The 57,254-nt window shown below is 72.0% G+C and carries 53 protein-coding genes (1 of these 53 running past the window's edge); 35 read left to right on the top strand and 18 right to left on the bottom strand.

Annotated features, from left to right (window positions below; all coding sequences use genetic code 11):
* From QJS33_RS08965 to ccsB, 10 genes are all read left to right on the top strand, one after another.
* A protein-coding gene (locus QJS33_RS08965; RefSeq protein ID WP_306367414.1) for a sugar phosphate isomerase/epimerase crosses the window boundary here: on the top strand, window positions 1–893 show its 3' portion. Its footprint begins 43 nt before the window's first position; only the last 893 of its 936 coding nucleotides appear in the window; the start codon falls outside the window, past its left edge; its stop codon occupies window positions 891–893.
* A gap of 109 nt (window positions 894–1,002) precedes the next feature.
* Window positions 1,003–1,797: a pyrroline-5-carboxylate reductase gene (proC, locus tag QJS33_RS08960; RefSeq protein ID WP_306367413.1), complete on the top strand. Its 795-nt coding sequence runs from the start codon at window positions 1,003–1,005 to the stop codon at window positions 1,795–1,797.
* A gap of 517 nt (window positions 1,798–2,314) precedes the next feature.
* Complete coding sequence (locus tag QJS33_RS08955) at window positions 2,315–3,889, top strand: DUF1109 domain-containing protein (protein WP_306367448.1); 1,575 nt, start codon at window positions 2,315–2,317, stop codon at window positions 3,887–3,889.
* 167 nt (window positions 3,890–4,056) lie between these two features.
* A complete protein-coding gene (locus QJS33_RS08950) occupies window positions 4,057–5,217 on the top strand; it encodes an acetoin utilization protein AcuC (protein ID WP_306367447.1) in 1,161 nt (386 codons plus the stop codon).
* Between the two features lie 260 nt (window positions 5,218–5,477).
* Window positions 5,478–6,275, top strand: coding sequence for a phosphatase (locus QJS33_RS08945; protein WP_306367412.1), 798 nt, complete (start codon window positions 5,478–5,480; stop codon window positions 6,273–6,275).
* A gap of 253 nt (window positions 6,276–6,528) precedes the next feature.
* A complete protein-coding gene (locus QJS33_RS08940; protein WP_013155995.1) occupies window positions 6,529–6,732 on the top strand; it encodes a helix-turn-helix domain-containing protein in 204 nt (67 codons plus the stop codon).
* Between the two features lie 263 nt (window positions 6,733–6,995).
* Window positions 6,996–7,676, top strand: coding sequence for a TlpA disulfide reductase family protein (locus QJS33_RS08935; RefSeq protein ID WP_306367411.1), 681 nt, complete (start codon window positions 6,996–6,998; stop codon window positions 7,674–7,676).
* Window positions 7,676–8,476, top strand: coding sequence for a cytochrome c biogenesis CcdA family protein (locus QJS33_RS08930; RefSeq protein WP_306367410.1), 801 nt, complete (start codon window positions 7,676–7,678; stop codon window positions 8,474–8,476). The genes QJS33_RS08935 and QJS33_RS08930 overlap by 1 nt, the downstream gene beginning before the upstream one ends.
* The gene (locus tag QJS33_RS08925; protein WP_306367409.1) at window positions 8,476–10,086 is read left to right on the top strand and encodes a cytochrome c biogenesis protein ResB; all 1,611 of its coding nucleotides are present in this window, start codon (window positions 8,476–8,478) and stop codon (window positions 10,084–10,086) included. Before QJS33_RS08930 ends, QJS33_RS08925 begins: the two co-directional genes overlap by 1 nt.
* Window positions 10,083–11,075, top strand: a complete 993-nt coding sequence (ccsB, locus tag QJS33_RS08920; RefSeq protein WP_306367408.1) for a c-type cytochrome biogenesis protein CcsB — start codon at window positions 10,083–10,085, stop codon at window positions 11,073–11,075. Before QJS33_RS08925 ends, ccsB begins: the two co-directional genes overlap by 4 nt.
* On the opposite strand, the gene QJS33_RS08915 is transcribed toward ccsB, so the two are convergent.
* Complete coding sequence (locus tag QJS33_RS08915; protein ID WP_306367407.1) at window positions 11,066–12,040, bottom strand: LacI family DNA-binding transcriptional regulator; 975 nt, start codon at window positions 12,038–12,040, stop codon at window positions 11,066–11,068. The two genes, ccsB and QJS33_RS08915, sit on opposite strands and share 10 nt — an antisense overlap.
* Before the next feature lie 163 nt (window positions 12,041–12,203).
* Here QJS33_RS08915 and QJS33_RS08910 point away from each other — a divergent pair, with 163 nt between their 5' ends.
* Window positions 12,204–13,493: a polysaccharide lyase family 1 protein gene (locus QJS33_RS08910; RefSeq protein WP_306367406.1), complete on the top strand. Its 1,290-nt coding sequence runs from the start codon at window positions 12,204–12,206 to the stop codon at window positions 13,491–13,493.
* 85 nt (window positions 13,494–13,578) lie between these two features.
* Here QJS33_RS08910 and QJS33_RS08905 read toward each other — a convergent pair whose 3' ends face one another.
* Complete coding sequence (locus tag QJS33_RS08905) at window positions 13,579–13,935, bottom strand: PLD nuclease N-terminal domain-containing protein (RefSeq protein ID WP_306367405.1); 357 nt, start codon at window positions 13,933–13,935, stop codon at window positions 13,579–13,581.
* Between the two features lie 190 nt (window positions 13,936–14,125).
* Window positions 14,126–14,326: a BldC family transcriptional regulator gene (locus QJS33_RS08900; protein WP_220563472.1), complete on the bottom strand. Its 201-nt coding sequence runs from the start codon at window positions 14,324–14,326 to the stop codon at window positions 14,126–14,128.
* 418 nt (window positions 14,327–14,744) lie between these two features.
* Here QJS33_RS08900 and QJS33_RS08895 point away from each other — a divergent pair, with 418 nt between their 5' ends.
* On the top strand, window positions 14,745–15,080 hold the full coding sequence (locus tag QJS33_RS08895; protein ID WP_306367404.1) for a DUF4229 domain-containing protein: 336 nt from the start codon (window positions 14,745–14,747) through the stop codon (window positions 15,078–15,080).
* Here QJS33_RS08895 and QJS33_RS08890 read toward each other — a convergent pair.
* Complete coding sequence (locus QJS33_RS08890; RefSeq protein ID WP_306367403.1) at window positions 15,077–15,214, bottom strand: hypothetical protein; 138 nt, start codon at window positions 15,212–15,214, stop codon at window positions 15,077–15,079. The genes QJS33_RS08895 and QJS33_RS08890 overlap by 4 nt on opposite strands.
* Before the next feature lie 312 nt (window positions 15,215–15,526).
* The gene (locus tag QJS33_RS08885; protein WP_306367402.1) at window positions 15,527–16,789 is read right to left on the bottom strand and encodes a delta-60 repeat domain-containing protein; all 1,263 of its coding nucleotides are present in this window, start codon (window positions 16,787–16,789) and stop codon (window positions 15,527–15,529) included.
* A 149-nt stretch (window positions 16,790–16,938) separates the two neighbouring features.
* Between QJS33_RS08885 and QJS33_RS08880 the strand changes: the two genes are divergently transcribed.
* From QJS33_RS08880 to QJS33_RS08800, 17 genes are all read left to right on the top strand, one after another.
* On the top strand, window positions 16,939–17,649 hold the full coding sequence (locus QJS33_RS08880; protein ID WP_306367401.1) for a demethylmenaquinone methyltransferase: 711 nt from the start codon (window positions 16,939–16,941) through the stop codon (window positions 17,647–17,649).
* Between the two features lie 506 nt (window positions 17,650–18,155).
* Window positions 18,156–19,472, top strand: a complete 1,317-nt coding sequence (locus tag QJS33_RS08875) for a geranylgeranyl reductase family protein (RefSeq protein WP_306367400.1) — start codon at window positions 18,156–18,158, stop codon at window positions 19,470–19,472.
* Window positions 19,473–19,610: 138 nt separating this feature from the next.
* Window positions 19,611–19,970 carry an NADH-quinone oxidoreductase subunit A gene (locus tag QJS33_RS08870; protein WP_306367399.1) on the top strand — a complete coding sequence of 120 codons (360 nt, stop codon included), beginning with the start codon at window positions 19,611–19,613 and terminating at the stop codon, window positions 19,968–19,970.
* Between the two features lie 64 nt (window positions 19,971–20,034).
* A complete protein-coding gene (locus tag QJS33_RS08865) occupies window positions 20,035–20,580 on the top strand; it encodes an NADH-quinone oxidoreductase subunit B family protein (protein ID WP_306367398.1) in 546 nt (181 codons plus the stop codon).
* A 1-nt stretch (window position 20,581) separates the two neighbouring features.
* A complete protein-coding gene (locus QJS33_RS08860) occupies window positions 20,582–21,322 on the top strand; it encodes an NADH-quinone oxidoreductase subunit C (protein WP_306367397.1) in 741 nt (246 codons plus the stop codon).
* 175 nt (window positions 21,323–21,497) lie between these two features.
* A complete protein-coding gene (locus QJS33_RS08855) occupies window positions 21,498–22,793 on the top strand; it encodes an NADH-quinone oxidoreductase subunit D (RefSeq protein WP_306367396.1) in 1,296 nt (431 codons plus the stop codon).
* 50 nt (window positions 22,794–22,843) lie between these two features.
* A complete protein-coding gene (nuoE, locus tag QJS33_RS08850) occupies window positions 22,844–23,551 on the top strand; it encodes an NADH-quinone oxidoreductase subunit NuoE (RefSeq protein WP_306367446.1) in 708 nt (235 codons plus the stop codon).
* Window positions 23,548–24,867 carry an NADH-quinone oxidoreductase subunit NuoF gene (nuoF, locus tag QJS33_RS08845; protein WP_306367395.1) on the top strand — a complete coding sequence of 440 codons (1,320 nt, stop codon included), beginning with the start codon at window positions 23,548–23,550 and terminating at the stop codon, window positions 24,865–24,867. Before nuoE ends, nuoF begins: the two co-directional genes overlap by 4 nt.
* Window positions 24,864–27,323 (top strand): NADH-quinone oxidoreductase subunit G, encoded by a 2,460-nt coding sequence (locus tag QJS33_RS08840; protein ID WP_306367394.1) that lies wholly within the window; start codon window positions 24,864–24,866, stop codon window positions 27,321–27,323. Before nuoF ends, QJS33_RS08840 begins: the two co-directional genes overlap by 4 nt.
* Window positions 27,320–28,687 carry an NADH-quinone oxidoreductase subunit NuoH gene (nuoH, locus tag QJS33_RS08835; protein WP_306367393.1) on the top strand — a complete coding sequence of 456 codons (1,368 nt, stop codon included), beginning with the start codon at window positions 27,320–27,322 and terminating at the stop codon, window positions 28,685–28,687. The genes QJS33_RS08840 and nuoH overlap by 4 nt, the downstream gene beginning before the upstream one ends.
* Window positions 28,680–29,231 (top strand): NADH-quinone oxidoreductase subunit NuoI, encoded by a 552-nt coding sequence (gene nuoI / locus QJS33_RS08830; RefSeq protein WP_306367392.1) that lies wholly within the window; start codon window positions 28,680–28,682, stop codon window positions 29,229–29,231. Before nuoH ends, nuoI begins: the two co-directional genes overlap by 8 nt.
* Window positions 29,228–30,181, top strand: a complete 954-nt coding sequence (locus tag QJS33_RS08825; protein WP_306367391.1) for an NADH-quinone oxidoreductase subunit J — start codon at window positions 29,228–29,230, stop codon at window positions 30,179–30,181. The genes nuoI and QJS33_RS08825 overlap by 4 nt, the downstream gene beginning before the upstream one ends.
* Window positions 30,169–30,468, top strand: coding sequence for an NADH-quinone oxidoreductase subunit NuoK (gene nuoK, locus QJS33_RS08820; RefSeq protein ID WP_013156051.1), 300 nt, complete (start codon window positions 30,169–30,171; stop codon window positions 30,466–30,468). Before QJS33_RS08825 ends, nuoK begins: the two co-directional genes overlap by 13 nt.
* A gap of 14 nt (window positions 30,469–30,482) precedes the next feature.
* The gene (gene nuoL / locus QJS33_RS08815) at window positions 30,483–32,426 is read left to right on the top strand and encodes an NADH-quinone oxidoreductase subunit L (protein WP_306367390.1); all 1,944 of its coding nucleotides are present in this window, start codon (window positions 30,483–30,485) and stop codon (window positions 32,424–32,426) included.
* Window positions 32,427–32,429: 3 nt separating this feature from the next.
* On the top strand, window positions 32,430–34,052 hold the full coding sequence (locus QJS33_RS08810) for an NADH-quinone oxidoreductase subunit M (protein WP_306367389.1): 1,623 nt from the start codon (window positions 32,430–32,432) through the stop codon (window positions 34,050–34,052).
* The gene (gene nuoN / locus QJS33_RS08805) at window positions 34,049–35,695 is read left to right on the top strand and encodes an NADH-quinone oxidoreductase subunit NuoN (protein ID WP_306367388.1); all 1,647 of its coding nucleotides are present in this window, start codon (window positions 34,049–34,051) and stop codon (window positions 35,693–35,695) included. Before QJS33_RS08810 ends, nuoN begins: the two co-directional genes overlap by 4 nt.
* Window positions 35,696–36,034: 339 nt before the next feature.
* The gene (locus QJS33_RS08800) at window positions 36,035–37,039 is read left to right on the top strand and encodes a polyprenyl synthetase family protein (protein ID WP_306367387.1); all 1,005 of its coding nucleotides are present in this window, start codon (window positions 36,035–36,037) and stop codon (window positions 37,037–37,039) included.
* 359 nt (window positions 37,040–37,398) lie between these two features.
* On the opposite strand, the gene QJS33_RS08795 is transcribed toward QJS33_RS08800, so the two are convergent.
* From QJS33_RS08795 to rarD, 3 genes are all read right to left on the bottom strand, one after another.
* On the bottom strand, window positions 37,399–38,832 hold the full coding sequence (locus QJS33_RS08795) for a hypothetical protein (protein ID WP_306367386.1): 1,434 nt from the start codon (window positions 38,830–38,832) through the stop codon (window positions 37,399–37,401).
* 206 nt (window positions 38,833–39,038) lie between these two features.
* The gene (locus QJS33_RS08790; protein ID WP_306367385.1) at window positions 39,039–39,926 is read right to left on the bottom strand and encodes a hypothetical protein; all 888 of its coding nucleotides are present in this window, start codon (window positions 39,924–39,926) and stop codon (window positions 39,039–39,041) included.
* A gap of 119 nt (window positions 39,927–40,045) precedes the next feature.
* On the bottom strand, window positions 40,046–40,975 hold the full coding sequence (gene rarD / locus QJS33_RS08785; protein WP_306367384.1) for an EamA family transporter RarD: 930 nt from the start codon (window positions 40,973–40,975) through the stop codon (window positions 40,046–40,048).
* 77 nt (window positions 40,976–41,052) lie between these two features.
* Here rarD and QJS33_RS08780 point away from each other — a divergent pair, with 77 nt between their 5' ends.
* Complete coding sequence (locus QJS33_RS08780; RefSeq protein ID WP_306367383.1) at window positions 41,053–41,928, top strand: phosphorothioated DNA-binding restriction endonuclease; 876 nt, start codon at window positions 41,053–41,055, stop codon at window positions 41,926–41,928.
* A gap of 3 nt (window positions 41,929–41,931) precedes the next feature.
* On the opposite strand, the gene QJS33_RS08775 is transcribed toward QJS33_RS08780, so the two are convergent.
* Window positions 41,932–42,534, bottom strand: a complete 603-nt coding sequence (locus QJS33_RS08775) for a Uma2 family endonuclease (protein WP_306367382.1) — start codon at window positions 42,532–42,534, stop codon at window positions 41,932–41,934.
* 264 nt (window positions 42,535–42,798) lie between these two features.
* Between QJS33_RS08775 and QJS33_RS08770 the strand changes: the two genes are divergently transcribed.
* Both QJS33_RS08770 and QJS33_RS08765 read left to right on the top strand, forming a co-directional pair.
* On the top strand, window positions 42,799–44,469 hold the full coding sequence (locus QJS33_RS08770; protein WP_306367381.1) for a cyclic nucleotide-binding domain-containing thioredoxin-disulfide reductase: 1,671 nt from the start codon (window positions 42,799–42,801) through the stop codon (window positions 44,467–44,469).
* Between the two features lie 602 nt (window positions 44,470–45,071).
* Window positions 45,072–45,410, top strand: coding sequence for a DUF4333 domain-containing protein (locus tag QJS33_RS08765; RefSeq protein ID WP_306367380.1), 339 nt, complete (start codon window positions 45,072–45,074; stop codon window positions 45,408–45,410).
* 548 nt (window positions 45,411–45,958) lie between these two features.
* On the opposite strand, the gene QJS33_RS08760 is transcribed toward QJS33_RS08765, so the two are convergent.
* From QJS33_RS08760 to QJS33_RS08750, 3 genes are read right to left on the bottom strand one after another with little or no spacing between them, the layout of a single operon-like run.
* A complete protein-coding gene (locus tag QJS33_RS08760; RefSeq protein ID WP_306367379.1) occupies window positions 45,959–47,521 on the bottom strand; it encodes a tripartite tricarboxylate transporter permease in 1,563 nt (520 codons plus the stop codon).
* Entirely contained in the window at window positions 47,521–48,141 is a 621-nt protein-coding gene (locus QJS33_RS08755) for a tripartite tricarboxylate transporter TctB family protein (protein WP_306367378.1), read from the bottom strand. Before QJS33_RS08755 ends, QJS33_RS08760 begins: the two co-directional genes overlap by 1 nt.
* Window positions 48,138–49,130 carry a tripartite tricarboxylate transporter substrate binding protein gene (locus tag QJS33_RS08750; RefSeq protein ID WP_306367377.1) on the bottom strand — a complete coding sequence of 331 codons (993 nt, stop codon included), beginning with the start codon at window positions 49,128–49,130 and terminating at the stop codon, window positions 48,138–48,140. Before QJS33_RS08750 ends, QJS33_RS08755 begins: the two co-directional genes overlap by 4 nt.
* 220 nt (window positions 49,131–49,350) lie before the next feature.
* Here QJS33_RS08750 and QJS33_RS08745 point away from each other — a divergent pair, with 220 nt between their 5' ends.
* Together QJS33_RS08745 and QJS33_RS08740 are read left to right on the top strand one after the other, a co-directional pair.
* Entirely contained in the window at window positions 49,351–51,081 is a 1,731-nt protein-coding gene (locus QJS33_RS08745) for a sensor histidine kinase (protein ID WP_306367376.1), read from the top strand.
* Window positions 51,078–51,761 (top strand): response regulator, encoded by a 684-nt coding sequence (locus tag QJS33_RS08740; RefSeq protein WP_306367375.1) that lies wholly within the window; start codon window positions 51,078–51,080, stop codon window positions 51,759–51,761. Before QJS33_RS08745 ends, QJS33_RS08740 begins: the two co-directional genes overlap by 4 nt.
* Before the next feature lie 245 nt (window positions 51,762–52,006).
* On the opposite strand, the gene QJS33_RS08735 is transcribed toward QJS33_RS08740, so the two are convergent.
* Both QJS33_RS08735 and QJS33_RS08730 read right to left on the bottom strand, forming a co-directional pair.
* Window positions 52,007–53,179 carry an FAD-dependent oxidoreductase gene (locus tag QJS33_RS08735; protein ID WP_306367374.1) on the bottom strand — a complete coding sequence of 391 codons (1,173 nt, stop codon included), beginning with the start codon at window positions 53,177–53,179 and terminating at the stop codon, window positions 52,007–52,009.
* A gap of 5 nt (window positions 53,180–53,184) precedes the next feature.
* Window positions 53,185–54,099, bottom strand: a complete 915-nt coding sequence (locus tag QJS33_RS08730; protein ID WP_306367373.1) for an RNA polymerase sigma-70 factor — start codon at window positions 54,097–54,099, stop codon at window positions 53,185–53,187.
* Window positions 54,100–54,205: 106 nt separating this feature from the next.
* On the opposite strand from QJS33_RS08730, the gene QJS33_RS08725 reads away from it, so the two are divergent.
* The gene (locus QJS33_RS08725) at window positions 54,206–54,742 is read left to right on the top strand and encodes a GNAT family N-acetyltransferase (RefSeq protein ID WP_306367372.1); all 537 of its coding nucleotides are present in this window, start codon (window positions 54,206–54,208) and stop codon (window positions 54,740–54,742) included.
* Between the two features lie 152 nt (window positions 54,743–54,894).
* On the opposite strand, the gene QJS33_RS08720 is transcribed toward QJS33_RS08725, so the two are convergent.
* The 4 genes from QJS33_RS08720 to QJS33_RS08705 form a co-directional block, all read right to left on the bottom strand.
* A complete protein-coding gene (locus tag QJS33_RS08720) occupies window positions 54,895–55,107 on the bottom strand; it encodes a hypothetical protein (RefSeq protein WP_306367371.1) in 213 nt (70 codons plus the stop codon).
* Window positions 55,108–55,199: 92 nt separating this feature from the next.
* Window positions 55,200–55,409: a hypothetical protein gene (locus QJS33_RS08715; protein WP_306367370.1), complete on the bottom strand. Its 210-nt coding sequence runs from the start codon at window positions 55,407–55,409 to the stop codon at window positions 55,200–55,202.
* 295 nt (window positions 55,410–55,704) lie between these two features.
* Window positions 55,705–56,223: a hypothetical protein gene (locus QJS33_RS08710; RefSeq protein ID WP_306367369.1), complete on the bottom strand. Its 519-nt coding sequence runs from the start codon at window positions 56,221–56,223 to the stop codon at window positions 55,705–55,707.
* A gap of 177 nt (window positions 56,224–56,400) precedes the next feature.
* On the bottom strand, window positions 56,401–57,063 hold the full coding sequence (locus tag QJS33_RS08705) for an NAD(P)H-binding protein (protein ID WP_306367368.1): 663 nt from the start codon (window positions 57,061–57,063) through the stop codon (window positions 56,401–56,403).
* Window positions 57,064–57,254: the final 191 nt, after the last annotated feature.

Below are 57,254 nucleotides of genomic sequence, written 5' to 3'. Positions count from 1 at the left end.
CGGCGTCGGTCTACCCTGAGAAGACCCCGGCCGCCTTCGAGATCGCCGCGAAACTGGGGTACGACGGCATCGAGGTGCTCGTCTCCTCCGACCCCGCCAGCCAGGACATCGACCTGCTGCGGCGGCTCTCCGACTACCACCGGATCCCGGTCACCGCGGTCCATTCCCCGTGTCTCGTCCTCACCCAGCGGGTGTGGGGGCGCGAGCCCTGGGGCAAGCTCGTCCGGTCCAAGGAGATGGCCGAGGCCCTGGGCGCCAAGACCGTCGTGGTCCACCCCGCCTTCCGCTGGCAGCGCGACTACGCCCGCGAGTTCGAGGTCGGCGTCGCCCGCATGCAGGAGGAGACCGACGTCGTCTTCGCCGTCGAGAACATGTACCCGGTGCGCGTGCGCGACCGCGAGGTCGTGCCCTACGCCCCGAGCTGGAACCCCCTCGACCGCGACTACGCCGACGTCACCCTCGACATGTCGCACACCGCGATGTCGGGCTCCGACGCCATGGACATGGCCAAACGGCTGGGCGACCGGCTCTCCCACATCCACGTCGCCGACGGCTTCGGCGGGCAGAACCTCGACGAGCACCTCATCCCGGGCCGCGGCCGCCAGCCGGTCGCCGAGGTCCTGGAGTACCTGGCCGCGGGCGGGTTCGAGGGGCAGCTGGTGCTGGAGGTGAGCACCCGCAAGGCGCCCGACCGCCAGGCCCGGCTGCGGGAGCTGGCCGAGGCGCTGGCCTTCACCCGGCTGCACTTCGCCCGGCCCGCCGAGCCCGCGGGGGCGCCGCGGTCCCGCGACCGGCGCGAGCGGATCGCCCTGCTGCGCCGCCGCCCGCCCGCCCCGCCCCGGCTGTTCGAGGTGGACTCCTCGGGAACGGTCGAGGGCGGCGACGACGATTGACCCGGCGCCCGGTACCACTGGGTGAACGGTATCGCTGGGTGAGACGTGGTGTCCGCTCCGGTTCCCCGGGGCGGCTAGCGTTGGAGGGGACCGCAGAGAGGACCCTTTCATGATCGCGATCATCGGTGCCGGGAAGATGGGCGAGGCGCTGCTCGCCGGGATGCTGGCCAAGGGCCACACGCCGGAGGACGTCCTCGTCACCGAGCCGCGCGCGGAGCACGCCGCCGAACTGCGCGAGCGCTACGGGGTGGAGGTCGTGCCCGCCGCCGAGGCCGCCAAGCGCGCCGACACGCTGCTGCTCGCCCTCAAGCCGCAGGACATGGTCGCCCTGCTGGACGACATCACCCCGCACCTGAGCCCCGAGAGGCTCGTCATCTCCGTCGCCGCCGGGCTCACCACCGCCGTGCTGGAGAGCCACCTGCCCCCGGGCACCCCGGTGGTGCGGGCCATGCCCAACACCCCTGCCCTCATGGGGCAGGGGATGACCGCCGTCGCGGGCGGCGCCCACACCGCGCCCGAGCACCTGGAGCGCGCCGAGTCCCTGCTGGGCGCCGTCGGCGAGGTGATCCGGGTCGGCGAGCAGCACATGGACACCGTCACCGCGATCTCCGGCAGCGGGCCCGCCTACTTCTACTTCATCGCCGAGACGATGATCGAGGCCGGGGTCGCGATGGGCATGCCGCGGGCCACCGCCCAGAAACTGGTGGGGCAGACCATCGCCGGCGCGGCCGCCATGCTCAACGGTTCGGGGGAGCACCCGGTGGTGCTGCGCGAGGCGGTCACCTCGCCGGGCGGCACCACCGCGGCGGCGCTGCGCGAGTTGGAGCGGCACGGGGTGCGCGCCGCGTTCACGGACGCGATCGAGGCCGCACGGGACCGCAGCAGCGCGCTCTCGGGGAACTGACGCCGACGCCCCTCAGCGGTGCTGAGACGCGTCGGGGCGGTGACCGGTTCCTCACGAAGGTGGCCGAAAACGGTCGGACTGCACGAAGGGGCTGTCCGGGTACATAGGTAGTGTTCTGAGGGAGGGCGGGAACGCCCTCGACAGGCCCTGTCGTCACCCCAGGAGGCAGGGTCGCCTCCCCCGTTCACCCGACCCAGGGCCTTACCTCATGAGTCTTCCTCCTTCATCCCCGGATCCGTCCCAGCCGCCGGGCGGCCCTGTACCCCCGCCGGGGGGCCCGCCACCCGCGGGCGACCAGGGCATGCCGAGCGGCGGCAACCCCCCGTACGGCGGTACCCCCGCGGGTGGTGTTCCGGCCGGTCCGCCGAGCGGCGGCAACCCCCCGTACGGCGGTACCCCCGCGGGTGGTGTTCCGGCCGGTCCGCCGAGCGGCGGCAACCCCCCGTACGGCGGCACTCCCGCCGGCGGCATGTACTCCGGCGGCGCCCCGGGCGGTCCGACCGGTCCGGGCGCCCCCATGGGCCCCGGCGGCCCGTTCGGTCCCCCCGGTGGTCCCGGTGGTCCCGGTGGCCCGTTCGGTCCGCCCCCGCCGCCTCCCCGCCCCCGGCGCCTGGGCCTGTTCTCCTCGCCCACCGCACTGCACACCGCGGCCCTCAACGCCACCGGCGTGGGCGCGGGCTACTTCCGCATCAAGCAGTGGCCGTTCTTCGCCGCGGCCCTGATCATCACCCTCGGCCTGCTGGTCACCGCCGCCATCCTCGGCGCGGCCGACAACCTGCTGCTGTGGACCCCGATCTTCCTGGTCTGGTTCCTCGCCGCCGCGGTGCACGGGCTCTTCGCCGGCCGCGCCCATGACGAGCGCGTCCTCGCCCAGGGCGGCACCCCGCCCCGCAGCGCCGTGCCCTACCTGACGGCCGGCGGTCTGGCCGTCGCACTGGTCGTCTCCCTCACCGCCGTGTGGCAGCTCGGCGAGTGGCGGCTGCGTGTCGCCGACGCCTCCCACGCCCGCGGTGAATGCGGCGTCTCCGAGGCGGTCGCCGAGTACGAGTCCGTCGAGGACTTCTTCCAGCTCTCCTTCTCCTCCTCGCTGATGGACCGCGCCCGTGCCGGGATCGCCGCCTGCCGGCTGCTGGAGCAGGCACAGGGCGACGTCGCCGCCGAGGAGTACGAGCAGGCGCTGGACTCCTACGCGATCTACTTCGAGCACCCCGCCGCCCGCTGGCAGGACACCGACGGCGAGGTCGCCGACATCCACTTCTCGTACGCGACCGACCTGCTGGAGAACGCCGACGCCTCGCTCTCCGGCGAGGTCACCCCCGAGTACACCGACGACGTCCTGCGGGCCCACGAGATCTTCGCGATCATCCCGGTGGACTACGAGGGCACCGAGGCCGCGGGCCGGGTGCCCGAGGCGCTGGTCGGCCTGTACGAGACGGGCACCAACCGCCTGGGCTCGGAGTGGTGTGTGGGCCTGGACCAGATCGACATGCTGAAGGACCTGGACTGGAGCGCGGCCCCCGAGATCCCCGACCGGGTCGCGGAGCAGCGCCCGGAGGCCGCCCTGGAGTGCGGCTGGGAGTCCGTCGAGTCCCAGGAGTTCGACCAGGCCGACGCGATGGTCGAGATCCTGGAGACCGAGTACGCCGACTACGAGGCCGACGACGTCGAGACGATGGTCACCCACATCGGTGCCGGGCGCATCGAGCAGGAGATGGACCTGGTGACCGCCATCGGCGACACCGAGCTGGACGCCTCGCCCACGGGCGGCTCGGGCAATGACAAGTTCGTCTTCGAGATCGTCAACCACTCGCCGTACGAGCTGCGCTTCCTCTACGTCGGACCGGACAAGGTCCACGGCGAGGTCACCGCGGCCCCGTGCGACGACTGCGACACCTACGCGCCCGGCTCGCCGCCCTCCTACGACTCGTGCTTCGGCGAGGGCGAGACCCTCAAGGTCGAGCTCGAACCGGGCGAGTACCGCATCGTCATCGGGAACAGCGACTCGCTGTTCACCCGGCCCATGCACGGGACGGTGAACCTGGGCGGCGGAGACCTGTCCGAGAGCTGCTACTTCGTCACCACGGGCCAGTAACGCCCGACGGGCGGCCGGGCCGGTGCGGGTGCCCCGCACCGGCCCGCGTCGTCCCCGCACCCCGGGGTTCTGAGCACTGCCCGCCCTTGCGTACTGTGTGCTTCGGAACACGTACACCTGAAACGGGGGTCACCGACATGGGAGGGCGCACGTCCTGCTCGCTCCGGGTGGCATGGGACGACGGGCTGACGGCCTACGACTTCGGCCCGCAGCATCCGATGGCACCGATCCGGGTCGAGCTGACCATGGCGCTCGCCCGCGAACTGGGAGTCCTGAGCGCCCCCGGCGTCTCGCTCCTGGACGTGGAACCCGCCTCCGACGACCTCCTGGCCCTGGTGCACGACCGCTCCTACATCGAGGCGGTCAAGCGGGCCGGGCGGACCCTGGAACCGGACGACGCCCACATGCTCGGCACCGCCGACAACCCCGTCTTCAAGGACATGCACGACGCGGCGGCGCTCATCTCGGGCGCCTCCGTCGCCGCCGCCAGGGCGGTGTGGACCGGTGAGTCCGTGCACGCCGCCAACATCGCGGGCGGCCTGCACCACGCCATGCGCGGCAACGCCTGGGGCTTCTGCGTCTACAACGACCCGGCGCTGGCCATCGCCTGGCTGCTGGAGCAGGGCGCCAAGCGCATCGCCTACGTCGACATCGACGTCCACCACGGGGACGGCGTCCAGCGCGCCTTCTACAACGACCCCCGGGTGCTCACCATCAGCCTCCACGAGTCGCCGGTCACCCTGTTCCCGGGCACCGGCCAGGCCGGGGAGACCGGGGGCCCCGACGCCGAGGGGTACTCGGTCAACGTCGCCCTGCCCGCCGGCACCGGCGACAGCGGCTGGCACCGTGCCTTCGACGCGGTGGTCCCGCCGCTGCTGCACGAGTTCCAGCCGGAGATCCTGGTGACCCAGCAGGGCTGCGACACGCACGCCCTGGACCCGCTCGCCAATCTCACCCTCAGCCTGGACGGCCAACGGCGCGCCTACGCCGAGCTGCACAAGCTCGCCCAGCGCACCGCGGGCGGCCGCTGGGTGCTGTTCGGCGGCGGCGGGTACGGGCTGGTGCACGTGGTGCCCCGGGCCTGGACCCACCTGCTCGCCGAGGCGGCGGGCCGCCCGGTGGACCCCGACGGCGAGACCCCGCAGGGCTGGCGCGACTTCGTCCGGGAGCGCACCGGCGAGCTGGCCCCGCTGTACATGACCGACGGCCGCGACGTGGTGTTCTCCCCCTTCGAGGAGGGGTACGACCCCGGCAATCCGGTGGACCGTGCCATTCACGCGACCCGGACCGCGGTGTTCCCGAGCCACGGTATCGACCCGAGCCTCTGAGCCGGGACGTTCGGGCGTCTTCTCACGAAGACACCCTTTCGTTCCGGTCTCTTCCATTTTCTAACCTGATGTCCGTGACCTCGGTATCGTTTCCTGGTGAGCCATGTCGCCCGGTGAGTGCGTGGGTGAATTCCCGCGGACGGGGCGTGGCGCGCGTCCAGCGGGTAGGAAGAGGTTGAATACCGGGCGAACGTGAGCAGGCGCCGTGGTGGCCGAGCGGCGCGTCACGTGTTCGCCCCGACGAGGAAGGGGACCACCTGGTGACGCCGCCGACACGTGCTGAACTCATCTCCCATCTGGTGCGGACGGGAATCGCCGGACACGTCGACACCTCACGCCAGAACAATCTTCGGCACTACCGGCGCCTGGTCCAGAAGGACCCCTATCACCAGTTCGGCCTCAGCTTCTCCCACGACTGGACCTTCTCCGAGGTCCTGGCGCTGATGAGCAAGCGGTGCGGCGTCGTCGGCGACGAGGAGTACGTCTGGGGCATCGACACCATCGACCCCGACCTCACGGTCGACGCCCTGGAGGCCGTCGCCGACCGGCTGGCGCTGGCCGCGGAGCGCCGCGAACGGGTCATGTTCGCCACCGGGCACCCGAACAAGCTCCAGGGCACCTACCGGCTCTGGAAGGACGCCCTGGCCGCCCAGGGCTGCCCCGTCCTCACCGCCGCCGCCGGTTACACCTACGAGGTCACCACCGAACGCCCGCCCAACCGCCGCTTCGTGGTCTGGCAGGACGGCGTCGGCATCGTCACGGACGGGCACCTGGCCCGGCACAGCCACCATCCGTTCGCCATGCGGGCCATCCTCGGGGACCTCGCCGACCGCGGCGAGCCATGGCCGCAGTTGGTCATCGCGGATCACGGGTTCGCGGGTGCGGCCGGAGAGGCGGGAGTGCCCACACTGGGGTTCGCCGACTGCAACGACCCCGCCCTCTTTCTTGCGGAACACGAGGGGAAACTACTGGTCACGGTCCCTTTGGACGACGGTTATCTGACCGAGGACTACGCGCCGCTGCGCGATTACGTTCTCGCCCGGGCGGGTCTCTCCTGAGCCGTGTCGGCCATTTATACCCACTGTTAAACATCACCCGGGGCGCCTTCCGGGTATTGCTCGGAAGACACCACAAACGACCTTTCGCAGACGGGAACTCCGCTCTACTCTGAAAACGGACGTGTCAGTAGTGACAGCATGACACGCCGGCGTGGCGTTGGGACGGGGCACATACCGGGGTCGCCCCCGACCGGCACCGCGCCGGGCTGAACTGGAAGGCAATACTCACGTCCGGGAATGAGGGCGTCGGAAGATGAACGGGAGCAAGCCGCCTCTCGAAGAGGTCAGGTTCCTGACCGTGGCGGAGGTCGCCACGATCATGCGAGTGTCCAAGATGACCGTGTACCGCATGGTGCACTCGGGAGTTCTCCCCGCGATCCGCGTGGGGCGTTCCTATCGGGTCCCCGAGCGGGCCGTCCACGACTACCTCCGTGAGGCTTTCGTCGAGGCGGGATGATCGCGGAACGGCCGGGCCGGGGTGTTCGACCCCTCCCGGCCGCCGCCGGAACGCGCAGGGCGGGACACCCGGATCCCCACGGGTGATCCCGCTCTCGTGCCGGCCCTCCCACCAGGGACGGACGATCCTTGCACCGGGGCGGCGGAACGGGCCCCAGGGTGTCTACTACACTTTGTCGTTGTCGTAGTCCGCCCAGTTCACACCCCGTTCGCGAGGTCTCCTCGATGCCCAGTGCCAGAACCGGCGCGCGGTCCAGTCGCGCTGTGACGCGCCTTGCCGCGGCCGCGGCGGCCGCCGTACTCGCCCTGACCGGCTGCGCCGGGGGCAACGAGATCGAGACCGGCGGTGAGGACGACCGCTTCATCTCGGGCGACGGCAGCGCCACCGCCTTCCCCGCCGACGAGCGGGTCGACGCACCCGACTTCTCCGGCACCACCCTGGACGGCGACGAGATCGAGCTGGCCGACTACGCCGGCGGCATCGTCGTCCTCAACGTCTGGGCCAGCTGGTGCGGTCCCTGCCGCACCGAGCAGCCCGTCCTGGACGAGGTGCACGCCGAGTACACCGACCTGGGCGTGGACTTCCTCGGCGTCAACATCAAGGACGACGACACCGCCGCCCGCACCTACCTCGACACCAAGGGCGTCGAGTACCCGAGCCTGTACGACCAGCCCGGCGAGGTGCCCCAGGCGTTCCGCGGCACGGTCCCGCCGCGCGCCATCCCCAGCACCCTGGTCATCGACCCCGACGGGCGCATCGCCGCCCGCGTCATCGGGCCGACCACCTACGGCCAGCTCACCGGACTGCTGAACCCGATCGTCGTGGAGTACGACCTCGGCGATCCCGAGGAGCGTCCCCGGGTGGCCGAGCAGGAGGGGTCGCAGGAGTCCGGAGCCCCCGAAGAACCGGGCGAGGGCGCGAGCCCTGACGGGGACGACGTCTGATGGACCCCGTCGGCACCACCGTCCTCACCGGATCCCTCCTCATGGCCGTCCCGCTGGCGATCGCCGCGGGACTGGTCTCCTTCCTGTCCCCGTGCGTGCTCCCCCTGGTCCCCGGCTACCTGTCGTACGTCACCGGGATGAGCGCCGCCGACGTGCGCAGGCGCACCGCTGTCGGCGGCGGTACCGCCACCCTCGCCGAGGTCGACGACGAGCTGGCCGGGCGCCGCTGGACCATGGTCACCGGCAGCGCCCTGTTCATCGCCGGGTTCACCCTGGTCTTCGTGGCCGTGGGCGGCTTCATCGGCTGGCTCGGCGACCTGCTGGTGGACCACACCGACCCCATCACCCGGGTCCTTGGCGTGCTGACGGTCGTCCTGGGCCTGGCCTTCATGGGCGTCCTGCCCGGCTTCGCCCGCGAGTTCCGCTTCCACCGCCTGCCCAAGGCCGGGCTGGTGGGCGCGCCCCTGCTCGGGGTGCTGTTCGGCCTGGGCTGGACCCCGTGCATCGGCCCCACCCTGGCCGCCGTGCAGACACTCGCCTTCGTCGAGGGCGGTGCCGGGCGGGGCATGCTCCTCTCCCTGGCCTACTGCGCGGGCCTGGGACTGCCGTTCATCGCGGCCTCGCTCCTGTACCGCCGCGCACTCGGCGCCTTCGGGCGGCTCAAGCGCCACACCCGCACGGTCACCGTGATCGGCGGTGCCATGCTCGTCCTGGTCGGCCTGGCGATGGTGACCGGTCTGTGGACCCAGTGGACCATCGTCATGCAGGGCTGGGCCGCCGACTACCAGACGGTGATCTGATGAGTACGACCACGACCGAGACGACCACGGGCACCGCGGAGGGGACCGCGTCCGGCCCCAAGGGACTCGGCGTCCTGGGCTGGCTGCGCTGGGCCTGGCGCATCCTCACCTCGATGCGCACCGCGCTGATCCTGCTGTTCCTGCTGGCGGTCGGGGCCATCCCCGGGTCGATCCTGCCGCAGAACGTCGTGAGCGTCGACGAGGTCGACAACTACTTCCGGGAGAACCCGGACCTGGCCCCCTGGCTGGACCGTTTCCACCTCTTCGACGTCTTCTCCTCGCCCTGGTACGCGGCGATCTACCTGCTGCTGTTCGTGTCCCTGGCGGGCTGCGTCATCCCGCGCGCCCTGGTGCACGCCCGGGCGGTCCGGGCCCGGCCGGTGCCCACCCCGCGCAACCTGGACCGGATGCCCTACGCCGCGAGGTTCACCACCGACGCCGACCCCGAGGCCGTGCTGGAGCAGGCGAAGCGCGTGCTCAAGGGGTACCGGGTGGACCGCCACGGCGACTCCGTCTCGGCCGAGACCGGCTACCTGCGCGAGGCCGGGAACGTCCTGTTCCACCTGGCCCTGCTCGGCCTGCTGGTGGCGCTGGCCGCCGGATCGTTCTTCGGCTACCGCGGCAACATGCTCATCGTCGAGGGCGACGGGTTCGCCAACACGCTGCCCTCCTACGACGCGATCTACCCGGGCCACTGGACCGACATGGACTCGATAGCCCCCTTCACGGTCCACCTCGACGACTTCGAGGCGGGCTTCATCGAGGAGGGGGACCTGCGCGGGCAGGCCGAGTCCTACGTCGCCGACCTCACCTACACCGAGGAGCCGGGCGGCCCCGAACGGACGCACCGGCTGGAGGTCAACCACCCGCTCAGCGTCTCGGGCGTGCAGGTCTACCTGCTCGGCCACGGGTACGCGCCGGAGTTCGTCGTGCGCAACGGCGACGGCGACGTGGTGTTCGACCAGGCCGTGCCGTTCCTGTACCGGGACACCATGAGCTTCGTGTCCGACGGCGTGGTCAAGGTCCCCGACACCGGGGACGAGGACGCCGACCAGCTGGGCTTCGTCGGTGTCTTCCTGCCGACCGCGGCCGAGACCCCCGACGGCGAGCTGACCTCCGGATTCCCCGGCGCCACGAACCCGCGGGTGACCCTGGAGGGGTACACCGGCGACCTGGGCATGATCGACCCGCAGTCGGTGTACCAGCTGCGCACCGAGGGCATGGAGCCCCTCGGCGAATCCCCGGTGCTGGGGATCGGCGACGTCTGGGAGCTGCCCGACGGCGCCGGGTCCATCGAGTTCACCGGATACAAGGAGTACATCAGCCTCCAGGCCAACCGGGACGGTGCCCGGCTGCCCGCGCTCATCACCGCGGCCACCGCCGTCGGCGGCCTGCTGCTGACCCTGTTCGTCCGCCCGCGCCGGGTGTGGGTGCGCGCCGCCCGCGGCGAGGACGGCCGGACCCGCGTGGAGCTGGCCGGACTCGGCAAGACCGAGGTCGCGGGCGACAACGCCGAGTTCCACGAGATCACCACCGAGCTTGCCGCACGACTCCGGAACGAGTCGGACGACAACCCCCAGAACCCTTCCGACACGAGGAGTGACCGGTGACGTACACTCTCGCCGCGCCGGTGAACGAGACCATGGCGTCGGCCAGCGACACGCTGGTCATCGCCATGATCGTGACCTACGCCGCGGCCCTGTTCCTGTTCGCGATCGAGGCCGCCTACGGGCAGCGGACCAAGCTGAAGGCGGGACGGCTGATGCCCGTCGGCGCCGGTGCGGCCGGAGGCGCCGACGACGGCATCGAGGTCAACGTCCGCACCACCGAGGGCGAGGCCAGGGCCTCCCAGAGCGTGCTGGGCAAGATCGCCCTGGGCGTGACCACCGTGGGCTTCCTGATGGGCCTGGCCCAGATCATCACGCGGGGCGCGGCGGCCGGCCGCTGGCCCTGGGGCAACATGTTCGAGTTCGTGGTGGCGATGTGCCTGGTCGCGGTGGGCGTGCTGCTGTACGCCTCGTTCCGCTACCAGGCCCGCTTCCTGGGCGCGTTCGTGCTGGTCCCGGTGCTGGTCCTGCTGGGCATCGGCGTCAGGTGGCTGTACGTCGACCCGGGGCCGCTGATCCCGGCGCTGCACTCCTACTGGGTGCCGATCCACGTCACCGCGGCCATCCTGGCGGGCGGCGCGTTCATGGTCTCCGGCGTCACCGGCATCACCTACCTGGTCTCGCACCGCTCCGAGGTCAAGCGGGCCGCGGGCGAGGAGGTCGTCGGCATCGCCGGCCGCCTGCCCAGCCCCGAGCTGCTGGACCGCATCTCGCACCGGCTCATCCTGTTCGCGTTCCCGCTGTGGACCTTCGGCATCATCGCCGGGTCCATCTGGGCGGACGAGGCCTGGGGCCGCTTCTGGGGCTGGGACCCCAAGGAGGTCTGGTCGTTCATCTCCTGGGTCGTCTACGCCGCCTACCTGCACGCGCGGGCGACCGGCGGGTGGCGCGGGCCCAAGGCGACGTGGATCAACGTGCTGGGCTTCGCGACGATCCTGTTCAACTTCTTCGCGGTCAACTACATGTTCAGCGGCCTGCACTCCTACGCCTGAGCGGGGGCGGGCCCCGTCGAGTCGCGTTCGACCAGACGGGTGCCCAGGACGAGGTCCTGGGGCGTCGCGTCCCGCAGCAGCAGGTCGACGGCGGCCCGGCCGGCCGCCTCCACCGGCATCGCGACGGTGGTCAGGGCGGGCCGGGTGTGCCGGGCGGTCAGGGTGTCGTCGACCCCGACGACGCTCAACCGCCCCGGGACGGGGACGCCCCGGTCCCGCGCCGCGGCCAGCAGGCCCAGCGCCATCAGGTCGTTGTGGGCCAGGGCCGCGGTCGCCCCGGCCCCGGCCACGGCGTCGAACGCGGCGGCCCCACCCGCCTCCGTCGGCGGTTGCGGGCCGACCCGGTGCACGCGCACGCCGTGCTCCCCGGCGGCGGTCTCGGCCGCCCGCGCCGCCCGCCGCCCCGTCCACGAGGCCGCGGGCCCGGACACCAGGGCGAGGTCGCGGTGCCCCAGGTCGGCCAGCCGGGCGACGGCCCGCCCGACCCCTTCGCCGACGTCCATGAGCACACACGACAGCCCGGATATCCGGCGGTTGACGACCACTATGGGGACCTCGGCGGCCAGTTCGCGGATGCGCCGGTCGGCCATCCGGGGTGCGGCCAGGATCAGCCCGTCCACCTGGCCCGCCAGCGACCGGACCGCCTCCTCCTCGACCTCGGTCCGTTCGTCGGTGTCGGCGATGAAGACGTGGTGGTCCCTGGCCCGCGCCTGTTCCTGCGCCGCCTTCAGCAGCGGCGGGAAGAACGGGTTGGCGATGTCGGCGACGACCACGCCGAGGTTCCCGGTCCGGCGGGTCGACAGTGCCCGGGCGACCCGGTTGGGGCGGTAGCCCAGCTCGTCGGCGGCGGCCAGCACCCGGGCCCGGGTCCGCGCGTTGACCAGGTGCGCAGCCGAGAAGGCCCGGGAGACGGTGGACACGTGGACCCCGCTGGCCCGGGCCACGTCCTTGAGCGTCACGGCCATGGTGTCACCCTTTTCGCGAGAGCCCGGAGCACAGGGAGAGCAAACGGTTGCTCCTACCGGGTTCGAGTTTTCCCATCTTTCCACGGGTGAGGGGCTTGCTTCTTTCCGGGGGTTCGAGGATTTTGTTGCAAACGCTTGCAGTCTCATCCCCCAGGAGCACACCATGCGAAGACGGCTCACCCCCGCTCTGGCCCTCGCCTTGGCCGCGGCGCTGGCCGCGCCCGCGCCGGCGGCCGCCGACGACCTCGGGAGGAGGGTGCTGCCCGAGGGCGACGGCTGGGCCTGGGCGGGCGGCGGCACCACCGGCGGCGCGGACGCCACGGACGAGAACGTGTTCCGGGTGTCGACCGCGGCCGGGTTCCGGGAGGCCATCGCCGGGGACGAACCCAAGATCGTCTACGTGGACGGCCTCATCGACGCCAACACCGCCGCCGACGGCTCTCCCCTGAGCTGCGACGACTACGCCGTCGACGGCTACACACGGGAGGCGTACCTGGCCGCCTACGACCCGGAGGTCTGGGGGTGGGAGGACCCCTCCGGACCACTGGAGGAGGCCCGGGCGGCCTCGCAGGACGTGCAGGCCGAGCACATCCGCTACCGGGTCGGCTCCAACACGACGATCGTCGGGGTCGGCGACGGCACCGAACTCACCGGGATGAACCTGCTGGTCCACAACGTGGAGAACGTCATCCTGCGCAACCTGACCTTCTCCGACGCCCACGACTGCTTCCCCGGCTGGGATCCCGGTGACGGGGGGAGCGGCAACTGGAACTCCGAGTACGACCAGATCGAGGTGTCCGGTTCCCGGAACGTGTGGATCGACCACAACACCTTCGACGACGGCGACCGCCCGGGTGCCGAGCAACCCGAGTACTTCGGGCGCAGGTACGAGGTGCACGACGGCCTGCTGGACATCGTGCGGGCCTCGGACCTGGTGACGGTGTCGTGGAACCACTTCGAGGGCCGGGACAAGGCCCTGCTGCTGGGCAACAGCGACGGCCGCACCACCGACCGCGGCCACCTGCGCGTGACCTGGCACCACAACCACTTCGACGGGCTCGGCCAGCGCGCCCCGCGGGTGCGGTACGGCCAGGTCCACGTCTACAACAACCTCTACACCGTCAGCGGTGACCTGTACCAGTACAGCCTGGGCGCGGGGTTCGAATCGCAGCTGTACGTGGAGAACAACCTGTTCGACCTGCGTGACGGGCACACCACCGACGCGCTCCTGTACAACTGGGGCGGTACGGACATGGTCGGCACGGGGAACGGGGTCATGACGGACGGCCGGGGGCGCGTCACCGGCGTCGACCTCGTCGCCGAGCACAACGCGGCCCACCCGGATGACCCGCTGGGCACCGAGCTCACCTGGGTGCCGCAGTACGACACCGGGGTCCAGCCCGTGCACGCCCTGCGCGGCCTGGAACGGAAGACGGGCGCCGGGCTGCTGTGACGCGGAACGGCGCAGGGGGCCGCTCCGGGATGCGGAGCGGCCCCCTGCACCGCAGGGACCCGTACGGGTCCTGATGTCGGGCGGTCTACTCGTCGGGGTCGATCCGGCGGTCGAGGCCGCGCAGGAACTCGGGGTCGTCGTCCGGGCCGAGCGGGTGCGGACTGTCGGAGGGCTTGGCGAAGTCCGACGGGTCGAGGTCGTCGATCGAGGCGGCGGCCTGAGCCGGGGAGGCCGCGGCGCCCCATACGGCGGTGGACTTGCGGGGCCGTCCCAGGAACAGCCACAGGATCGAGCCCACGGGCATGAACAGCGCGATGACGACCAGCCAGAGGATCTTCGGAAGGTTCCGGGCATCCTGGGCCGGGGTGGTCAGCGCGTCGAAGAACGCGTACACCCAGAGAACGACCGACACGAGCGTGATCAGGCCACCAAGCCACACCATGATTCCAGCCTATCTCTCGCTGTCCACTCCCCATGGTCGGGCCGACTCCCACGGCCGTGACGCCGCCGCGCCGTGCGCGGCGAGGGGACCGCGGACTCCGGGGCGGCGGCCCGGGTTGCGGAGGTGCGACTCCCTTCACCAGAGGTCCGTGCGGACCCCGGAAAGCCTCTCGGGGATGCGTCCCCTGGGGTCAGGAACTGCTCTCGCTCGGCTCGCCGAGCAGAAGGGCGCGGACCTCGGACTCCCGGAACCGACGGTGGCCGCCCGGGGTTCTGATGCTGCTGATCCGCCCGGAGGCGGCCCAACGGGTGACGGTCTTGGGATCAACCCGGAAGAGTGAGGCCACTTCCCCGGGGGTCAACAGGCGTTCGCTTGCTCGTTCCACCTTCACATTCCCCCAATCATGCCCGCCTGGACTCTGGGGGCGGCGGGCGTTTGATCCCCTAGTGTGCATGAGTTGGTCCGTTTCCTCCCTAGTTTTCGGAGAAATTGCGGTGTTGGGGGGAGGAGTACGGGATATGTGACCGGAACGTGATGTTCGGACCCTGCTGTCGGGATTGGAAACATCCCATGACTATCTGAATTCAGGCCAGAGGGCCGATCATCCGCGATGAGGGACACAGGCCGACCCGGTGCGCGCTCCCGGCCGCTCACCCTTAACCTGGAGGTGAGAGCACATGAGCGCGCCGACATCGGCCTCGTCGAGAGGTCGACCCCCCGGAAACCGCGACAGCGGACCGGTCGTCTCGTGCGTTGATGGGCGTAGCGACCAATCTAGTCCAGGTAATCGTCTGTTGTGAGGCTTTTCGATGCGTAGCTGGCTGCCCTATACCGCCGCCCGCGTAGGACTGTTCCTGGCGGCCTTCGGAGTGGTGTACCTGTTCGGCGCCCGCTCGTGGATGGCCCTCATCCTCGCCTGGCTGATCAGCGGCCTGGCCTCCTACGTGCTGCTGTCCTCCCTGCGCGACCGGATGTCGGCCACCGTGGTCGACCGGATCGAGCAGCGGCGCGGCTCCCTGGTGAGCGACCGCATCGACGGCGGCGCCGCCCGCGAGGACCACCTCCAGGAGTCCGCCGAGGACACCCCGGACACCCCGGCCCCGGAGAGGGCCGAGGAGGCCCCGGTCGCCCCCAAGGAGCCCTAGGGTTCCCGGGCCGACGGCTCGGGAGCGGTCTCGGGCCGGTCCAGCCCGCGCAGCGACCGCGCGTCCAGACACTCGGCGTTCTCGAACGGATCACGGGGGGTCTCATCGCTCAGGCCCGCACCTTGGACGACCAAGGTTTCTTGGCCAAGACTCTTTGGCCAATGAATTCCGGGCGATCGGCGCCGCCGTCCTCCATGGTGGAACCGGCGAGAAGGAGGACGACGGTCCGCCGCACCGTGACCGTTCCGAGGGACGAGGACCTGTGGGCGGCCCCCGTCGGCGGCCTCCCCGGGGGAACCGTCGGAGGGCCGGGGTACGTGGACTTCTCAGAAATCCGGGCGGAGGTACCGGAGGCCGTCGCCGACCTCACCGGCACCTCGCCCGAGGACTTCCGCACCACCTGGCGCTACCGGCTCCCCGGCCCGACCGCGGTGTGGGGCCGGACGTCAGCGGAGGGGGAACATGCCCAGGCGGGCGTGGTACTCGTCGGCCAGGCGCTCGGTGTCACTGCCGACGTAGAGGCCGTCGGAGGTGGCGTGCAGGGCCTCCACCCCGTGGCCGCGGGAGCGGCCCGGGTTCCAGGGCAGGGCGCGCCCGGTGCGCGGATGCACGGCGGCGATGCCCTCGCGGGCGACCGAGCCCGGTCCCGGGTTGAGCGCGCCCCCCTCGTTGTCCATCCAGCGCTGGTGGCCGCCCGCGTACACCGCGGCCCCGGTCACCTCGACCGAGTACAGCGAGTCGCCGCCGGTCTTGTTGACCCATGTGGGTTCGGCGTCGGGCGTGTCGGTGTTCTCGAACCGCACCACCGCCTTGCACAGCCCCGGCTTGACCTGCGGGCCGCCCGCCGTCACCAGCGCGAAGTACGAGCCGTCCGGTGCGTAGTCCATCTGCCGCATGTAGGTGTGCATCGCCGAGTAGTCGCACTGCGGCTCGAACGCGTCGGTGGACCACCGCGTCGGCTTCCCGGTCGCGGTGTCCAGCACGGCGATCTGGTACCGGTCCTGCCCGTTCACCTTGGTGAACGTGCCGTTGATCGCCAGCCGCCGCCCGTCCGGGCTCAGCGCCAGCTCCTGCACCCGCAGTGTGCCGCGGCGCTGCTCGGAGATGTGCGGGGCGAACCCGGTGTCCAGCGCCCCGGTGGTCGCGTTCAGTCGGGCGATGCCCGGCCGCGGCGTCCCGCCGATCCCGGGGAAGGAACCGCCGACGTACAGCCGGTTCCCGTCGGAGGCCAGCCGGTAGGCGGACCCGCCGTCCAGGGTCGCCGTGAACGCCGCGACCCGCGATCCGTCGTGGAGCCGCATCCGGGCCAGCCCGCGGGCCGGGGTGCCGTTGACCGTCCGGAACTCCCCGCCGATGACGACCGTGCCGTCGGGGCCGGGGACCACGGAGGTGATCTCCCGGTCGACCCAGGGTGCGAAGCCGCGGAGGATCCGCCCGGTGCCGTGCTCGAAGGCGAAGATGTTGCGCAGATGGTGGACGCGCCTGCCGTCGGCGTCGGCGACCCGGTCGAACTCCCCGACGACGACGACGGTGTTCCCCACCCGCACGATGTCCTTGACCGCTCCGTCCAGGACGTGCGGCGTCCAGAGGACCGGCTGTTCGCCCACCACGGACCGGTGCGCGGTATCGCCCGCGGCCACCGGGGTCGCGGCCCCGATCGGGACCAACAGGGCCATGCCCAGCACCAGGGCGGTGAGCTTCGGTTTCACGGGTGTTCTCCTCGGTCGGGCGCAGGGTAAAGGGGCACGACCAATTCTTGCAAAGAGTCGCACCTAAATCACATACAGTAACCAAATCCATGTGGTCGGGTGGCCGCCCCGCGGCGCGGTGGTGTCCGCGCGGCCGTAGGCTGGTGGGCATGGCCCGCGCTGAACTCGACAAGAAGCCCCAGGACGTCGCGGCGATGTTCGACGGCATCGCCGACCGTTACGACCTCGTCAACGACGTCATCTCCCTCGGTCAGGACCGCGCCTGGCGCCGGGCGACCGTCAACGCCGTCGACGCCCACAGCGGAGAGCTGGTCCTGGACCTGGCCGCGGGCACCGGCACCTCCTCGGAGTCCTTCATCCGCAAGGGCGCACGGGTGATCGCCTGCGACTTCTCCCTGGGCATGCTGTCCACGGGAGTCCGCCGCCGCGGCGGCGCGTCCAGGGGCGGGGTCACCTTCGTCGCGGGCGACGCGCTGCACCTGCCCTTCGCCGACGAGACCTTCGACGCGGTGACCATCTCGTTCGGCCTGCGCAACGTCAATGACGTGGACCGGGCCCTGCGCGAACTGCTGCGGGTCACCAAGGTCGGCGGCCGCGTGGTGATCTGCGAGTTCAGTCACATTCCGGTGGAATTCATCGACCGCCTGTACTCGACCTACCTGATGGGCGCGCTGCCCAAGATCGCGGGCGCGGTGTCGGGCAAGAGCGAGTCCTACGACTACCTCTCGGAGTCGATCATGGCCTGGCCCGCCCAGGCCGAGCTGGCCCGACACCTCCAGGACGCGGGCTGGTCCCGGGTCGCCTGGCGGAACCTGTCGTGCGGGATCGTCGCCCTTCACCGCGGCTTCCGCGAGCAGTAAAGCCGACATCAGGCCCATTTGGTTGCCTACTTCTTAAATAGCTTCAAAGCTCGCAAAACCCGGGGAACCCTGTGTTCGCCGGGTTTTTGTTGTGCCTCATGTGCCTCATGTGGCGGCGGAAAGGGCGGTGAGCTGTGTATTTGTCAGTCTGTGGCGTCTTTCGTGGCTCTCGTGTGCCTATGGGGCGATTGAGAATGTTTCGCTCCGTATACCCCCCGGGGCTCGCAACCGCGCCGCCGGAGGGCTAGACTGCCGAAAAGAAGCTTGTGAAGTGCTTCACAAGGTCACGAGGGATGCGACACATGGCCCTATGTCCGACATGACATAAGTCCCCAACCGTACAAAGCACGTGGTCACGGCCCCCGCACACAGAGCCACCGGCGGGACCGCGGCCCGGATGCCCCATAACGCCGAGAGAACACGACCAGGACAGCCCCCCGTGAGCGGGTCGAAACCCCGCACTGGCCCGCCACGGTGCACCCGCGCGAGCAGTCGAGGACACACCCGTGAGCGAGACAGCCACATCCTCTCCCGACCTCAGAGGCCGAGGCCGGGACCGCGTCGAGTACGACGCCGACGTCATCGTCGTCGGCGCCGGACCGTCCGGCTCCACCACCGCCTACTACCTGGCCCAGGCCGGGCTCGACGTCCTCCTGTTGGAGAAGACCGCCTTCCCCCGGGAGAAGGTCTGCGGCGACGGCCTCACCCCCCGTGCGGTCAAGCAGCTCACCGCCATGGGCGTCACCTTCGAGGACGAGGGCTGGGTCAAGAACCACGGCCTGCGCATCGTCGGCGCCGGTGTCCGCCTCGAACTCCCCTGGCCCGACCTGGCCGCCTACCCGGGTTTCGGACTGGTGCGCACCCGCTTCGACTTCGACCGGATCCTGGTCGACCGTGCCGTCACCGCCGGCGCCAAACTCCTGGAGCGCACCACCGTCACCGGCCCCCTCATGGACGAGCGCAGCAACCGCATCGTCGGGGTCCGGGCCAAGAACGCCGACCGCGAACCCGTCACCTTCCGGGCGCCGCTGGTCGTGGCCGCGGACGGCAACTCCTCCCGGCTGTCCGTCGCCATGGGCATCCGCAAGCGCGACGACCGCCCCATGGGCGTGGCCGTGCGCACCTACTTCACCAGCCCCCGCCACGACGACGACTACCTGGAGTCCTGGCTGGAGCTGTGGGACAAGAGCGGCGAGAAGGACGTGCTGCTCCCCGGCTACGGCTGGATCTTCGGCGTCGGCGACGGCACCAGCAACGTCGGCCTGGGCATCCTCAACTCCACGGCCTCCTTCCAGGACGTCGACTACCGCAGGCTGCTGCGGCGCTGGACCGACTCCATGCCGCCGGAGTGGGGCTTCACCGAGGAGAACCAGACCACCCCGATCCGCGGCGCCGCGCTGCCGATGGGCTTCAACCGGGTCCCGCACTACTCGCGCGGCCTCATGCTCGTCGGCGACGCGGGCGGCATGGTCAACCCCTTCAACGGCGAGGGCATCGCCTACGCCATGGAGGCCGGGGCCATCGCCGCCGACGTGATCGTGCAGGCGCACGGCCGCTCCACCCAGCAGACCCGCGAGCGCGCCCTGCTGCGCTACCCGCAGGTCCTCGCCGACACCTACGGCGGCTACTACACGCTGGGTCGCTACTTCGTGAAGATGATCGGCCAGCCCGAGTTCATGAAGTACGCCACCAAGTACGGCCTGCGCCAGCGCACCCTCATGAAGTTCGCGCTCAAGATGCTCGCCAACCTCACCGAACCCTCGCAGGGCGACGCCATGGACCGGGTCATCAACGGCCTGTCCAGGATCGCACCCGCGGCATAAGCGGCCCCGCCCCTCCGGGCGGCCCCGCAGCCGCCACCGGGGACGACGGGACGGATCAGAGAAGAGCCCGCACAAGTGAAAGCAATCACAAGCGCGACGCCCCGCGGCCGCGCCGATCAGCCGGAAGGAGGGTGACCGGTGGAGCTCTACGCACCGATTTTCGTGCTCGGCGGGATCGGCGCCGCGTTCGTCGTGGTGTCCATGGTCGCCGGGGCGCTGCTGGGACCCAAGCGCTACAACCGCGCCAAGATGCAGGCCTACGAGTGCGGCATCGAGCCCACTCCGCAGCCCGCGGGCGGCGGCCGTTTCACCGTCAAGTACTACCTGACGGCGATGATGTTCATCGTCTTCGACATCGAGATCATCTTCCTCATCCCCTGGGCCGTGCACTTCGACGCCCTCGGCTGGTTCGGACTGATCGCGATCGTCCTCTTCCTGGTGAACGTGTCCATCGCCTACGCCTACGAGTGGCGCCGCGGGGGCCTGGAATGGGACTGACCCCGCGACCCCCCGCACCCCGCGCCCGCACCCCGCAGCCCCGCCCGGAGGAGGTCCGCAGCTGATGGGACTCGAAGAGAAACTGCCCAGCGGCATCATGCTGACCACCGTCGAACAGGTCGTCGGACTCGCCCGCAAGAGTTCGATGTGGCCCGCGACGTTCGGTCTGGCCTGCTGCGCCATCGAGATGATGGCCGTCGGCGGCCCCCACTACGACCTCGCCCGGTTCGGCATGGAGAAGTTCGGCGCCACCCCGCGCCAGGCCGACCTCATGGTCGTCGCCGGGCGGGTGAGCCAGAAGATGGCCCCGGTCCTGCGTCAGATCTACGACCAGATGCCCGAGCCCAAGTGGGTCATCGCGATGGGCGTGTGCGCCTCCAGCGGCGGCATGTTCAACAACTACGCGATCGTCCAGGGCGTGGACCACATCGTCCCGGTCGACATCTACCTGCCGGGCTGCCCGCCCCGCCCCGAGATGTTCCTGGACGCGGTGCTCAAGCTGCACGACAAGGTGCAGAACACCAAGCTCGGCGCGCACCGCGAGCAGGAGATCACCGAGACCGAGGAGCGCATGCTCCGCCGGTCGCTTCCCCTGGTGAGCAAGGACTGACATGAGCACCGACAACGAGCGCGAACGCGACGAAGAGGCCGCGCGCCTCCCCGACCGGCTGGGCCGGGAGCGTCTGGCCGCGCCGATCAAGCGCACCGGCATGTTCGGCACGACCACCACCGGGGACACCTCCGGGTTTGGGCGGCTACAGGTGCGGGGGAGCGCTCCCGTCTCCTCGCAGCGGCCCTTCACCGACCCGGACGACCCGCGCACCGCCGACTTCGACCGGGTGGCCGACGACCTGGAGGCCGCCCTGGGCGACGCCGCCGGGGCGGTGGAGCGGGTGGAGGTCGCCCGCGGCGAGATCACCTTCCACGTCCGCCGCGAGGCCCTGCCGGACGTGGCCCGCATCCTGCGCGGCGACCCGGCGCTGCGCTACGAGCTGTGTCTGGGGGTGATCGGCGTGCACTTCCCGGAGCAGGAGGGGCGGGAGCTGCACGCGGTCTACCCGTTCCGCTCGATCACGCACAACAGCGAGATCCGGGTGGCCACCACCTGCCCGGACACCGACCGGCACATCCCGTCGATCGTGTCGGTCTACCCGACCAACGACTGGCACGAGCGCGAGGTCTGGGACTTCTTCGGGATCGTCTTCGACGGCCACCCGGCGCTCACCCGCATCCAGATGCCCGACGACTGGCACGGCCACCCGCAGCGCAAGGACTACCCGCTGGGCGGCATCCCCGTCGAGTACCGGGGCGCCACCGTGCCCCCGCCCGACCAGCGGAGGTCGTACACGTGAGCCCGCCCGTCGCCGACCACCGCCCGCCCGTCGCCCGCCACCGCCCTCAAAGGGCGACCTGCGGTCGGCGTATCTCCCACGTAAGGGCGACCTGCGGTCGGCGTATCTCCCACGTAAGGGCGACCTGCGGTCGACCGGCTTTTGCACAGAACCACCTTCGGAAGGGAGGCACGGCATGACCGTCACCGAGGACTACATCGACGCCTCCGGCGGCGACTGGGACGACGTCATCGAGAAGGCGCAGGCCACCAGCGCCGAGCGCCTCGTCGTCAACATGGGGCCCCAGCACCCGTCCACGCACGGCGTGCTCCGCCTCATCCTCACCCTGGACGGCGAGACCTGTACCGAGGCCCGGGTCGCGATCGGCTACCTGCACACGGGCATCGAGAAGAACATGGAGTTCCGGACGTGGACGCAGGGCACCACGTTCGTCACCCGCATGGACTACCTGACGCCGCTCTTCAACGAGACGGTGTACTGCCTGGCGGTCGAGAAGCTGCTGGGCGTCGAGGACCGGATCCCGGACCGGGCCAACGTCATCCGCGTGATGATGATGGAGCTCAACCGGATGGCCTCGCACTTCGTGGCGATGGCGACGTTCGGCATGGAGCTGGGCGCCACCACCGTCATGACCAACGGGTTCCGTGAGCGCGAGATGATCCTGGACATCTTCGAGCTCGTCACCGGACTGCGGATGAACCACGCCTATATCCGCCCCGGCGGGGTCGCCCAGGACCTGCCGCCCGGCGCGGTCGGCAAGGTCCGGGAACTGCTGGAGGAGATGCCCAAGCGCATCGGGACCATGCGCAAGCTCCTCGACGAGAACCCGGTCTACCTGGCCCGCACCCAGGACGTCGCCTACCTCAACCTGCCCGGCTGCATGGCCCTGGGCGTCACCGGTCCGCTGCTGCGGGCCTCGGGGCTGGCCTACGACCTGCGCAAGGCCAAGCCGTACTGCGGTTACCAGGACTACGAGTTCGACGTCCCCGTCTCCGACGGCGGCGACGTCTACGCCCGCTACCGGGTGCGCATCGCCGAGATGGAGGAGAGCCTCAAGATCATCGAGCAGTGCCTGGACAAGCTGGCGCCGGGCCCGGTGATGATCGAGGACGCCAAGATCGGCTGGCCCGCCAAGCTGGCCCTGGGGCCGGACGGCATGGGCAACTCGCCCGACCACATCGCGCACATCATGAGCAGCTCCATGGAAGCGCTCATCCACCACTTCAAACTGGTCACCGAGGGCTTCCGGGTCCCGGCGGGCCAGGTCTACACGGCCGTCGAGAGCGCCAAGGGCGAACTCGGGTGCTACGCGGTCAGCGACGGGGGCACCCGTCCCTACCGCGTGCACTTCCGCGACCCCTCCTTCACCCACCTCCAGTCCGTCGCCGCCATGTGCGAGGGCGGCACGGTGGCGGACGTGATCGCGGCCGTGGCCAGTATCGACCCGGTGATGGGAGGCGTGGACCGGTGAGCGGACACGACCACAGCCACGACCACAGCCACGACCACGGCGCGCCCGCGATCCCGGAGGGGACCGACACGTTCCCCGCCGAGGTCGTCGCGCGCCTGGAGCAGGACGCCAAGGAGCTCATCGGCCGCTACCCCAAACCGCGGTCGGCGCTCCTCCCGCTGCTGCACCTGGTGCAGTCGGAGGAGGGCCACGTCAGCCGGGCGGGGATGCGCTTCTGCGCCGACCAGCTCGGTATCACCCTCGCAGAGGTGAACGCGGTCGCCACGTTCTACACCATGTACCGCCGCCGCCCCGGCGGCGACTACCAGGTGGGGGTGTGCACCAACACCCTGTGCGCCGTGATGGGCGGGGACGAGATCTTCGCCGCCCTCAAGGAGCACCTGGGCGTGGGCAACAACGAGACCACCGAGGACGGCAAGGTCACGCTGGAGCACGTCGAGTGCAACGCCGCCTGCGACTTCGCGCCGGTCGTGATGGTCAACTGGGAGTTCTTCGACAACCAGACCCCCGACTCGGCCAAGCGGCTCGTGGACGACCTGCGGCTGGGCAACGACGTGGCGCCCACCCGCGGCCCGGCGGGCCTGTGCACCTGGAAGCAGGCCTCCCGGGTGCTGGCCGGGTTCGACGACGGCCGCGCCGGCGAGGGCGTGCAGGCGGCCGGCCCCTCGCTGGCCGGGCTGAAGCTCGCCCGCGAGCGCGGCTGGTCCGCCCCCGATCCCGCGCACCTTCCCGCCCAGGGTGAGGAGGAGGGCAAGTGACCACCCTGACCCCGATCCTGTCCCACAACTGGGACCGCCCCGACTCCTTCACCCTGGAGGGCTACCGGGCCGACGGCGGCTACCGGGCCCTGCGCAAGGCGCTGGCCATGGAACCCGAGGCCATCGTCGACCTGGTCAAGCAGTCCGGGCTGCGCGGGCGCGGCGGCGCCGGGTTCCCCACCGGCATGAAGTGGGGATTCCTCCCGGCCGACAACCCCAACCCGCGCTACCTCGTCGTCAACGCCGACGAGTCCGAGCCCGGGACCTGCAAGGACATCCCGCTCATGCTCGCCAACCCGCACTCCCTCGTGGAGGGCGTGGCGATCGCCTCTTACGCGATCAAGTCGAGCCAGGCGTTCATCTACGTGCGCGGTGAGGTCGTCCACGTCATCCGCCGCCTGCGCAGGGCCGTCGCCGACGCCTACGCCGCCGGGCTGCTGGGCAAGGACATCCTCGGCACCGGCTTCGACCTCGACGTGGTCGTCCACGCCGGGGCCGGCGCCTATATCTGCGGCGAGGAGACCGCCCTGCTGGACTCCCTGGAGGGCTACCGGGGCCAGCCCCGGCTCAAACCGCCGTTCCCCGCGGTCGCCGGGCTCTACGCCTCGCCGACCGTGGTGAACAACGTCGAGTCCATCGCCAGCGTCCCCAGCATCGTCCTGGGCGGCGCCGAGTGGTTCACCTCGATGGGCACCGAGAAGTCCGCCGGGTTCGGGTTCTTCTCCCTGTCCGGCCACGTCACCCGGCCCGGACAGTACGAGGCCCCGCTCGGCATCACCCTGCGCGAACTGCTCGGCATGGCGGGCGGGATCCGCGAGGGCCACCGCCTCAAGTTCTGGACGCCCGGGGGCTCCTCCACCCCGATCTTCACCGAGGAGCACCTGGACACCCCGCTCGACTTCGAGTCGGTGGGCGCCGCCGGGTCCATGCTCGGCACCCGCGCACTCCAGATCTTCGACGAGACCACCTGTGTGGTCCGCGCCGTCGGCCGCTGGATCTCCTTCTACGCCCACGAGTCCTGCGGCAAGTGCACGCCCTGCCGCGAGGGCAACTACTGGATGGTCCAGGTGCTGGACCGCCTGGAGCGCGGCGAGGGCTCCGAGGCCGACCTCGACAAGCTCCTGGACATCTGCGACAACCTGCTCGGCCGGTCGTTCTGCGCCCTGGGCGACGGTGCGACCAGCCCGGTCACGTCGTCGATCAAGCACTTCCGCCAGGAGTACATCGACCACGTCGAGCAGGGCGGCTGCCCCTTCGACCACACCAGGTCCACCCTGTGGGCGGACCGCCCGACCACGACGGGAGGGAACCCGTGACCGTCACCTCCAACACCCCGGGCGGAGCGGCCCCCGCACCCCCGCCCGAGGACCTGATCACCGTCACCATCGACGGTTTCCGCATCCAGGTGCCCAAGGGCACGCTGCTCATCCGCGCCGCCGAGCTGCTCGGGATCCAGATCCCGCGCTTCTGCGACCACCCGCTCCTGGACCCGGTCGGGGCCTGCCGCCAGTGCCTGGTGGAGATCCCCGACATGGGCAACGGGCGCGGCATGCCCAAGCCGCAGGCGTCCTGCACCATCACCGTGATGGAGGGGATGGTGGTCAACACCCACCTCACCTCCCCGGTGGCGGAGAAGGCCCAGCGCGGCATCATGGAGTTCCTGCTCATCAACCACCCGCTGGACTGCCCGGTCTGCGACAAGGGCGGCGAGTGCCCCCTCCAGAACCAGGCCATGTCCACCGGCCAGGGCGAGAGCCGGTTCATCGACGTCAAACGGACCTTCCCCAAGCCGATCCCGCTCTCCAGCCAGGTGCTGCTCGACCGCGAGCGCTGCATCCAGTGCGCCCGCTGCACCCGGTTCGCGGCCCAGATCGCCGGGGACCCGCTCATCGAGCTGATGGAGCGCGGCGCGAAGGAACAGGTCGGCATCGCCGGCGACGAGCCGTTCAACTCCTACTTCTCCGGCAACACCGTGCAGATCTGCCCGGTGGGCGCGCTCACCGGGTCGGCCTACCGGTTCCGGTCCCGCCCCTTCGACCTGGTCTCCACCCCCAGTGTCTGCGAACACTGCGCCGGCGGCTGCGCCCAGCGCACCGACCACCGGCGCGGCAAGGTCACCCGCCGCCTGGCCGGCGACGACCCGCAGGTGAACGAGGAGTGGAACTGCGACAAGGGCCGGTGGGCGTTCGCCTACGCCACCCAGGGCGACCGGCTCACCCGCCCGCTGGTGCGCGACGAGGACTCCCACGCCCTGGAGTTCTCCTCCTGGCCGGAGGCCGTCTCCATCGCGGGACAGCGCCTGGCCGCCGCCCGCGGCCGGGTCGGTGTCCTGACCGGCGGTCGCCTCACCTACGAGGACGCCTACGCCTACGCCAAGTTCGCGCGGATCGCCCTGGGCACCAACGACGTGGACATGCGGGCCCGCGCCCACTCGCAGGAGGAGGCCGACTTCCTGGCGGCCCGCGTCGCCGGGACCCCGATCGGGGTGGACTTCACCGGGCTGGAGAAGGCCCCGGCCGTGCTCCTGGCCGGGTTCGAGCCCGAGGACGAGTCGCCCTCCACGTTCCTGCGGCTGCGCAAGGCCCACCGCAAGCGCGGGCTGAAGCTGTACTCCGTCGCCGCGCACGCCAGCCTCGGCCTCACCAAGGCGGGCGGCACCCTCATCGGCACCGTGCCCGGCGACGAGGCCCGTGTCCTCAACGGTCTGGAGGACGCCGCCCCCGAGGCGGTCGAGGCCCTGGGCGCGGACGGCGCGGTCATCGTCGCCGGGGAGCGGCTGGCCGCCGTCCCCGGTGCGCTCACCGCCGCCGCGGCACTGGCCGACCGCACCGGCGCCCGCCTGGTGTGGATCCCGCGCCGGGCCGGGGAACGCGGCGCCGTCGACGCGGGGGCCCTGCCCGGGCTGCTGCCCGGCGGCCGTCCCGTCTCCGACGCCTCGGCCCGCGCCGAGGTCGCCCGCGCCTGGAACGTCGGCACGCTGCCTCCGGAGCCGGGCCGCGACACCGCGGCCATCATCGAGGCCGCCGCCCGCGGTGACCTCGACGCCCTGGTCATCGCCGGGGTCGAGCTCGACGACCTGCCCGACCCCGAGGCCGCCCGCGTGGCCCTGGCCCGGGTGCCGTTCATCGTCAGCCTCGAACTGCGGTCCAGCGAGATCACCGACCGCGCCGACGTGGTGTTCCCCGTCGCCGCCGTCGCCGAGAAGTCCGGCACCTTCGTCAACTGGGAGGGCCGCCACCGGCCCTTCGGTGACGCGCTCAAGGTCCCCGGGGCCCTCTCCGACCTGCGGGTCCTGGCCGCCCTCGCGGACGAGATGGACGTCCACCTGGGCCTGCCCGACGCCGCCACCGCCTACCGGGAGCTGCTGGAACTGGGCCTGTGGGCGGGGGAGCGGGCCGCCGCCCCCGTCGTCCGCCCGGTCCCCGTCCCCGAGCCCCGCCCCGGCGAGGCCCTGCTGTCCACCTGGCGCCAGCTCCTGGGCACCGGGCGGATGGAGGACGGCGAGCCGTTCCTGGCCGGGACGGCCCGGCCGGCCCGCGCCTACCTGTCCCAGGCCACGGCCGACGAGGTCGGGGTGCCCGACGGCGGATCGCTCCGCGTCACCGGCACCCGGGGCTCGGTCACCGTGCCCGTGGTCGTCACCGACATCGCCGACCGGGTCGTCTGGCTCCCGGCCAACGCCCAGGGCTGCGACATCCGTCGCGACCTGGGCAGCGGCGCGGGCGAGACGGTCCTGCTGTCGGCGCCGAGCACCGCCGGGAGGCACCAGTGACCCCCGTCGCCACCAGCGTGGCGCACCTGGCGTCGGAGGAGACGCTCAGCGCCTTCGGCAACGACCCGTGGTGGATCACCACCATCAAGGCGCTCGCCATCTTCGTCTTCCTGATGGTGTGCGTCCTGATGATGATCATGGCCGACCGCAAGGTCATGGGCCGCATGCAGCAGCGGCACGGACCCAACCGGATGGGCCCCTTCGGCCTGCTCCAGTCCCTGTTCGACGGGATCAAGCTCTCCCTCAAGGAGGACCTGATCCCCGAGGGGGTCGACCGGTTCGTCTACATCGCCGCTCCGGTGATCGCCGCGGTCCCCGCGTTCATCGCCTTCTCGGTCATCCCGATCGGGCCCGAGGTGAACCTGTTCGGGGTCACCACCCCGCTCCAGCTCACCGACCTGCCCATCGCCGCCCTGGTCGTCCTGGCCACCGCGGCGCTCGGGGTGTACGGGTTCGTGCTCGGCGGGTGGGCGTCCCAGTCGCCCTACGCCCTGCTCGGCGGCCTGCGCGCGTCCGCCCAGGTGATCAGCTACGAGATCGCGATGGGCCTGTCGTTCGTCGCCGTCTTCATCATGTCGGGCACGCTCACCACGTCCGGGATCGTCGAGGCCCAGCGCGGGCTGTGGTTCGCGGTGCTGCTGCTGCCGTCGTTCCTCGTCTACCTGGTCACCATGGTCGGCGAGACCAACCGGCTCCCGTTCGACCTGGCCGAGGGCGAGGGCGAGATCGTCGGCGGCTTCATGACCGAGTACGGGTCCATGAAGTTCACGATGTTCTTCCTCGCCGAGTACGTGAACATGTGCACGGTCGCCGCCGTGTCCGTCACGCTCTTCCTCGGCGGCTGGTACGCACCCTTCGGGATCGGCACCGCCTTCCCCGGGGCCAACGAGGGCTGGTGGCCCGCCCTGTGGTGGCTGCTCAAGTTCGTCGGCGTCATGTTCCTGTTCATCTGGGCGCGCGGCAGCCTGCCCCGGGTCCGGTACGACCAGCTCATGCAGTTCGGCTGGAAGGTCCTCATCCCCGTCCAGCTGGTGTGGATCACCGCCGTCGCGGTCGTGCGGATGCTCGTCCTGGACGGCGCCTCCCCGGTCGTCATCGGCTCGGTCGTCGCCGCGTTCACCGCCGCCACCCTCATCGCGTTCTACGCCTGGATCCGATCGGCGCGCCGCGAACGCGCCGCGGAGGCGGTCCAGCGCGCAGAGAACACCCGCCGCGCACACGAGGACTCCGCCTTCGGCGGGTTCCCGGTGCCACCGAGCACCGCACCGCACTACGGCAGCAGTGTGCTCGCCGAACCGCCGCGGACGGCCCCGGCCGCCGCGGGCCGCAGCGTCAAGCAGAAGGGGGAGGTCACCGGTGCTTGATTGGCTCAATCCCGTCAAGGGTTTCGGCGTCACCTTCCACACCATGTTCAAGAAGGTGCCGACCGTCGAGTACCCGGAGGTCAAGCGCCCCACGGCGCCGCGCTTCCACGGACGGCACCAGCTGAACAGGTGGGCGGACGGGCTGGAGAAGTGCATCGGGTGCGAACTGTGCGCCTGGGCCTGCCCCGCCGACGCCATCTACGTCGAAGCCGGTGACAACACCGACGACGACCGCTACTCGCCCGGAGAACGCTACGGGCGGGTCTACCAGATCAACTACCTGCGCTGCATCCTGTGCGGGCTGTGCGTGGAGGCGTGCCCGACACGCGCCCTCACCATGACCAACGAGTACGAGCTCGCCGACGACAACAGGCAGAGCCTGATCTGGACCAAGGAGCAGCTGCTCGCCCCCCTCAAGGAGGGCATGGAGGCGCCGCCGCACCCCATGCGCCTGGGCGACAGCGACCTCGACTACTACGCCACCGGCCGCGGCCGGCACGGCTCCCAGGACGGGCTCCACGAGGACACGGAGGCGGCCCGATGACCCCCGCCGCCCTCGCCGCCGCCTCCCTCGGACGGCCGTACGAGGCCCACCTCGCCGCCCCCATCGGCGGCGGGGAGGCCTCGGCCTTCTGGATCCTGGGCACCGTGGTCCTGCTCGGCGCCCTGGGCGTGGTGTTCTCCCGCAAGGCCGTCCACTCGGCCATGTCCATGGCGCTGACCATGGTGGGCCTGGCGATCTTCTACGGGATCAACGCCGCGCCCTTCCTCATGGTCGTGCAGATCGTCGTCTACACCGGCGCGGTCCTCATGCTGTTCCTGTTCGTGCTGATGCTCATCGGCGTCAGCTCCGCGGACTCCCTCAAGGAGACCCTGAGCGGGCAGCGGCTGCTCACCGCGGTCGTCGCCCTGTGCTTCGTCGGCGCCCTGGCCGCCGGCGTCACCCGCATCTCCGTGGGCGACCCGGTCGGCCTGGCCGCCGGGACCGCCGCCGCGGGCGGCAGCATCCCCTGGATCGCCGGGGAACTGCTGCTGCGCTACGTGGTCGCCTTCGAGGCCACCGCCGCGCTGCTGGTCACCGCGGTCCTGGGCGCCCTGGTGCTGGCCCACACCGCCCGCACCAAGAAGCGGCGCACCCAGCGGGAGATCTCCGAGGACCGCATCCGCGGCGACCACCCGACCCCGCTGCCCGGGCCCGGCACCTACGCCCGGCACAACGCGATCGACATGCCCGCGCTGCTGCCGGACGGCCAGGTCGCCCGGCTCTCGCTCAACCCGGTGCTCACCGCCCGCGACCCCGAGTACCAGTCGCGGGTGCCCGACGACATCCGGGCGGGGCGCCCGCCGCTCCCCGGCGGGGCGTCGGACTCGGCCCACTCCAAGGAGGGCGAGCCCACCGCGGGCGTCGAGGCCCACCCGCACGAGGCGGGCGTCGGCGACCGGACCCCGGAGAACGGCGACGGCCAGGAGGTGGAGCCCACATGGACCCGATGAACTACATCGTCCTCGCGGCGCTGCTGTTCACCATCGGCGCGGTCGGCGTCCTCGTCCGGCGCAACGCGATCATCGTCTTCATGTGCGTCGAGCTGATGCTCAACGCCTGCAACCTGGCGTTCGTCGCGTTCGCCCGCATGCACGGGGACATCGAGGGGCAGGTCATCGCCTTCTTCGTGATGGTCGTCGCCGCCGCCGAGGTGGTCGTCGGTCTCGCGATCATCATGCAGATCTTCCGAACCCGCAGGTCCGCGTCGCTCGATGACGCCAACCTGCTCAAGCACTAGAAGGCGACGTGGCAGTGCAACAACACACTCTCCTCGCCGCCGACACCGGGACGGCGGTGGCCGCGGACGGCGCGGTGCTGTCGAACGCCTGGCTGCTCATCGCCCTGCCGCTGGTCGGCGCGGCGGTCCTGCTGCTGGGCGGCAAGCGGACCGACTCCTGGGGCCACCTGCTCGCCACGGCGCTGCCGGTGGGCTCGTTCGTGTGGGCGGCCCTCGTCCTGTTCGACCTCCTGGGCCGGGCGCCGGACGCGCGCAGCGTGTCGGTGCCGGTCTACGAGTGGTTCTCGGTCGGCACCTTCAAGGTGGGGGCGGACCTGCTGGTCGACCCCCTGTCCATCAGCTTCGTCCTGCTGATCACGTTCGTCGGATCGCTGATCCACGTCTACTCGATCGGCTACATGTCCCACGACCCGGGGCGGCGGCGCTTCTTCGCCTACCTCAACCTGTTCGTGGCGTCCATGCTGGTGCTGGTCCTGGCCGACAACTTCGCGCTGCTGTTCCTGGGCTGGGAGGGCGTGGGCCTGGCGTCCTACCTCCTCATCGGGTTCTGGCAGTACAAGCCGTCGGCGGCCACCGCGGCCAAGAAGGCGTTCATCATCAACCGGGTGGGCGACATGGGCCTGCTCGCGGCGATCATGATCATGTTCACCGCCCTGGGGGCCGTGAGCTTCAGCGACGTGTTCGCCGCCGTCCCCGGCGCCGGGGACGGGGTGCTGGTCGCCATCGGCCTGTGCCTGCTGCTCGGCGCCTGCGGCAAGTCCGCGCAGCTGCCCCTCCAGGCCTGGCTGCTGGACGCCATGGAGGGCCCGACTCCGGTGTCGGCGCTCATCCACGCGGCGACCATGGTCACCGCGGGCGTCTACCTCATCGTCCGCGCCGGGCCGGTCTTCGAGGCCGCGCCCGCCGCACAGACCACCGTCGCGGTGGTCGGGGCCGCCACCATGCTCGCCGGCGGGATCATCGCCTCCGCCAAGGACGACATCAAGAAGTCCCTGGCCGGTTCGACGATGAGCCAGATCGGCATGATGGTGCTGGCCGCCGGGCTCGGCCCGGTCGGGTACGTGGCCGCCATCGCCCACCTGATCACGCACGGCTTCTTCAAGGCCGGGCTGTTCCTGGGCGCCGGCTCGGTCATGCACGCCATGAACGACGGCGTCGACATGCGCCGCTACGGCGGCCTGGCCCGGGTCATGCCGATCACCTTCGCCACCTTCGGACTCGGCTACCTCGCCATCATCGGGGTCCCGCTGCTGTCCGGCTGGTGGACCAAGGAGAGCATCATCACCGAGGCGTTCGGCACCGGCGGCACCCAGGGCATGGTCCTGGGGTCGGCGGTCATCCTCGGCGCCGGGCTCACCGCCTTCTACATGTCCCGCATGTTCTTCCTGACCTTCCTGGGCGAGAAGCGCTGGGACGAGGACGTGCACCCGCACGAGTCGCCGGTGAGCATGACCGCCCCCATGGTGGTGCTGGCCATCGGCTCGGTGTTCCTGGGCGGGTTCCTGGTGTTCGGCGACCGGTTCGCGAACTTCCTGGCGCCCACCATCGGCGCCCACCCGCACCACTTCGACCTGGCGCACGCCTTCACCTCGCCCTACGGGCTGGCGGCGCTGGGCGTGCTGGTGCTCGGAGTGGCGGCGGCCTGGGCCGTGTACCTGCGCCGCCCGGTCGCGCGCACCGCGCCGAAGGGGAACCCCGTCACCGTCGCCGCGAGCCGCGAGCTGTACGGCAACGAGATCAACGAGGGGCTGTTCATGCGCCCGGGCCAGGTCCTCACCAAGGCGCTCGCCGACATCGAGGACAAGGTCATCGACGGGTTCGTCAACGGGCTCGGCGCGGGCGTGCGCGACTCCTCCCGCGGGCTCGGGCGCGCACAGACCGGCTTCGCCCGGTCGTACGCGCTCACCATGCTCTTCGGCGCCGTGATCGTCGCCGCGACGCTGGTTGTGAGGTTGTAGACAATGATCCCCTGGCTCACCATCGCGATCGCGTTGCCCGCGATCGGCGCCGTGCTCCTCTGGGCACTGCCGCGCACCGGATCGGGCGGCGGGACGGCGGCCGCGTCGGCGACCGCCGCCGCGGCCGAGGGAGGCGGCGGCACCGCCACGGCGGTCCGCGCCCCCGCGGCCGCCACCACCGGGGCGGCCTCCGCCGAGAACGCCAAGCGCATCACGCTCGGCTTCTCCCTGGCCACCCTGGCCGTCCTGGTCGCCATGACCCTGCGCTTCGACCTGTCGAACGCGGGCTCCCTCCAGTTCGTCGAGGAGTACCCGTGGATCCCCCGCTTCGGGGTCCACTTCGCCGTCGGGGTGGACGGCATCGCCCTCACCCTGATCCTCATGTCGGCGATCCTCGTCCCGCTGGTGGTCCTGGCCGCCTGGAGGGAGCACGACGACCGGGAGGACGGCGGGCGCGGCTACTTCGCGCTCATCCTGGCCCTGGAGGCCATGATGATCGGGGTCTTCGCGGCCACCGACGTCTTCCTCTTCTACGTGTTCTTCGAGGCCATGCTCATCCCGGTCTACTTCATGATCGGGCGCTACGGACGCGGTGACGGGCGCGCCCGGGCCGCCGTCAAGTTCCTGCTGTACAGCCTCGCCGGCGGCCTCATCATGCTGGTCGCCGTCATCGGGGTGTTCGTCCACGGCGGCACCTTCCTCTGGACCGACCTGGTCGGGGAGAACGGGGCGCTGGCCGCCCTCGACCCGTCCACCGCCCGCTGGCTGTTCCTCGGCTTCTTCATCGCCTTCGCGATCAAGGCGCCGATGTGGCCCGTGCACACCTGGCTGCCGCAGGCCGCCGGGGCCTCCCGCCCCGGCACCGCCGTGCTGCTGGTGGGCGTGCTCGACAAGGTCGGCACCTACGGCATGCTGCGGTACTGCATGGAGCTGTTCCCCGCGGCCGTGTCCTGGTTCGTGTGGCCCGTGGTGGCGCTGAGCCTGGTGAGCATCGTCTACGGGGCGATCCTGGCCATCGGCCAGACCGACATGATGCGCCTGGTCGCCTACACGTCGATCTCCCACTTCGGGTTCATCACCCTGGGCATCTTCGCGCTGACCGCGCAGGCCCAGACCGGGGCCGCGCTGTACATGGTCAACCACGGGTTCGCCACCGGGGCCCTGTTCCTGGTCGTGGGCCTGCTCGTGGCCCGCCGCGGGTCCTCGCTCATCCAGGACTTCGGCGGCGTGCAGAACGTGGCGCCCAAGCTCGCCGGGGTCTTCCTGGTGACCGGCCTGGCCGGGCTCGCCCTGCCCGGGCTGGCGCCGTTCGTCAGCGAGTTCCTGGTGTTCGTCGGCGTGTACGCGTTCAACCCCGTGCCCGCCCTGATCGCGGTGATCGGTGTCGTGCTCGCCGCGCTCTACATCCTGTGGATGTACCAGCGCACCATGACCGGGCCCACCGCCGACGGCGTGTCCGGGGTCAAGGACCTGTCCGCGCGCGAGGCGTGGGCCGTCGGTCCGCTGCTCGCGCTCATCATCGCGTTCGGGCTGTACCCGCAGCCGCTGCTCGACGCGATCGAACCGGCCGCGGAACGCACCGTGGTGGCCACGGTCGACTCCGCCGAGGAAGGAGGCGCGGAGTGATCCCCCAGGACCTCCCCGTCATCACCCAGGAGACACCGGTCCTCGACTGGTGGCTGCTGGCGCCGCTGCTCACCCTGTTCGGCGCCGCGATGGTGGCCGTGCTGTTCGAGGCGTTCGTGCCCGCCGCGCGCCGCCGCCCGCTCCAGATCGGCCTGGCCGCGCTCGCGCTGCTCGCGACGTTCGTGCTCCTCGTGCTCCAGGTCGGGTCGCTGCCCGACGGGCAGGCCGGGGTGACCGTCGGCGTCGGCTCGCTGGTCGTCGACCGGACCGTGCTGTTCTTCCAGGGCACCATCACGGTGCTGGCGCTGGTGAGCCTGCTGCTCATCGCCGAGCGCCGCGACGGCCGGGACGCGTTCGCCGCCCAGGCCGCCGCGGTCCCCGGCAGCGAGGAGGAGCGGGCACACATCCTGGCCGGGTCGCAGCACACCGAGATCTACCCGCTGGTGCTGTTCGCGGTGCTGGGGATGCTGATGTTCCCCGCCTCGAACGACTTCCTCACCATGTTCATCGCCCTGGAGGTGATGAGCCTCCCGCTGTACCTGATGTGCGGGCTCGCCCGCCGGCGCCGCCTGTTCTCCCAGGAGGCCGCGGTCAAGTACTTCCTGCTCGGGGCGTTCTCCTCGGCGTTCTTCCTGTTCGGCGCGGCCATGGTGTACGGCTACGCCGGATCGGTGAACTTCGGCGAGGTGCGCGCCGCGGTGGAGGACGGCGGGGCGGCGATCTTCGCCGACGGCAACGGCGAGCCGCTGCTGCTCATGGGGATCGGGCTGGTCGCCGTCGGCCTGCTGTTCAAGGTCGGCGCGGTGCCGTTCCACAACTGGAAGCCGGACGTGTATCAGGGGGCGCCCACCCCGGTCACCGCGCTGATGGCGTCCTGCACCCTGGTCGCCGCGTTCGGCGCCCTGCTGCGGGTGTTCTTCGTCCCCTTCGGCGGCCGGATCGGCGACTGGGAGCCGATGCTGTGGATCATCGCGGTGCTCACCATGGTGGTCGCCGCGGTCATCGCCGTGTCCCAGCGGGACGTGAAGCGGCTGCTGGCCTACTCCTCGGTGGTGCACGCCGGGTTCATCCTCACCGCCGTGGTCGCCGGGACCACCGACGGCCTGGCCGGGGCGATGTTCTACCTGGCCGCCTACGGGTTCACCACCCTGGGCGCGTTCGCCGTGGTCACCCTGGTGCGCACCGCCGACGGCGGGCAGGAGCAGGGCGACCTGGACCGGTGGGCGGGGCTGGGCCGCCGCCACCCGCTGCTGGCGGGGGCACTGTCCCTGTTCCTGCTGGCCTTCGCGGGCATCCCGCTCACCAGCGGGTTCATCGGCAAGTTCGCGGTGTTCGAGGCCGCCGTCGCCGCCGGGGCCGCCCCGCTGGTGATCGTCGGCGTGCTCAGCAGCGCCGTCACCGCGTACTTCTACGTCCGGATCATCGTTGTGATGTTCTTCCGGGATCCGGAGGCCGACGGGCCCACCGTCGTGCGGGCCGGTGCCGCCACCGGCGGGGTCATCGCCATCGGCGTGGCCGCCACCCTGCTGCTCGGCCTCTACCCCGGGCCGGTGCTGGACAACCTGCTGCCCTCCCCGGAGAGCGGCCAGGACCCGGTCTCGGTGATGGTGGACCAGGCCTCCACCGAGGCCGGAGGGCCCTAGATGTAATGACCTGACAGGTTAGGTACACGGGAAGCGGGAGGACCGCCAACACCGGGTTGACTCTCGCCAGGCGTCTTGCGAGAGATCGCCTGGGAACCGCTCCCATCACTCGGCGCAAGCGCCGAACCGAACGAGAACATCCACGGAACACGCCCTGGACAGGGCGCGGCCCGGGCCGGATGAACTGCGGTTCCATTCCGGTCCGGGCCGTACCCGGGTGTGGCTTTGGATGATCATTCCGGGTCGGATACCGTGGCAAGTCGGATCATGTTCATGTGCTGAGCACGCGGCGACCCCGAACGGTCGCCGCCGTGCCCGTTCAACAGGTGGAGCTTTACGGTGAGCGGTGCTGTCCCGAGCGGGTTTCTCGCTCTGCCGAGAGTCGACACGGCCCTCGCCCGGGAGGTCCAGGACGGTCTTGAGAAGGTCGAGGACCTCCTGAGGGAGTCGGTGCGGTCGAGCGACCCGATGCTGACCGAGGCCGCCTCCCACCTGCTGGAGGCCGGGGGCAAGCGGTTCCGGGCGATGCTGGTGCTGCTGGCCGCGCACTTCGGCGACCCGGACATGCCCGACCTCGTCCCGGCGGCGGCCGTGGTCGAGCTGACCCACGTGGCGACCCTGTACCACGACGACGTCATGGACGAGGCGGAGCTGCGCCGCGGCAAGCCCAGCGCCAACCAGCGCTGGGGCAACTCCATCGCCATCCTCACCGGCGACTACGTGTTCGCCAAGGCGTCGGAGATCCTCGCCGACCTGGGCACCGAGGCCGTCCGGTTGCAGGCCCGGACGTTCGGCCGGCTGGTCCAGGGACAGATCCTGGAGACCTCCGGCCCGCCCGAGGGCGTCGACCCCCTGGACCACTACCTGCGGGTCATCGGGGACAAGACGGCCTCCCTCATCGCCTCCTCCGCCGAGTTCGGCGGCATGTTCGGCAAGGTCGACCCGGTGACCACCGGCACGCTCACCCGCGCCTGCGACGCGCTGGGGATGGCCTTCCAGCTCGCCGACGACCTCATCGACGTGGCCGCCGAGACCCGCGAGTCCGGCAAGGTCCCCGGCACGGACCTGCGCGAGGGCGTGCTGACCCTGCCGATGTTCTACGCGCTGCGCTCCACCGACCCGGCCGACGACCGGCTCAAGTCGCTGCTGGGCCGCCCGCTGGGCGACGCCGAGGCCGAGGAGGCCCTGGGCCTGCTGCGCGCCCACCCGGCGATGGCCGAGGCGGAGGGGACCCTGCGCGGCTGGTCCGACAGGGCCCGCGCCGAGTTGGCCACCCTGTCCCAGGGCCCGGCGCGCGACGCCTTCGAGGCCCTGTGCGACTACGTGGTGGAGCGCTCCGGCTGATCCGCCGCCCGCCCGGACACCGGCGCCGCCGCCCCTCGCGGGGCGGCGCCACCGCCTTTTCCGGGACGGTGTCCCACCGAGTGGTGTGACTTCGTTCGACTCCAGAGCCCCGGAGGCGACGACGCGCTGGTCGGCGATGCGTTCTTGTCCGGACAACCGTTGTTCTCACACCACTCCACGGGACATGACCTTTTCCGGGCGCCGGACCGGTCCCGGTGCGGACCCCGGACGCGCCGACGGCGCCGCGGGTGCGGCGCCGTCGGGCTGCGGGAGAAACAGTGTTCGGGAAAGAGCGGTGGGGCGCCCCCGGGCGCGGCGGGGGCGCCCCGGTTCTCGGGCGGGTGCGCGCCGGGGAACGCCTAGCTCACCGCGGGCAGGGCCTCGGAGCCGGGCAGCGGGTTCAGGAAGGTCGGGTGCGACACCGTGCCCTCGGGGGCGGGCGGGGCCTCGGCGGTGCCGCCGTCGATGCTGACCAGGTCGCTGGTGTCCAGTTCCCCCAGCAGGGCGGAGCCGCGGCTCAGCCCCGCCACCAGGTCCTCGGCGGTGGTCATGTCGGGACCCTCGGCGAGGGAGGGCAGCGACGAGGTGTCGGCGACCTGCGGCAGGGACTCGTCCACGTCGGACACCCCGGTGCCGACCCGCGGCACCTCGGTGTCGGCGAGCGGGCCGTCCAGGGCGACCGTTTCGGCCGAGCCCAGGTCGGCGGCCCCGGCCGACAGGGCGTCGGTCAGGTCCGTCAGCCCCGGGGCCTGCCGACCGGCGGGCACCTGCGCGACGGCGGGCGTCTCCACGACGGTCGGCCCCTGCGGGGTGCTCTGCCGCTCGCGGCTCTGGGGAACGGCGGTGATGCCCTCGTCCAGGTTGCGGTTGCCGACCGCGCCCAGGATCTCCTCCTCACCCAGGCTCACGTAGTTGTCGTCGGTGACCGGGTTGGACTCCACCACGTCCTGCACGGCCTTGGGCGTCTCCACCCCGAACGCCCCGGCGAAGTCCCACATGTTCGGGACCTGCGGCGTCTCGGCGCTCTGCGGCACGGTCCCGGTGGCGCCCGGCAGGCTCGGGGCCACGTTCAGGGCCTCGCTGATCCCGAGGGTGTTCTCCCGGGTCAGCGCGGTGGGGTCGGACAGGTCCACGGCCTCGGTGACGGTCGCGGTGTCGGGCAGCCGGGAGGCGTCGAGGTTCTGCGCCAGGTCGCCGGGCCGGGGCAGGTCGGAGACCGTGGGCACACCCATCTCGTCGCGGAACCCGTGCACCGCGACCACCGTGTTCGGGAGCACCTCCGAGGCGGTCTCCTCCACGGTCCCGCCCGCGCTCTGGGCGGTGGTCCCGAACTCGGCACCCGCACCGGTGGCCCGCTCCTGGACGGCCGCGCCCAGGTCGTGCCCGGCGGTGTCGTGCGGGTTCCCGTCCAGGCCGGTCGCGTCCTGGGTGGCGGCGACGGCGTCGGCCAGCGCCGCGCTCGGGTTGGCGACGGCGCCGACCGGGGTGGCGATCTCCGACTCGCCGGCGGGCACCATCGCGGCCAGGTCGGGTGCGGGCTCGTCGGCGTTGCGGGAGGTCTCCTGGAGTTCGGCGAGCGCGCTCCCGGTGACCGGGCCGATCCCGCCGGGGAAGGCGGTGTTCATGGTCGGGGCGACGCCCTCCACGAGCGCCCGCTCGACGGTGGGGGCGATCTCGGCGGCGGGGGAGGCGAGCGCCTCGGCGCCCGAGACGCCGGCGCCGAGGGCGACGAAGCCCGCGGTCCCGGCGGCGAGCAGAACGGCCCTGGCTGAGATGCGCTTGACCTGCGACATGGGTTTCCTTCCGGAAGGCTCTGTGGTTGCGGAGTGGTTCGGGGCGGCCGCGACATCGGGTCGCGGTCGGCCGGGAGCCGGTGGACCACCGGCTGACGTGAATCACGTGAGCGGGACCGCGGCGGGGCGGCACGGGGCACGGGACTCAGGTCAGCTCCCAGAGCGGGAAGAGGCTGGGAACGGGTCCGTCGGAGCGGGGCCCGTTCCTAGTCGGGGGAGACCGTGGGGTCGTCGGCGGCGCCCGCGGGCACCGGGTGCACGGCGTCGACGGCGGTCGAGAGCACGTCGGCGGCGGGTGCGGTGACGGGCACGACGGTGAGGTATCCGGCGACCGCAGGAGCGCCCGCGCCGGAGGGCGCGGCGGAACCCGTGGAGAGTTTGGGCGCCGCTGGGACGTCGTGTTCGGCGGCGGCGGGGCGGTGTTCGGCCACCGGCGCGGCGTCGGCGACCGCCCCGGCGGCCCGGGGCGTCGGAAGCAGGGCGGGGACGGCGTCCCGGAGAACGTCCTCCCCGGCTCCGGCGGTGCCCGGCTCCTCGTCCACGGCGGCGGAGGCGGTCCCGGCGGGGACGGCCGCGGCGGTCACGGGGGTCGGGGCGGTCTCCGGCGGTGCGGGCGCCACCCGGGTGGCGGCGATGTGGGCCACGAGGTTCTCGGCCTGGGCCTGGTCGACTGCCGAGAGCTCGCGGACCACGCGCCGGGCGCCCTCGTGTACGCCCTCGCCGACCTCGGTGACGGCGGGGGCGGACTCCGTCCGCTCCTCCAGGCTCCGGTGGACGGTGCCCAGGGTGTCGGTGACGGGCGCGGTGACCTCGGTGACCTCGGCGACCCCGGTCCCCAGCGAGGAGTCCGGGCCCACCCCGGCGTTCAGGGAGGAGTCCGACCCCACCCCGGTGTCCAGGGAGGGTGTCAGCTCCTGCGCGAGCCCGGTGTCCAGGCCGAGCGGCCCGGCGGTGTCGGCCTGCGCGGCCGGGGCACCCAGCAGCCACAGGGCGGCCAGTGCCGCCCCGACGAACAGCGGCAACAGCAGCAGGGAGGGCGGGCGCACCACCGCGGCCGCGCGCGGGGCGCGGGGCGTGCGGCTGGTGCGGGACATGAGGGTGCCCTCCGGGACGTGCGGACCGTCGGGAACCGGGAGACACCCGGTTCGCGACTCGACGTTAGCACAATGTCACGGATCGTAGTTTCGGATCTCCGGAACCGGGAAACCCGAGGTCAGTCGCGGGGCCCGGCGGTCGGCTGCTCCGTCCGCCGTCGCTGCACCGACCGCGCCCGTGCACCGCGCACCTGGTCGAACGCGAACACGCACAGCGCCAGCCACACCAGCGCGAACCCGGCCCACCGGGCGGGCGGCATCTCCTCGCCCTGCACCAGCCAGCCGATGAAGAACATCATGGTGGGCGCGATGTACTGGAGCATCCCGATCACGCTCAGCGGCACCCGCCGGGCCGCCACCCCGAACATCAGCAGCGGCAGTGCCGTCACGAAACCACCGCCGACCAGCAGTGCCGTGTGCGCGGGGGACACCGAGAACGTCGTCCCCGCCCCGGAGAACTCCAGGAACAGCAGGTAGCCCAGCGCGGGCAGGAACATCACCAGCGTCTCCACGGTGAGGCTCTGCATCCCGTCCAGGTCCACGTACTTCTTCACCGCGCCGTAGGCGGCGAACGACGAGGCCATCAGCAACGCCAGCCACGGCGCGACGCCGTAACCCACCGTCATCACCACGACCGCGAGCACGCCCAGCCCCACCGCGACCCACTGCGCCGCGCGCAGCCGCTCGGAGAACAGCACCACGCCCAGGCACACCGACATCAGCGGGTTGATGAAGTACGCCAGCGACGCCTGGAGGGTCTGCTCGACCGACACCGAGTAGATGAAACCCCACCAGTTGACCGCGATGAGCACCGCGGCGGCGGCCACCGGCAGCAGCCGGCGCGGGCTGCGGACCACCCCGGGCAGCCACTTCCAGCCGCGCCGGGCCAGCAGCAGGAACACGCACATCGCCAGCAGCGACCACACCATGCGGTGGGCGAGGATCTCGGCGGGTTCGGCGGCGGAGAGGAAGGGCCAGTACAGGGCCGCGAAGCCCCACAGGAGGAAGGCGCCCGCCCCGAGGGCGACGCCGCGGTTCGATTCCGGCACGCCTGCAATCGTAGGACGATTCGTCCGAGATGTCGCCTGTGATTCCGCCCTCCGGTCCGCCGCTAGAGTCGTGCGCCATGGACTGGGAAGAGCGGATCGGCCGGATCAGGCAGTGGCGGCGCGACGGGAAGCGCGCCCCGCACAAACCCCTCCTGCTGCTGTACGCGCTGGGCCACCACCAGCGCCACGGCGACGCCCCCATCCTCTACAGCGCGGCCGAGGAGCGCCTCCGACTGCTGCTGGACGAGTTCGCCCCGCCCGCCAGGGGCGGCACCACACCGGCCTTCCCCTTCCGCCGCCTGGCCAACGACGACGGGCTGTGGGTGCTCACCACGGACGACGGCGGCGACCCCGGGGACAACGCGGGGCGGTTGCGCGCATCCGGCGCCCGGGGGAGCCTCGCGCCCGGGTTCTCCCGCGCGTTGGCCGAGGACCCGGGACTGCGCACCCGCATCGCCCGCCTGCTGCTCGACGCGAACTTCCCGTCCTCCCTGCACGCGGAGGTCCTGGCCCTGGCCGGGCTCACCCTCGCCCCCGAGCGGTGGGCCGCCGCCGGCGACCGCGACCCCGCCTTCCGGGAGGCGGTGCTGGACGCCTACGGCCACCGGTGCGCGTTCTGCGGCTACGACGGGTGGATGGACGGCGTCTCGGTCGGGCTGGAGGCCGCCCACGTGCGCTGGTGGTCCCAGGCCGGGCCCGACACGGTGGACAACGGGCTGGCGCTGTGCTCCCAGCACCACCTGCTCCTGGACCGCGGTGTCCTCGGCCTCACCGGGGAGCTGACCCTGGCCGTCTCCCCGCGCTTCGAGGCCCGCTCCGACCAGGCCCGGCGGATCGTCACCGATCTCGCCGGGCACGACCTGCTCCTACCCGCGGCCGCCCCGCCGGTCGCCGCCGACCACGCCCGCTGGCACCGCGAGCAGGTCTTCAAGCACCCGGCCCGGGCCGCCTGAGGGTCACTCCCCGTCGGCGCTCCCGCCGATGTTCCTCAGCCACGGGCCGTCGGCCGTCAGCCAGTGCGGGACGAGGGCCAGGGCGAAGGGGAAGTCCGTGGTGAAGACGTCCTCCCCGTGCGCCTGGGCGGCCTCCCGGTACTGGCCGTCCTCCAGCCGGAACTCCACCAGGCCGACCTTGTCGGCCAGCGGGTTGACGATCCAGTAGGCGGGGACGCCGAAGGCGGCGTACTCGATCCGCTTGGTGTGGTTGTCGCGCAGGACGCTGTCGGGGGAGACGATCTCCACCGCCAGGAGCGGCGGGACCGAGAAGTAGCCGCTCTCGGGGAGGGGTACGTCGAACACGGCGAGGTCGGGAACACGGTGCCGGGTCCGGTCTCCGTTGAGGTCGATTCCCGGTGATTCGTGGATCTCGAACTCGCCGTCACAGATGAAGTTCAAGTGCGCGGACAGGCGGGTGGTCGCGCGTGTGTGCTTGGGCTTGGGCGCGGGCGACACGTCAAGCCGCCCGTCGGCCAGTTCGTACCGCCGCCCGTCGTCCGGGAAGTGTTCCAGGTCATCCGTGGTCAGGAGCCGTTCCGGGATGTCCTGCTGCCTGGTGGTCATGACAGACATACTGCCTCCTCGTGCTCATGACGGCCAGTATTGCGGCCGGTACACGGCTCCGGTGGGCGAATCCGAGGAATCGCCTTCACGGTTCGGCCCCTTATCGCCGATCGGGATCCGAATGAAAGGGAGCACGGGTACAAGGGCGAGCCGGGAAAGCGGTGGTACCGCCGGACCGCCCTCGGCGCCCCGCCGCCGTTGCCCTGGCATCCCCGCCCCCCGACAGGTAGGAAAGGGAGCTACAGGGGCGGAAGGGGCATCGTGATGGGTCGGTCCACGCACGACGGGATCATGGAGAGGCTCCGGCCGCGGCTGGACTTCGCCCGGTTCGACCGGTTGCGCTCCTACGGCACCGAGCACGAGGTGCAGGCGGGCGACGTCCTCACCCGCGCCGGTGACTTCGAGCGCGACCTCATCGTCCTCGACGAGGCCTACGTCGAGGTGGTCCGCGAGGCCTCCTTCGACCGCCCCGAGACGGTCTTCATGACCATGGGTCCCGGGGACTTCCTCGGTGAGGTCAACCTGCTCGGCGACCACATGGCCTTCGTGACGGTCCGGGCCGTGGCGCCGGGCCGGATCCACCGCCTGTCCAGGGCGCGGTTCCGCACGATGATGGCCGAGGAGACGGAGCTCTCCGACATCGTCCTGGAGGCCCTGCTGGTCCGCCGGGAGTACCTGCGCGACTCGGTCCGCCCCGTCGACCTGGTCGGTCGGCCCGACTCCTCGGCCACCCTGGCCCTGCGCACCTACGCGGCCCGGATCCGGCTCCCCTACGAGTGGCACGACGCCGAGTCGCCGGACGGCCGGAGACTGCTCGACACCGTCGGCCTGAACGGCGGCGACCTGCCGGCCGTGGTGTTCGCCGGACAGGTGACCCGCAACGTCACCCCCGGGATCCTGGCCGAACGCATCGGCAAGGCCTACCGGCCCAGCTGCAAGGACGTCGACCTCGTGGTGGTGGGGGCCGGGCCCGCCGGGCTGGCGGCCGGGCTCTACGGGGCGTCCGAGGGCCTGAACACCGTCGTCCTGGACGCCCTGGGCACCGGCGGGCAGGCCGCGTCCAGCTCCCGGATCGAGAACTACCCCGGCTTCCCGCACGGCATCGCGGGGGAGGAGCTGACCCGGCTGGCGGCGATCCAGGCGCTGAAGTTCGGCGCCGAGATGTACATGCCCTGCCGGGTGGACCGGCTGGACACCACCGGCCCCGACCCGGTGCTGTACCTGGCCGACGGCAGCCGTATCGACACCCGGGCCGTCGTGGTGGCCTCCGGCGCCCGCTACCGCACTCTGCCGCTGGAGCGCTGGGCGGATTTCGAGGAGGCGGGGTGCATCTTCTACGCCGCCACCGAACTGGAGGTGCGCTCGTGCTCCCGGCACCCGGTCACCGTGGTGGGCGGCGCGAACTCGGCGGGGCAGGCCGCCCTGTACCTGGCGGGCCGGGGCAGCCGCGTCGACCTGGTCGTCCGCGGCGCGGACCTGTCCGCCAAGATGTCGGAGTACCTGGTGTCGCGCCTGCACGACCACCCCGACATCACCGTGCACACGAACACCGAGGTCACCGGCCTGCGAGGTGCCGACAAGCTCGCGGAGGTCGTGCTCACGGACCGGCGCACCGGGCTCTGGGCGCCCCGCCCGACCAGCGGCCTGTTCTGCTTCATCGGCGCCGACCCCGCCACCGAATGGCTGGACGGCGTCACCCGGGACCGCAGCGGGTTCGTGTGCACCGACACCGCCCTGGTCGAACCGGGCCTGGAACCGGTGTGGGACGGGCTGGGCCGCGGACCGCTGCCGTTCGAGACCAGCGTCCCGTCGGTGTTCGCGGTGGGCGACACCCGCACCGGGTCGATCAAGCGGGTCGCGGCGGCGATGGGCGAGGGGGCCAGTGCGATCGCCTCGGTCCACACGGCCCTCGCGGCCAGAGCACGACGCGGGTGATGCCGGCGGCGGCCCGGAGCGCCTCGGCCGCGGCCTCCCGGTCGTGCATCCGGGCGGGGTCCCCGAGGCCGACGGCCTCCCGCGGCGGCAGGTGGTACCGGCCGAAGCCCTGGAACACGGCGGCGGCCCGGTCCCGCCCCCGGTGCCGTTCGGTGTTCGCAGCAGCGGCGGCAGGTCCCGAACGGTCCCCATCAGCGGCTCCCGGGGGTTCCGCGGGCGGCCTCTCCACCCGGCGGCCTCCCGGCGCGGGCCCGAGACCCCGCCCCGCGGTATCGGTCATCCGCCCTGGAAACGGGGGGAGCCGGCCGTCGCAGGACTCCCCGCCGTTGCCTTCCCCCGTGTTCGTTTCCCGGATCCGACCTGCCGGAACGCCCCCGTATCCCTGGAGGCTGCCCGTCCGGCACCAGCCCGGTCCGTGCGGGGGCGGCCGCGTCCGGCAGGGGATGCCGCGTGGTCGACATCCGGTGACGGGAGGATGACCAAGACGACGGGCAGGGGGCCACCCGGCCACGGAAGCATAGAGAAGTGCGGATCCTCGGAACCTCCGCCCCCACCCGGGCGTCTGTCCGGGGGTACGTCCCCGCTCATATGAGGAGCCCGCCATGCAGCAGATCAGAGGCAACCGAGTCATCACCGGTGCGGTATTGGGAGCGCTTCCCCTGCTCCTGGTCACCGGATGCTCGTTCAACTTCAGCATCGGCGGCCCCAGAGCCGTCGACGCCGAGACCGTCGCCGAACGGTCCAGCGAGATGCTCGCCGAGCAGGTCGGGCAGACCCCCGACAGCTTCACCTGCGCCGACGACCTCCCCGCCGAGGTGGGTGCCGAGATCCGCTGCGAGCTCACCAGCGGCGGCGACACCCTCGGTGCGACCGTCACGGTGACCGCGGTCGACGGCGACAACGTCGAGTGGGACATCAAGGTCGACGACGCGCCCATGTAAGCACGCCGCACAGGTACGGTCCCTCCCGGGTCACCGCGGGGGCGGGGCGCTCCCCCGACCGCCCCGCCCCGAGCGCCGGGGCCGCCCCGGCGACGGTCGGCGTCCACACGAACGGGACCCGTGCCGCCACCCCCTCCGGGCGGGTCGCTCCGCCGACCATGGCGTCGTAGTACATCTCCGACGGGAAGAACACCGATCCGCGGCCGGACGCGGTCCCCGTCGCGACGGGGAGGGCTTCGAGGACCGCACCGACCGCGGCGGTGACGGCGCCGAGCAGGGCCAGGGCCTTCGCCCACGGGGCCGTGGCCGGCCGCCTTCCGTCGGTTCGTGCGGCGTGTTCCGCCGGGACCGCCGTCGTGCGAGCGGTGCGGGCTCCCCCGCGGTGCCGCGCGGATCACCCGGGACTCCTGAGACGTGCGGCCCGCCCGGTCCCCCGGGGACCCGCACATGCGAACGGCCCCCGGCGGGCCGGGGGCCGTTGCGGGGCCGACCCCGGGAGTGGTGGGTCGACCGGAGGCCGGCCCCCGGGAGTCAGGGGCCGGTCGTGGTCAGGACACGGTCTCGCGCTCGCCGCCCCGTGCCGGCACGGCCTTCGCCGCCGCCCGGCGGCGCCGCACACCCGCGATGATCGGGACCAGCGCGGCCACCACGACCAGCGCGTACAGCCCGATCGAGATCCCGCTGCCGACCAGGACCGACGGGTCACCCGAGGACGCCGCCAGCGCCCGCCGGAACTCCGTCTCCGCGATCGGCCCCAGCACCACGCCGATCAGCGCCGGTGCCACCGGGATCCCGAACGACCGCATCACCAGTCCCAGCAGCGCCACCGCCAGCAGGATCACCAGGTGCGCCACCGAGGCGTTGATCGCGTACACCGCCAGCACCGAGAACAGCGTGATCCCCGCGTACAGGTACGGCTTGGGCAGCTTCAGCAGCTTCGCCCACAGCGGCGCGAACGGCAGGTTGATCACCAGCAGCAGCACGCTGCCCACCAGCAGGGACGCCAGTAGGGTCCACACCAGCTCCGCGTTGCGCTCGAACAGCACCGGCCCCGGCTGGAGCCCGTACTGCTGGAACGCCGCCAGCATGATCGCGGCCGTCGCCGACGTCGGCAGCCCCAGCCCCAGCAGCGGCACCAGGGTGCCCGCCGCACTGGAGTTGTTCGCGGCCTCCGGCCCGGCCACGCCCTCGATGGCGCCCCTGCCGAACTCGTCCTCCTGCGGGTCGCCCCTGCGCTCGGCCCGCCGCCGGGCGAGCCTGCGCTCCACACCCAGGGACACGAACGTCGGGATCTCCGCCCCGCTGCCCGGGATCGGCCCGAACGTGCTGCCCAGGGCGGTCCCGCGCAGCCACGGCCCCCAGGACCGCTTCCAGTCCCGCCTGCTCAGCCACGGCCGCCCCGTGCGGATCGCCGCGAAGTCCGGTGCGGACCTCCCGCGCGCCACCACGTACAGCACCTCGCCCAGCGCCAGCAGACCGACGGTCACGATCACGACGTCGATCCCGTCCAGCATCACCGCCGAACCGAAGTCGAACCGCGGCGCGCCGCTCTGCCCGTCGATGCCGACCACGCCGATCGCCAGGCCGATCAGCAGCGACGTCAGACCGCGCAGCACCGAACCCGACACCACCGCGGCCACCGCCACGAACGAGAACACGGTCAGCGCGAAGTACTCGCCCGGCCCGAAGTTCAGCGCGAACGACACCATCACCGGCGAGAAGAACGCCACGATCAGCGTGCCGACGACGCTCGCGAGGAAGGAGCCGATCACCGCGGTGCCCAGCGCCTGTGCGGCCCGCCCCGCCAGGGCCATCTTGTGGCCCTCGTAGGTGGTCGCGATCGACGACGCCTGACCCGGGGTGTTGAGCAGGATCGACGTCGTCGCCCCGCCGAACATGCCGCCGTAGTACACGCCCGCGAACAGGATGAACGCGCTCGTCGGGTCCAGCCGGAACGTCACCGGCAGCAGCAGCGCCACCGCCATCGCCGAGCCCAGGCCCGGCAGCACCCCCACCGCGGTGCCCAGCACCACGCCCAGGAACGCCCACATCAGGTTCCCGGGGGTCAGCGCCGCGAGCAGCCCGCCCCCGAGGTCGACCAGAGTCTCCATCAGAGCACCAACTCCAGGATCCCGCCCGGCAGGCTCAGCCCCAGGCCGAGCGAGAAGCCCACCTGGACGGCCGCCGAGACCGACAGCGCCACCACGGCGTCACGCAGGTACGCGCGCGCCCCGAACGCGAAGGCCACCGCCCAGAACAGCAGCGCCCCCGCCGCCAGCCAGCCCAGGAACTCCAGCAGCGCGATGTGCGCCACGAGCCCGGCCAGCACGATGAGGACCGGACGCGCCTCGAACCACTCCAGGGCGTTGGCCGCCCCCGTGGCCCGGCCGCGCAGGTTCGTCACCACCAGGCACACCGCGGACACCAGCAGCAGCCCGCCGATCACCCCGGGGAAGAACCCTGGGCCGGGCCTGGTGGCGTTGGGCGGCGCCTGGACGGTGAGCGCGCCCCACACCATCAGCAGGCCCACGGCCGTGGCCAGCGCGGGCACCGCCCACCGGGCCGGGCCGCTCCACCGGGCCGTCTCCGGGTCGGGCGCGGCCGCCTCGGCGGCCGCCCGTGCGGCGGCGGGCTCCGCCGCCTCCGTCGCGGTCCCGGCCTCCGGCACCGCTTCCGGTGCCGCGGCCCCGGCCTGCGCCGGAACCCCCTTCTCCGTTCCGTTCACGGTCACAGCCCCAGCTCCTCGACGGTCTCCTGCGTCATGGCGACCTCCTCCTCAAGGAACGCGGTGAACTCCTCGCGGTCCTGGTAGGTGTCCGTCCACCGGTTGCGCTCCAGGGTGTCGGCCCACGACGGGCTCTCCCGCAGATCCGACACCAGCTCCGCCAGCGCGTCGGCCTCCGCGTCGGTCAGCCCGGGCGGTGCGATGACCCCGCGCCAGTTCGACATCTCCACGTCGTAGCCCTGCTCGACGAGCGTCGGCACGTCCACGCCGTCCAGCCGTTCGGGGGAGGACACCGCGATGACGCGCAGCGGACCCCCGTCCTCCGCCTGGTCGGCGAAGTCGCCCAGGGTGCCGAAGCCGACCGCCGACGTCCCCGACAGCAGGGAGGTCAGCACCTCCCCGCCGCCCGAGTAGGGCAGGTAGTTGATGCCGCCGGGCGTCAGCCCCATGGACTCGGCGACCCGGGCGGCGAAGATCTGGTCCACGCCGCCCATCGATCCGCCCGCCACCGGCAGCGTGTCCTCCTGGGAGGTCCAGTCCGCGGCGAGGTCGTCCAGGTCCTCGTAGGGGGAGTCGGCGGGCACCACCACGGCCTGGTACTCCGAGGCCAGCTGCGCGATGGGGGTGACGTCGGCCATCGAGTACGGCGAACCGGTGGTCTCCACCGCGCCCACCATGCCCAGTCCGGTCATGGAGAGCACGTTGCCCTGCCCCGACCGGTTGACGATCTGCGCCAGCCCGATGGTGCCGCCCGCGCCCTCGGCGTTGCGCACCTCGACGTTGAAGCGCATCCCCTCCTCGCGCAGGCCGTTCTGCATCTCCCGGGCCAGGGTGTCCCACCCGCCGCCGGGGGCCGCGGGCGCGATGAGCAGGATCTTCTCCTGCTCATCCGCCCCCGACGCCGCGCTCTGGCGCACGTCGAACAGCGCAGTCCCCACCAGCAGGAGGGCGCAGAGCCCGCCCGCGATACGGAGCGGTACACCGCGTTCGCGCATCGCTGTCTCCTTCCGACCTCGTTCGCCCCCTCGCCGTGCGGGAACGAGGAGAGCCGGGTCACAGTGTGACGCGGCGCACGCCCGTGTAAGAGTGTTGTTAAAACTGGCGTCATATTGGTCGTATTGTTCGTGACACGCTGCCGAACGGGACGCCCACCTGGGCCTTCACCGACCCGGGCGGCGTCCCGCCCGCACCGGTCCCCTCCTGGAAGGCCCCGGCATGACCGCGCGCACCCTGCGACGGCCGCCGCGCACCACCGCTCCGCGCACCCGTCCCCACCTGTCCCTGACCGGCTCCCTGTTCGTCGGCTACGTGCTCCTGCTCGCCGCCGCACTGGTCGCCGTCGGCTCCCTGTGGGTGGTCCAGCTCGACCGGCACACCGACCGGCAGTACACCGAACGCGTCCTCAGCGTGGCCCGCGCGGTCGCCGTCATGCCCGAGGTCGTGGCGGGTGCCCAGTCCCCGGACCCGGCGGCCGCCCTCGACCCGACGGCGGACCGGATCGCCGCCGCCACCGAGGTGGAGTACCTGGTCATCGCCTCCCCCGACGGCATCCGCTACACCCACCCGGACAAGGACCGCATAGGAGAAACGGTGTCCACCCCGCCCGGGCCGGCGGCACGGGGCGAGGAGTGGACGGGGGTGGAGACCGGCACCCAGGGGCGCACCGTCCGGGCCAAGATCCCCGTGTTCTCCGGCGGCGGATCGGTCAACGGCGGCGACGCCCGCGGCGAGGTCGTCGCCTACGTCTCCCTGGGCATACTCACCTCCGACGCCACCACCGAGGCGCGGGCCGCCGTCCCCGCCGTCCTGGGCACGGTCGTCGTGGTCCTGGGCCTGGGCGTGATCGGCGCCTGGTCGCTGTCCCGCCAGGTCAGGACCAAGACCCACGGACTGGAACCGGCCGACATCACCGCACTGCTGGAGAGCCGGGAGGCACTGCTGTACGCGGTCCGCGAGGGCGTGTTCGCCGTGGACCCCGACGGCCGCCTCGTCTTCGCCAACCCCCCGGCCCGCGCGATGCTGGGGCTCCCCGACGACGCCGAGGGGCGTACCCTGGACGAACTCGGCGCCTCGGAACGGGTCCGCGACATCGTCTCGGGGGCCGACCGGGGCAGGGACCTCCTCCTGCTCTCCGGCGACCGCATCCTGGTCGCCAACCGCAGGACGGTCCGGATCCGGGGCGAGGAGACCGGCGCGGTCGTGACCCTCCGGGACCGCACCGAACTGGACCGGCTCACCGGTGAACTCGACGGCGCCCGCACCGTCACCCGGGGGCTGCGCGCCCAGACCCACGAGTTCGCGAACCGGATGCACACGCTCGCCGGGCTGCTCGACCTGGGCGCCCACGAGGAGGCCCGCGCCTACCTGGCGGACCTGTCGGCGGCGCAGACCCGCACCAGCGCGGGCATCGCCGAGCACGTCGCGGATTCGGCGGTGGCCGCCCTGGTCATCGCCAAGTCCGCGCAGGCCGCCGAGATCGGTGTGGATCTGCGGATCTCCCCGATGACGGAGGTCCCCGCGCTGGACAGGGGGCTGCGGGCCGACGCCCTGCTGGTGCTGGGCAACCTGGTGGACAACGCGCTGGACGCCGTCGCGGGCGACGGCCGGGGATGGGTGGAGCTGATGGTGCGCCTGCACCGGGCCGGGGCGGACGGCCCGCCGCACGATCTGCTGGAGATCCGGGTGACGGACTCCGGGCACGGGGTGGCCGACGGGATCGCCGAGGAGATCTTCCGCCTCGGGTTCACCACCAAGGCGTCCCGGGACGCGGGCGGCCGCGGGCTGGGCCTGGCCCTGGTCAAGCAGGTGTGCGAGGGCAGAGGGGGGAGCGTGGAGATGGAGGCGCCCGACGGCGAGGAGGGAGCGGTGTTCACCGCGTACCTGCCCGCGGCCGCCCGGACCCCCGCCGGCGCGCCGGGCGCCGGGGCCCCGGGGGAGGCCCGGTGATCCGCGTCCTGGTCGTGGACGACGACGTGCGCGTGGCCCGCAACCACCAGGACCTGGTGGAGTCGCTGCCCGGGTTCACCGTGGTCGGGGTGGCGCACACGGCGGCGACGGCGCTCGCCCAGATCCGCGGCCACCACCCGGACCTGGTACTGCTCGACCTGCACCTGCCCGACGCGTCGGGGATCGAGGTGATGCGCACGCTCCGCGCGGCCGCCGCCGACGAGGCCCGCCGCACCGACTTCCTCATGATCACGGCGGTGCGCGACATCGCCCAGGTCCGCGACGCCCTGCACGGGGGCGCGGTGCACTACCTCCTCAAGCCGTTCCCGCTGAGCGCCCTGCGCGACCAGCTCGAACGCTACGCGGTGGCCCACCGCCAGATGGACTCCGCGGGGGAGGCCACCCAGCAGGACGTGGACCGGCTGTTCGGTCTGCTGCGCCCGCCGGGCGGCCGTTCGCTGCCCAAGGGGCTGACCGCCGCCACCGCCGACCTGGTCGCGGGGGTGCTGCGGGACGCCGACGGCGACCTGTCCGCCTCCGACGTCGCCGAACGCTCGGGCGTCTCCCGGGTGACCGCCCGCCGCTACCTCGAATACCTGTGCGCCGACGGCCGCGCCGAACTGCGCATGCGCTACGGCTCGGCCGGCCGCCCCGAGCACCGCTACCGCTGGGCGGCCTAGACGTACCGGCCACAGAGGCCGGATACGGGCCGGTGGCGGTTCGACGCCGGGAGAGGGCCTCCGGCATGGGTGCGGATCGTCGAGATCGACACCTGCAAGAAGGTCGGGAGGCCCTCCGCGGCCCGCATCGCCCGCGCCGACGCCGAGTTCACACCTGCCGGACGCCGGGCCTCGGTCCGCTGCGTCGTCGAGCACGGAGGGCCGCGGCGGTTGCGTGGCCCGCATCGCCCGCGCCGACGCCGAGTTCACACTTGGCGGGTGCCGGGCCTCGGTCCGCTGTGTCGTCGAGGACGGACGGCCGCTGCGGCGGCGCGGACCGCAGCGGCCACGGCCACCTCGCCGAGCAGGCCCGGCGCGGCCACCGAGTCGCCCGCCAGGTACACGCCCTCGCCCCGGTCGATCGCCGGGCGGTCCCGCCAGGTGGTGCCCGGCAGGTCCAGCGCCCCGGTGCGCCCCTTGGCGACCTGGTCGCGGCGCCAGGTCACCCGGTCCCGCCAGTCCGGCAGCGACATGTCCAGCAGCCGCTCCAGCCGATCGGTCACCGCCGCCCGGGACTCCCCGGGCCGCACCGGCATCTGCGCCTGCACCAGCTCCTCGCCCTCGGGGGCGAGTGTCCGGTCCACCCGCGTGTACCGCTCCACGAACCCGCACTCGTCGGCGTCGAACACTATGAACGGGTCCCGCCCCCGGCGCAGCCCCAGGTCCACGAGCAGCGAGTGCCCGCTCTCCCACTCCAGTGACGGGTCGCCCAGCAGCGCGCGGGCCGACGCCAGGGAGGTCGCCACGATCACCGGCCGGTCCTCGGGCAGCGCGTTCACCCGCGACCCGGTCTCGATCCGCACGCCCATCTCCCGGGCCCGCCGGGTCATCCGGTCGACCAGCGCCGTCCACCCGCCGACGATGTACAGCGGCGTCGGCCGCTTCGGCGACAGCACCCGCAGGAACCTCTCCCACACGAACTCCGCCGATAGTCGCGAGGGGTCGTGGTCGAACAGCGCCACCCCCATGTAGTTCGCGGCCACCCGCGCGGACTTCTCGCCCAGGTGCTCGCGCGCCCAGGACCCGAAGTCGCGGTCGTGCGGGGCGCGCAGCCGCCTGCGCGCGGCCGCGCCCAGCAGCGCGGGAGACAGCGCCGACCGCACCCGGCCGTCCTCGCGCATCCTCACCCCGGGGATCGCCGCCACCGGGAACCGGTGGTAGGCCGGGACCAGGTCCCGCTCCAGCAGCCACTGCGCGGCGAACCCGTCGCCGTACAGCACGTGCGGCCCCTCGTTGGCCACGTACGGCGGATCGGTCGCCCGGGCCCGCCCGCCCGGGGCGGAGTGGGATTCGAACAGGGTCACGGTGGCGCCGCTCTCGGCGCCGGCGATGGCCGCGGTCAGACCGGCGAGGCCACCGCCCACAACGGTGAGTTCCATACCCCCTAGGACGGATCGGGCGGCCGCAGATGTGACATCTTGTCGGGATTGGCCACCACGTACACGTTCCGGATCCGGTCGCCGTCGATGTCCAGGACGACCGTGGTGATCACCCTGCCCACGGCGATGCCGACCAGGGCCGGGGCCCCGTTGACCTCGCCGACCTCCACATGGATGTCCACGGGCGCCACACCGATCGACGCCAGGAACTTGTCGAAGGTCTTCGGCATCGCCAGCAGGAACCGGCCGACCTTGTCCCGGCCCAGCAGCACCCGCAGCGGCGCCCTGGCCTTGCCGCCGCCGTCCCCGACCAGGGTGGCGTCCTCGGCGAGCATCCCCTTGAGCTCGTCCAGGTCGCCCTCCATACAGGCCTGGAGGAAGCGCTCGGTGATGCGCCGCCGCGCCGACCGGTCCGCCTCGAACCGGGGCCGGCGCTCGCGCACGTGGTCGCGGGCACGCCGGGCCAGCTGCCGGGTGGCGGCCTCGCTGCGTTCGATGATCTCGGCGATCTCCGCGTACGGGATCTGGAAGGCCTCCCGGAGCACGAACACCGCACGCTCCAGCGGGCTGAGCGTCTCCAACACGACCAGCAGAGCGAACTCCACGGTGTCGGCGAGTTCGGCCCGGTCGGCGCCGTCGGGCAGGTCGCTCACGGGTTCGGGCAGCCATTCGCCCACGTAGGACTCTCGGCGGGCGCGGGCGCTGCGCAACCGGTCGATGGCCAGCCGGGAGACGATGGTGACGAGGTAGGCGCGCGGGTCCTCGACCCTGGACCGGTCGGCGCCGGACCAGCGGGGCCACGCCTCCTGCACCACGTCCTCGGCGTCGGACGCGGTGCCCAGGATCCGGTAGGCGACCCCGGTCAGCACCGGGCGGTGGGCTTCGAAGACACCGGCGGCGTCGGAGGTATCGATCGTCATGACAGAGAAGACGTACCACCCACCCCGCGGTGTGACACCCACCGGGGGGATGATTCCGTGGTGTCCCTCCCGCGGGGAGGACGCCACGGACCGAGGAGTGGAGCGGATGTACCGATTGCGGCTCTGGGAGCCGGGTGACGCCGAACGCCTGCTGACCGCCTTCGCCGAACCCGAGCTGGCCCGGCAGACCCCGGAGGTCCCCGCCACCGAGGAGGAGGCGCTGTCCTGGATCGACCGGCAGCGGACGGCGGCCGAGGCGGGCGACGCGTTCGGGTTCGCCGTCACGGACGGGACGGACGTGGTGCTGGGGCACGTGCAGGTGTCGGTGACCAGCCGCACCCACGACCTGGGCTGGGTGTCCTATTGGGTGCACGCCGACGCCCGCGGGCGCGGGGCGGCCACGGCGGCGGCCCGGCTGGCCGCCGAGTACGCCTTCGCGGAGACCGACCTGTTCCGGCTGGAGCTGGGCCACCGGCTCGACAACCCGGCCTCCTGCCTGGTGGCGCGGCGCGCGGGGTTCCGGCCGGAGGGGATCGAGAGGCAGAAGCTGCACTACGGGAACGGGCGCTTCGACACGGGCACGCACGCCCGCCTGCGCACGGACGCGGTGGCCGGGGTCCCGTTCACGGTCTGCGGGTCCTGAGCCGTCGGGCCGGACGGACCCGGTCCCGGCCCCGGACATGCGAACGGCGCGGGCCGGGTGCAGGCCGGACCGCGCCGGTGTTCACGCGTCGAATCGGTTCGCACGAGGGCGGGGTGTGTCGATCGTCCCCGCCCCCGGCCGCCGGACCGCGACTAGTCCATCACCACGATGCCGGAGGTGGAGTCGTTGGAGATCACGTTGCAGCCGTCCATGCTCACCAGGGCGAACTGGATGACGTCGGCGCAGATCGGCACGGTGATGTTCTGGATGTTGGCGTTGTTGTCGGCCGCGGCGGTGCCGGTCATCGCGCCCAGGGCGAGGCCGGTGGCGAGGACGAGGCCGGAGACGGAGGCGAAGCGCTTCATGATGCAGGTCCTTTTCGGTTGCGGGTGTGAAGGTCGTGCAGGGTGGGACGGTGGTGTCCCGGAGCGGCCGCCGCGAGGGCTGCCGGGGCCGACTAGCCGGCGGCGATGCCGGAGGTGGAGTCCCAGCTGACGACGTTGCAGCCGTCGGCGCTGATGCCTGCGGCCTGGAGAACGTCCACGCACACCGGGATGGTGATGTTCTGGATGTCGGCGTTGTTGTCGGCCGCGGCGGTGCCGGTCATCGCGCCGAAGGCGAGGCCGGTGGCGAGGACGAGGCCGGAGATCTTGGCGATGCGGGTCATCGTGCATACCTTTCGGAAGCTCATAACGGGGTGGCTTTAGCCGCCGGAAATAACTTAGCGTAGTCACCCGCATGCCAGGAGTGCTTCGCGGGAAGAATTCAGAGTTTCTTCGATGTTTTCTCGGGTTCCTGTCCGACATGAAGGACATGTCCGAGTGTCGGCCCCTCCGCGTTACGGAACCGAGAGGTCCGGCCGCCCCGCACACCCCTGCCCCGCGACCCCCGCCCACACGAAGGGGGCCCGTGCGGTCCACCGCACGGGCCCCCTTCGTGTGCCCCTCACCGAGGGGCGGAGGTCACCAGCCCTGCTGCTGGCCGTAGCCCGGGTACTGCTGCCCATAACCGGGCTGCTGACCGTACCCCGGCTGCTGGCCGTAGCCCGGGTACTGCTGCTGGTCGTACCCCGGGTACTGCTGCTGACCGTACCCCGGCTGCTGGCCGTAGCCCGCGTACGGGTCCTGCTGCTGGGCCCCGGTGTGCTGCGGGTAGGCCTGCTGCTGTCCGGACGGCTCCGGGTGCTGCGCCTCCTGCTGCTGCGCCGCGTCCTTCTTCTTGGCCTCCGGGTCCGGGCGGAAGACGAACATGCGGGTCGGCTTGTCCTTCTCGCCGTCCTCACCCGGGGTGATCAGGTCCAGCCGCCAGCCGGCCTCCTCGATCCCCTCCAGGATGCGGGTCAGGCCGGGGCGCAGCTTGCTGGAAGCCTCGTCGTAGGCGTTGATCTCCAACTGGATGATGAACATCCGCCGCTTCTGCTGCGCCGCGACCTTGGCGTGCTCGACGACCGTGCTGTCCCTCACGACCTGTGTGACGCTCATGAATAACCGTACCCATCTGCTCTGTCGGAGCCGTCAGTACCCGTCGGGCTGCTACCCGGTCATCCGCGTCCAACCGTGGCGGGACTCCGCCGGGTTCCGCCACCCATCATGCCTCCTATGGCACCATCTGGCCACAGAAAGCCCGGAGCGGCCGCTCTGAGCGGCTGCGTCGGGCTTTCAGCGGGTGGCGGCGCGGACGGCCTCGACGACGGGCGTCTCGCCGTTCACGAGGTTGAGAACCCTCCCGACCGTCTCCGGTTCGTCCAAGAGGGCGACGATCACGGCGGCGACGTCGTCCCGGGTCACCGAGTCGCGCTCCACCTTCTCGCCCAGGGCCACCCGACCGGTGCCGGGCTCGTCCGTGAGACGCCCCGGGCGCAGGATCGTCCAGTCCAGCTCCAGGGTGCGCTCGCGCAGGTCGGCGTCGGCCGCCCGCTTGGCCTCCACGTAGGCGGCCCACACCTCGTCGCTGTCGGGCGGGAGCGGGTTGTCCACGCCGATGGCGGAGACCTGGATCAGGCGGCGCACCCCGGCCAGCGAGGCGGCGTCGGCGGTCAGCACCGAGGCCCGGTGGTCGACGGTCTCCTTGCGGGCCGCTCCGCTGCCCGGCCCGGCGCCCGCGGAGAACACCACGGCGTCGGCGTTCATGATCTTCTCCGTCAGTTCGGTGACGGTGGCCTTCTCCAGGTCGATCAGCACGGGCTCGGCGCCCGCGTCGACGACGTCCTGCGAGTGGTCGGGGTTGCGGATGAGGGCGACGGGCTCGTCCCCGCGCGCGGCCAGCAACCTGGCCAGCCGCAGCGCGATCTTCCCGTGTCCCCCGGCGATGACGATACGCATACCCGCACCCTAAACCCGGGTCCGGCCGCCGCGGGCCCCGCCCGGTCGTGCGCCGCACCCCGCCGGGGAATACGGACGGCCCGCCCCCGCCGGGAGGCGGGAACGGGCCGGGTCCGGCCGCGGGCGGGGCCTACGGCGTGTTCGACGGGTCGTTCCGCCCACCCGTCGCCCACCGTCGCCCTCGGCTGACG

This window comes from Nocardiopsis sp. CC223A (assembly GCF_030766825.1).
Classification (GTDB): domain Bacteria; phylum Actinomycetota; class Actinomycetes; order Streptosporangiales; family Streptosporangiaceae; genus Nocardiopsis.
Note: the sequence above shows the minus strand (reverse complement) of the source record. Positions and strands in the feature narration are given on the sequence as shown.

Bases quoted from the DNA above. Each gene is read 5' to 3' on its own strand.
- proC (WP_306367413.1), top strand. From the start codon at position 1,003: ATGATCGCGATCATCGGTGCCGGGAAGATGGGCGAGGCGCTGCTCGCC.
- QJS33_RS08955 (WP_306367448.1), top strand. From the start codon at position 2,315: ATGGGCCCCGGCGGCCCGTTCGGTCCCCCCGGTGGTCCCGGTGGTCCC.
- QJS33_RS08940 (WP_013155995.1), top strand. From the start codon at position 6,529: ATGAACGGGAGCAAGCCGCCTCTCGAAGAGGTCAGGTTCCTGACCGTG.
- QJS33_RS08930 (WP_306367410.1), top strand. From the start codon at position 7,676: ATGGACCCCGTCGGCACCACCGTCCTCACCGGATCCCTCCTCATGGCC.
- QJS33_RS08925 (WP_306367409.1), top strand. From the start codon at position 8,476: ATGAGTACGACCACGACCGAGACGACCACGGGCACCGCGGAGGGGACC.
- QJS33_RS08915 (WP_306367407.1), bottom strand. From the start codon at position 12,040: ATGGCCGTGACGCTCAAGGACGTGGCCCGGGCCAGCGGGGTCCACGTG.
- QJS33_RS08910 (WP_306367406.1), top strand. From the start codon at position 12,204: ATGCGAAGACGGCTCACCCCCGCTCTGGCCCTCGCCTTGGCCGCGGCG.
- QJS33_RS08905 (WP_306367405.1), bottom strand. From the start codon at position 13,935: ATGGTGTGGCTTGGTGGCCTGATCACGCTCGTGTCGGTCGTTCTCTGG.
- QJS33_RS08895 (WP_306367404.1), top strand. From the start codon at position 14,745: ATGCGTAGCTGGCTGCCCTATACCGCCGCCCGCGTAGGACTGTTCCTG.
- QJS33_RS08880 (WP_306367401.1), top strand. From the start codon at position 16,939: ATGGCCCGCGCTGAACTCGACAAGAAGCCCCAGGACGTCGCGGCGATG.
- QJS33_RS08865 (WP_306367398.1), top strand. From the start codon at position 20,035: ATGGGACTCGAAGAGAAACTGCCCAGCGGCATCATGCTGACCACCGTC.
- QJS33_RS08860 (WP_306367397.1), top strand. From the start codon at position 20,582: ATGAGCACCGACAACGAGCGCGAACGCGACGAAGAGGCCGCGCGCCTC.
- QJS33_RS08855 (WP_306367396.1), top strand. From the start codon at position 21,498: ATGACCGTCACCGAGGACTACATCGACGCCTCCGGCGGCGACTGGGAC.
- QJS33_RS08825 (WP_306367391.1), top strand. From the start codon at position 29,228: ATGACCCCCGCCGCCCTCGCCGCCGCCTCCCTCGGACGGCCGTACGAG.
- nuoK (WP_013156051.1), top strand. From the start codon at position 30,169: ATGGACCCGATGAACTACATCGTCCTCGCGGCGCTGCTGTTCACCATC.
- QJS33_RS08810 (WP_306367389.1), top strand. From the start codon at position 32,430: ATGATCCCCTGGCTCACCATCGCGATCGCGTTGCCCGCGATCGGCGCC.
- QJS33_RS08795 (WP_306367386.1), bottom strand. From the start codon at position 38,832: ATGTCGCAGGTCAAGCGCATCTCAGCCAGGGCCGTTCTGCTCGCCGCC.
- QJS33_RS08790 (WP_306367385.1), bottom strand. From the start codon at position 39,926: ATGTCCCGCACCAGCCGCACGCCCCGCGCCCCGCGCGCGGCCGCGGTG.
- QJS33_RS08780 (WP_306367383.1), top strand. From the start codon at position 41,053: ATGGACTGGGAAGAGCGGATCGGCCGGATCAGGCAGTGGCGGCGCGAC.
- QJS33_RS08775 (WP_306367382.1), bottom strand. From the start codon at position 42,534: ATGACCACCAGGCAGCAGGACATCCCGGAACGGCTCCTGACCACGGAT.
- QJS33_RS08770 (WP_306367381.1), top strand. From the start codon at position 42,799: ATGGGTCGGTCCACGCACGACGGGATCATGGAGAGGCTCCGGCCGCGG.
- QJS33_RS08765 (WP_306367380.1), top strand. From the start codon at position 45,072: ATGCAGCAGATCAGAGGCAACCGAGTCATCACCGGTGCGGTATTGGGA.
- QJS33_RS08760 (WP_306367379.1), bottom strand. From the start codon at position 47,521: ATGGAGACTCTGGTCGACCTCGGGGGCGGGCTGCTCGCGGCGCTGACC.
- QJS33_RS08750 (WP_306367377.1), bottom strand. From the start codon at position 49,130: ATGCGCGAACGCGGTGTACCGCTCCGTATCGCGGGCGGGCTCTGCGCC.
- QJS33_RS08745 (WP_306367376.1), top strand. From the start codon at position 49,351: ATGACCGCGCGCACCCTGCGACGGCCGCCGCGCACCACCGCTCCGCGC.
- QJS33_RS08735 (WP_306367374.1), bottom strand. From the start codon at position 53,179: ATGGAACTCACCGTTGTGGGCGGTGGCCTCGCCGGTCTGACCGCGGCC.
- QJS33_RS08730 (WP_306367373.1), bottom strand. From the start codon at position 54,099: ATGACGATCGATACCTCCGACGCCGCCGGTGTCTTCGAAGCCCACCGC.
- QJS33_RS08725 (WP_306367372.1), top strand. From the start codon at position 54,206: ATGTACCGATTGCGGCTCTGGGAGCCGGGTGACGCCGAACGCCTGCTG.
- QJS33_RS08720 (WP_306367371.1), bottom strand. From the start codon at position 55,107: ATGAAGCGCTTCGCCTCCGTCTCCGGCCTCGTCCTCGCCACCGGCCTC.
- QJS33_RS08715 (WP_306367370.1), bottom strand. From the start codon at position 55,409: ATGACCCGCATCGCCAAGATCTCCGGCCTCGTCCTCGCCACCGGCCTC.
- QJS33_RS08710 (WP_306367369.1), bottom strand. From the start codon at position 56,223: ATGAGCGTCACACAGGTCGTGAGGGACAGCACGGTCGTCGAGCACGCC.
- QJS33_RS08705 (WP_306367368.1), bottom strand. From the start codon at position 57,063: ATGCGTATCGTCATCGCCGGGGGACACGGGAAGATCGCGCTGCGGCTG.